This window comes from Virgibacillus sp. W0430 (assembly GCF_051846935.1).
Taxonomy (GTDB): Bacteria; Bacillota; Bacilli; order Bacillales; family Amphibacillaceae; genus JBPYCR01.
The window spans coordinates 1-44,385 of record NZ_JBPYCS010000021.1 but is presented as its reverse complement, the minus strand read 5'-3'; the positions used below and the strand labels follow the sequence as shown (position 1 = coordinate 44,385).

Here is a 44,385-nt window from a genome sequence, read left to right as displayed (position 1 = left end):
TTTATTAAATTCATACATAACCTCCGTTAATGTTACTTTTTCGTATAGTATTTACTACTTTCATACGGATCTTGTATATACACGTTTGCTTTAAACATAAAAATTAAGCAAGTCAATTCCCAATTCGAAATACAGTTTTCACATCATGCTAAACGTTTTATTGTATTTCCCCCTAATGAAAATAACAATACGTTTACACTTTAATTTAGGAATAAGAAAGCTGCTGCAATTGAAAGGAGTAAAACTTCCTTCAATTGCAATCATACGTTGACTATTGAGTTAACAACGAGTTCCATTACTCGTGCTTACTTTTGTTATCTGTCGTTATCAACATTCCCGTTGATGGTATGAAAAGCTTCTAGCGCAATGTAAATCTCATCCTCTACCGCTTGAGCGACAAAGTCTTTATGCGGATCATAATTATCCATATCCGAGTATGCGTAGCCATCTAATGCGACAATTCCACCTGCTTGAACACCTCGCAGCTTGGCAATCGTATACAATGCAGCAATTTCCATCTCTGCACCGAGTGCGCCAGAATCTTTATACATTTTGTGCGGGAAAGCAACCGGCCCTGCATAAAACGCATCTAATGTAACGATCGTCCCCGTCCCGAATGTCACCTCTCTTGCTACCGCAGCATCATGAAGAGCTTGTACAATTCGAAAATCAGCGACCGCTGGAACACCGTCTGGAACCATTTGATTCGTCAGACCGTCTGCTCGAACAGCAGAATCAGCAATAATTAAGCTACCTGGAGGCAATGCTTTCGTATAAGAACCAGCAGTTCCGACACGGATAAGCTTTTTTGCTCCTGCTTTAATTAATTCCTCAAAGCTCACTGCAGCGCCCGGTGCACCTACACCATGACTTGATATTGTCACTTTCGTTCCTTTGTATTCCCCATTAAACGTCCGATATTCTCTTGCGTAAGCTATCTCCTCATAAGAATCCAACTTCTTAGCAATTACCTCTGCTCGAAATGGATCCCCACATACAATGACGAGTGGAGAAATACCGTCCACTGGTATTCTTGTTGTTGGCATTTTTTCTACAGTTTCAGTCATATGATGACCACCTTTCAATAAATTGACTACACACCGATTACGTAAACTATTAAATAAAAGCAATGGAAAACCTCGCAACCATCCGATTTTCTCAACGATATGTATAAGCTGAATAGTTACGCCTACTTCTTTTCATCGATCCAATTAATCGTTAAATTTTATATGTGTGTTAGCTGCCGGTATACTGTAAAGAGGTATGACCTCTGAACAACCTTTATTTTACGCTTCCACCTGCAGAGCGTCAATACGAATTCATATTTTTTCGTAGTGGAAATGCAAACGTATGTTAATAGTAGAATTAAACACATATTTGTTGGTCTCCTTTTAAGAAGTAAAACCTTCTGGATCTAATACCATTTATTAATTAAATAAGCACACGCTACGCTTAGTTTAAGTAAATATTTTAAAAAGATACGTGACCCTTTAATTGTTCCAAACGAGACAATACTCTATTACGAAACTGGACGGGTCTCCGATCTACTTTTAAAAAATTACGTACTTTCGAATTTTTGTACGGGAAATTAGGATGGCTCACCAACACGAGTGAATGGAAGTTGCAAAACGCCAACGGGAGGAAAGAGAGGAACGAAAATTCATCGAAGGAATTTCTACAAAAGAAATCAATACATATCCGAAAAGCAGTCTATCAACTCAATGGAACGATGAAAGAAAAGCTCCCAACTAAGCCAACTTCTAACGAAGTAAACGACGTCGGTTGCCGATATTTGGAGGACACCTTACTACAACAAGAAAACGACTAAAGCATAGACACAATCGGAGCATTCGTTTAACAAGTATTGTAAACCACGTATTACAAATATTACAGTTTTGTTTAAATTCAGATTTTTGATAGCTTTATTAGTATGACGTGTTAAAATAATAGTTAAATGTACATATGAAGATACAAGCAAGATTCGTTTTTTAATACGAAATAATTATAATGACATATCGACTGCACGTACTGTGCCTGCGAAAAGCGGACGTCTGGAATGAAAGGTAACGGATTTAAGAGCTGGATAAGATTTACGAATCTGTCAAAAAGAATAGAAATAAAAGCCGGATTATTAACGCCTAAACATATCATACGAGGAGTGGTGAACATGAAAATGCTATTTCGAAAACTATTTGTTTCACTTATAGCTGTCCTTACACTCGGGATGTATATTCCACCAGCAACAATTAATACAGAGTCTTCGGATACAGATACAGAAGAAAGCAAAAACTCCGAATCAAGTAAGCTAACAATTCATGAATCACCTACTCTTTACACAGATAACTTTAATACGTATGAGACGACAATTGAATCTCATTCACCAGATCACGTCATTAATGCGTTAACTGAAAAAGCGAGAGCACAAACAATGGAAAAGATGGGGCCGAAAATCGTTGCTCACGTTGAAAATGAATTTGATCAAGTTATTTTACCTGTTATCGAAAATGTGTTTGCATCACTTATAACTGCTTCAGACGACATACCCCACGCTTATGCGATAACAGAACAACCTTCCAAAGGACTCGGTGAGCGAATCTTTCATTTATATGATGAGACAAATGAACAAGACATTGCGAAATTTCACGTTCGCCGCGATTTGCGGCCATTAGAAGGATACTGGTTTAATTTTCATTATCACTTATATACCGATAACTTTGAAGAGCATCATGAAATTGGAAATATATTTTGGGATAAAAACATCCCTCCAAAATGGATGGCCTAAGCGATTTAAGGTTCTAAATTCATGCTAAAAATAGCAGGATACTTATCGAATAATACGATCACATTTACTAGCTAGCATTGCTTATCTTTTTCACGCTTTGCACTAAACACGATAAAATTTGGCTAATGATAGGAATCGTCTGTCTATGCACTTTCAATCTTTTCAAATCGCACATCGTTTGCAATAACAATACTCCCATTATTCATTGTTTGTCGCCCTCAGATTAATAGGGAGCTTCAAGCAATATTTATTATGCACTTTTTTATAAATAAGTGCTAAAATGATAGAAAAACTGGAGGAGATTAAATGAAATACTTTGCCGTTATATTACCTCTTAAAGATGAAGAGAAAAGCAAAACATATCGACCAAAGCATCTGGACTTTTTGGAAAAAATGAGACAAGAAAAGAAAGTATTAATGAATGGAAGATTTGTGGATGGTACGGGTGGATTAGTCATTTATATTGGTGAAAATATAGAACAAGTAGAAGCTTGGGTAAAGGAAGATCCGTTTATTGTTCATGGTGCACGCGATTATAATATTCACGAATGGGATATGGTAACAGACGCAACGATTAGTTTACATTCTTAAGCTTTTACTTTAACGATCGGTTTTACGTCTATTGACGCCGCCCCCAGCATATATTAAAAAGTGTGGAGAAATTCGTCACTTTACACATCCCACATTTGTATTTAAAAATTAAGGAGGTTTTTACAATCCCAAGCGGTATTCATGAAACGAATGTAGATGTATCACTCCAACGTGTTTGGACATTCGTTAGCAATATAGACCTTTGGGCACCATTAGCACCTGGATACAGAGCACATGAAGTAATAAGCAATCGACAATCAACATGGTGCTTTACTGGCGATGTTGGCTTTATTCAAAAAGAGATGCATTTAAATGTACATATTAAAGAGTGGAATGAACCTTCAAAGATCACATTTGAATTATGCGGTTTAAATGAAAATATAATTGGCGACGGATACTTTAAAGCTAAAAAACTACATGCCTCCAAAACCAAAATTACTGGATTTGTGAATATGAGGGCATATGGTTTAAAGGGACCGATGATTAACCCAGTATTAAAAGCAATAGTGCCTAAGATGACGCAACAGCTTACAATTGCTGTTGCCAATAAAATTAGGCACGAACAGTCGCTCACCTTGACTACGTAAATATATTGTACGGAATACGTACAAACGGCTTTAATTATCGATTTCGGATGATTGAAGCCGTTTTTTATTATCAGACTCGACCAGCACTTTTTTATACAAAACGTAAAGTTGGAAACAACTATGTATAGTGCAAGCACTGGAATTAATACAGTTATTCCATGAAAAAGTTGTTTCATTCACGAAGAAAAGAGGTATACGATTATTTGACATAACTATTTACCGGATATTCCAGTACTATCTATTTCTATTAAGCAAGCACACGTTGCTCCCGTTAAATAGCCCAACTAATTATTATTTAAATTAAGTCAATTTCATAATTGCCATTTTTTAAAAAACACAAAAGAACAGAATGTTAAAATCCACTTAAAAATTTAAAGCTAGATTGGTGTCTGCTGTGTTCTATCCGGATCCACTCCGCTTTCCGCACGCAACGCCTCAACTAATTTTAGAAGATTTCGCCAAAACTTTTAAAATGGATTTTCTGCTGTTGCTTTTCCTGAAGGAGTCTGCGTGAATCCGGATTCCACACAGACGAGTTGGTGTTGCTATGCAACTAATAATTACCAATAAACACAAGCCATAAATTATATTCAAAATAATTACTGGATATTCAAAATGGTGTATAAATTTCCGTAAATTACGAAGTGACATTCTATTTAAATTTTGGTATATTTAACGAAGTCTCAAATTTGTTTATCTTATCCCCTTACTATAGATAGATTTAATACAATAATGAGAGGGGGTATCTGCGTAAAAGGGGACGCAGATCAACTATGATAAATCAACAGAGAGAAAATTCAACAGAAAAGCCATCGAATGTACTCTATATCTCCGCCATTCTTGTTGCCTTATTTGTACTATGGGGAACATTTTCTCCACAATCGCTTAGCGAAGCAGCGGGAAATGCACTCGGATGGATGATAACTAATTTTGGCTGGTTCTATATGCTCGTAGCTGCTTTTTTTGTGCTTTTTGTAATTATTTTAGCCATCAGTCCATATGGAAAAATTCGATTAGGGAAAGATGATGACCGACCAGAATTTTCATGGATTTCTTGGGTGGGCATGCTTTTTGCTGCAGGGATCGGTGTAGGCTTTGTTTTTTGGGGCGTTGCTGAACCTGTATTAAACTATTTAAACCCACCTGTCGGCTATGAGCCGAATACGAGTGAAGCAGCAATTGCTGGTTTACGGTATGGTGTGTACCATTGGGCGTTGCATCCATGGGCAATTTTTTCCGTTGTAGGCTTAACTTTAGCATATGTCCAATTTAGAATGAATCGACCAGCACTCATAAGCTCTGCTTTTTATCCCATTTTGGGGAAGCATACAGAAGGCTGGCTCGGTCAAATTATCGATATACTAGCTGTTCTAGCGACTTGTACGGGAGTTGCCACTACATTCGGATTAAGTGCTATGCAAATGTCTGGCGGTATAGCACATTTGACACCAATTCCAAACACGATTTGGACACAAATTGTAATTATTGGAATTGTAACCGTTCTCTTTATTTTTTCCGCTGCTCGCGGTGTTGATCGCGGGATTAAAATATTAAGTAATATTAATATCGTCGTAGCAGGCTTGTTGCTTGTGTTCGTTTTGACTATCGGACCAACAATCTTCATATTTGAAAGCATGGTCACAACGCTCGGCGGGTATATTTCAAATATTATTCCAATGAGCCTCACTATGACACCTTTTAATGAAAGCGAATGGCTCGGCAACAATACGATTTTCTTTTGGGCATGGCATATCTCATGGGCCCCATTCATGGGGTTGTTTATCGCTCGAATTTCAAAAGGAAGAACGATACGTGAATTTATTGCTGGTATTTTGCTTGCACCAACTGTCCTTGCATTAATTTGGTTTACAACCTTTGGTGGAACAGCGTTAAATTTGGAGATTTATGGACCTGGTGGAATTGCTGATCTCGTAACGGATAATGTCGAGATAGCTTTATTTGCTACACTCGCAGAATTACCGCTCAGCGCGATAACGAGTTCGATTTCCATGCTGCTTATTTTCATTTTTTTCATTACGTCTGCCGATTCAGCAACGTACGTACTTGGTGCAATGACTTCACGCGGGAGTTTAAATCCTTCTTTATCCGTAAAGCTAATTTGGGGCTTTCTTATTGCCGGTACAGCTAGCGTTTTATTGCTAAGTGGTGGTGGAGGTTTAGATGCGTTACAAACAGCATCTATCATTGCTGCATTACCCTTTGGTATAATTATGATTTTAATGGTTATTTCTATTCTTATTATGCTAAAACGAGACTGGGCTTCTACGCATCCAAATACACGCTTTCGCCGAAAAGGAAAAAAGGAACGATCTGTACAAGCAATTACAGAGCAAGTAAAAAAGGAAGTACGTGAAGAGGTAAAAGAAGAAATATATGAAGAAGTAAAAGAAAAGATTTATAAAGATATAAAAAATGACTTATAATTGATTTGAAAACGTCCCTTACATTTACAAACTGAGGGACGTTTTCAATTTCGATTTAAGCGGTACTTTGTTCTTCTACACAATGTGGAAGAAGTTTATTTTCTGTATATATTAGTTAACAGAACCGAATCGTTATAATACTTTACTTAAAAAGGCTTTCGTCCGCTCCTTTTTCGGCTCTGTAAATATTTGATTAGGCTCTCCCTCTTCAATTAGATATCCTTCGTCCATAAATAGAACTCGATCTCCCATTTCACGAGCAAACCCCATCTCATGCGTAACGACGATCATCGTCATTCCTTCCTTCGCCAGTTGTTTCATTACATCAAGCACTTCATTAACCATTTCTGGATCAAGGGCGGAGGTAGGTTCATCAAACAGCATAATTTTCGGTTGCATTGCAAGCGCTCTAGCAATCGCAACTCGTTGCATCTGTCCGCCGGATAATTGTTCTGGAAAAGCAAACGCCTTATCTTCAAGCCCTACCTTTTCCAGCAAGCTATGAGCTAACGCTTCTGCATGCTGTATATCCATTTTCTTTATTTTCCTAGGAGATATTGTTATGTTGTTCAAAACATTCATATGGGGAAATAAATTAAATTGCTGAAACACCATACCGACTTCTTTTCGGATATCGTTAATGTCCGTTTGTGCATCATTTACTTTTACACCTTTAATATAAACAGCTCCTGCAGTTATGTCTTCTAATAGGTTGATACAGCGCAAGAATGTGCTTTTACCTGAGCCACTTGGACCGATTACACAAATAACCTCTTGCTCTTTTACTTCATAATTAATCCCTTTTAATACTTCTAGCTTGCCAAATGATTTATACAATCCATCTATTTTTATCATTTGATCACCTTTCAATTGAACGGCCAAAAGTGAACATTCGCCTTTTTTGTGAAGGTACATAACGATTGCTAAATCGTTTTTCCACATATGCTATTACTTTCGTAAACAAATACGTTAGGAACAAATATAAAATTGCTACCGTTAAATAGGGCTCCCAAAACTTCATATACGCACCAGCAACTACCTTACCTGCATATAACAAGTCGTTCGCCGCAATTACTGTAACGAGAGATGAATCCTTCAATAATGCGATAAGCTCGTTTCCAAGTGGAGGTACCATTCGACGGAATGCTTGCGGTAATATAATACTTTTCATCGCCGTACGATGTGGCATACCTAGCGATCTTGCTGCTTCCATTTGCCCTTTTTCAATAGATTGGATACCCGCTCTAATAATTTCAGCGTTGTATGCGGCACAATTAAGCATAAGCGCTACCGATCCGGAGACGAAATAGCCTAAGGATTGTCCAAAGAAAGTAGGAATAAAAGCTAAATGGATTAGTAATATTTGAACGAGTAACGGTGTTCCACGAAAAAAATCGACATAGTATTTACAAGGATAATAAATCCACTTCTTTTTTGATAATTTCCCTAAGCCTAAAAATAAGCCGAAAATTATTCCTCCGATATAACCGACTGCAGTAAGTGCCAAGGTAACCCCTAATCCCCGAATAAATAGTTCTTTATAGCTCCAAATCATATCAAAACGAATATCTGGTAAAAATTCGATCGCGTTCACCCCCAAATATGTGCAAAGGGCTTATATAGCAACAAGCGCCGAGAAAAATAGAATAAGACGAACGTACACACATACGACAGTTTTAGAAAATAATGAAGACGTTTTTATTCTACCGTTCCCAAACGCTTGTGTAGGCTATAGTATGCAGGAAGATTCACCCTGAGCTGCACGCTATAATGCGTTTACTCCACATCAAATCCAGTGATTTCTTTTAGCTTTCCACTATCCTTTATCGCTTGTATCCCTTTATTCAACTCCTCTACTAGCTCCGAGTTTCCTTTTTTAACCATCAATCCATAATACTCTTTTTCAAAGCTGTTATCTTCAATAAGCTTTACGTTTACATTTGGATTATTTTTAATGTATTCATTAACTGTTGAGTTATCGCCTACGGATGCTTCAACATTTCCATTAAGTAGTTCTTCAATCGCAATTGGCATCGTTTCAGAAGCGACAATATCTGCACTCGTTGCTCCCATCAAGTCTTTAAGCACTTGATGCCCAGTCGTATTAATTTGTACGGACGCTCGTTTACCTACTAAATCGTCCTTACTCTTAATACTTGAATCCTCTGAAACTAATATTACTTGATTCGCTACATAATATGGGTCTGTAAAGTCAAAGGACTCCTTACGATCATCTGTAATCGTAATTGAAGAAACTGCAAAATCTACTTCACCATTATCAACCGCAGGGAATAACGGCTCCCAGCCAATATTTTTAAATTCAACCTCTTTACCTAGTTCTTCGGCTATCGCCTCTACTAAATCTATATCTATACCTACAATATTTCCTTCACTATCCATATACTCCATAGGTGCGTATGTAGCATCCGTGCCAACTACCCATTTATCTTTTGTACTGCCATCTGATTCATTTTCGGAAGAACTTGAATCGTCTGAACCTGTCCCACAGCCTACTAGAAAAAGCAAAATAAATAAAAACATAAAAATTACGGAGAAAATATGTTGAACTTTTTTGTCATTCCGCACAAAAATCCCCCCATTCTTTTTTTATCTGAAATAAGGATATATTGTAATTTTTCAGATAATTATTTTAATTATATATGAACCGAATTTACTTATCAATAGCTTTTAAACGGTTCTAAAGACGGAACGTGCCTTTACTGTTTTTTAGGTAATTGGATTGGCTACAATAATTGTTATATATTTATCGTAGTTTTAACGTTGCTTTTATCAAAAAGCATTGCTTGAGGGTAATTAATTCTCTCTTTTGTTATTACGTGAAGGTGGATAAAATAATTGAAGTAAGTTGCTAGTGGGTAATGATCAATTCGGTTAGTCGAACGTATACCGCACCCTAAGAAGGACAGACTAGGCTGATAATTATACATGTACGTGTACGTATGACTACGATTGTGAATATAATAACGAAATCTACGCTGATTTTGTTCCGTAATTTCCTCAAGTGTAAAATATTTGTTTGCCATATTCATCCCCTTTCTATTCTTTTAAACATTTGTTCTCTAATGCATTCATAGCGTTATATACCTAGGAATAATTCACTATTTATAATGGTACTATATATAGAAATACAATTCAGCAAATAGCACCATATATTTCCGTTTTTTTACAAATCTCTTGTTCTTTTTAAGAACAAAAGTATGAGTTGTCATATACTTTATACGTTGTTTTATTATTTTATCCTATTTATCAGCGGAAGCGCTTTCGGGTTGATATTATTTACGATCCTTTTCAATTAATACGAGCTTCAATTCAAGTGCTTCTGCTACTTTTTCTAACGTATCAAGTCGTGGAATTGCGCCTTCTTTTTCCAACCGTGCAATCGCTGTTTGATGCAAGTTTGCTCTTTTAGCCAAGCCTCTTTGTGTAAGCCCAAGCTCTTTTCGCCTAAGTATCAATTCCGAAATAATATTTCTTTTGTCTTTGTCGTCGTAGTTACTCCTCCGAGATGTCATTTCATTCCATCCTTTTGTCTTATATTCTTATATTATTTAGTTCATAAATTTACTGATAGCTTACATAGTTATCAATTATTGCACTTTTTCTCGTGCTTCGTCCGTGTTCATAAATTAAAGTACTAGCATATAATATTTTCTAGTTGCCTTGTCCCCTCGTATATTACGTTTAGGCGTTATTATTCTCTATCTTTCCAAAATACATAAATTGGTTTTCAAAATTATATCACTAATTATAGGCGAAAAACATATCTTTCGTAATAGGTATATAGTACCATATATTCCTGAAATGTGAAATACAGTTCTTTCATTAAAAAAGTAAATTGACTGGCGCTTTTCACGCAATCAATCGAGCTTAATTTCGTACTGAATGTAAAAACAGCTTCGTTATACTATAATCAAGATTACTTAAAATTTTCATTACCTCTGTCTTTAATGAGAGGAGGAGAAGGAGTGATTAATATTGTTAGCGTTGGATCATATCGTTTTCGGTGGGAAGAATGCTGCTACATCGAGCTTAGAATATAGCAAAAGCTTTTCTGTTAAAGCGTTTAAAGGAGGGACACATGTCGATTGGGGTACATATAATTACCTCGCCTATTTCTCAAATAATAGTTACCTGGAATGGTTAGATATTTATGACTACGACGTTGCCAATCAATCGGATAACCCGTTAATTCAACATCTCCTTTATCAAATCGCCTCAAATCAAACAGGTCCATTTCAATTTGCTTTACGTACAAATAACTTAGAAAAGTATGTGAATCACTTTATAAAAAAAGGAATCCGATATAATGGTCCTTTCTATGGCAGTAGAACGAGACCAAATGGCATTAAACTAAATTGGAAAATGCTTTTTCCTGCTTATGATTATACAACTGAAATACTCCCTTTTCTTATTGAATGGGATCGACCATTTAATGAACGCGTTGATGTTAGTGTGCTCAATGCGCAAGCAATCGAATCTCTCTCCTTTGGAGCTTATGATAAAGAAAAATTCTCTCATATATATAGATTAAAATTTAAAAAGATCTATAGTAATACGTTGCCATTAACAAACGCTGCTTTCCATTTTAATACAGATTCGAGGCTAGACTACACGATAATATAATTTTACTGCAAAAGATACAACTCGAACTAACTTACACCAAATCAATGCGTACGAGCGACAAGAAACATAAAAAAAAGAAGTCAGACATCTCAAAAGATGGATCGTCTGACTTCAATTCCTCATTCCTATACAGGATGTATTAAACAGCCCTATTTACTGCCTTTTGATAAACTAATTTTTTCGTTTCATTAGAATGGCCCGATACTAATAACACTAGCAATAACGAGGAAAACACATGCGATTCCTGTCCAAATAAGAATCAATGGCCATACCCACTTCGCCCACTTTTCCCAAGGTATTCCAGCTAAAGCTAAACCGGCCATAAAATATGCACTTGTCGGGTTTATAACGTTTGTTATTCCATCCCCAAACTGATAAGCGACAACTGCAGTTTGTCGAGTCATACCAATTAAGTCAGCAACCGGAACCATAACAGGCATCGATGCCGCAGCCTGTCCGCTTCCAGACGGAATAAAAAAGTTAATAATCATCTGTACAAAAAACATTCCAATTGCGGATAAGAACGGAGGTAACATTGCAACGGATTGTGCTAAATAGTAAACGATTGTATCTAAAACCTTTCCGTCACTCAGAACAACAATTATTCCACTAGCAATTCCGATAACGAGCGCTCCAAACGTAATGCCTGCTGCTCCTTTAAGAAATTCCTCCGCTGTTCGATTTAGTCCTAAGCCACCAACAATTCCGGCAATTATTCCGATCGTTAAAAATGCTGCCGATAGTTCATGAATATACCAGCCGAGCTCAATGACCCCATAAGCAATTACAAGCAGTCCAACAAAGAATACTCCTAAAACAATTTTATGACGACCAGAAAAGCGTGCATCCTCATCCATTCCTTCAATGTTCAAATCGCGCTCTTTGTCCAACTCATACATCGGACTTTTAGTTGGGTCTTTTTTAATTTTCCGTGCATACATAACGATATATATTATTGTTGATAATACCATTACTGCATACATTGCCAAACGAAATCCGAGTCCAGAAAAAGGAGGAAGCTCAGCAATTCCTTGAGCAATTCCAACTGTAAATGGATTTAGAAAAGCTCCAGCAAATCCTGCACCTGCACCTAGCAATACGAGCGACATTCCCGTTATCGAATCAAGCCCCATCCGAATTGCTAATACGACCATAATTGGATAAAAAGGCAGTAATTCTTCTGCTAGACCCATTACAGAGCCAGCAAATGAAAATAATATTATAAATAATGGAATCGCCCATATTTCTTTTCCGTTTAGCTTCTTTATCGTAAAATTTATTCCTTTATCAATAACACCAGTCGATTGTATAATTCCAAAAGCTCCACCTACGATAAAAACGAAAAAGATAATATATGCAGCATTTTCCATTCCTTTTGGAACAGCCATGAGCATATCAAATAAGTTTTGTGGATTCGCATCTACTGAAGCAAATGATTCTGCGTCTACAAGTTCACGCCCTGTATTCGGATCTTCATAGCGTTCAAACTCTCCTGTAGGCAATACATACGTCAATAAACCGGCAAAAATAATTACACCAAATAATAGTACATACGTATGAGGCATCGTAAATCTTTTCTTCTTCGTCTCATTCTCTGTTTTTGAATGGCTCAAAAGTTCTCCTCCTTTTATTCTACTTCTTATATTTTTTTACTGTAATTCAATTCAAAACTATAATCGAGTTACTGCTAACTACTTGTTGGACTGCACCTGGATTTCATAACTCTTTAAACTAAGTAGGATCGCCCATCGCAGGACAGCTTCAGCTTAAGGATTGGCAAAAAGCATCCTATGACTGTCCATATTCAGTGAAGCATCACCTACGACGAGCACAACATCATCGGGTACAAATTATCGATCAAGATCGTAAATTTGTTGCCCTCCATTCGAAAATATACTTCTAAGTAGAATGTTTTGCTTGCTTTACTCTGAGATTAATTTAACTTTCTCTACTCTACTCGTAAATTGTTGCAGTTTTTTTTCATCGATAGCAACACCAAGTCCAGGCTGATCAGATAATCGTACGGTTGTCCCTTGGAAGGTTAAATCAGCTGCATCGTCTTTAAACATGTCTGGTCCAACCAACTCATGACTAACAACATTTTTAGTAGCAGCCATTACATGCAAACCAGCAGCAGAGCCGATACCTGACTCTACCATTGAACCCATTTGTGCTGGAACACCTGCCATTTCAGCTTGAGCAGAAAGCTTTAATGCAGGAAAGATTCCGCCACATTTCATAAGCTTAATATTTATATAATCAACTGCTTGTAAACGTAATAATTTATTCAAATCGCTCGAATTACGAATACCTTCATCCGCCATAATAGCTTCATCAGACTTTGCTCTTACAGTCGCTAGACCATCGTAGTCATCCGCTAATACAGGTTGTTCATACCAATCGACGTTTACGTTTTTCAATTTCCGTAGCGCTTTCAATGTGTTTGCAGCTGTTTTCCAACCTTGATTCGCGTCAACCTTTAAGGATACAGAATCTCCTACTGCTTCTGCGACTTGACGAATACGTTCTACGTCTACTGCCAAGTCTGTACCGACTTTCAATTTCAAAATAGTATACCCATTTTTGACGGCTTCTTTTGCTTCCGCTACCAATTGCTCAGGTGGTAAAATACTTAGCACGTATGGAACTGCCATTTCTTCTCGGTATTTGCCTCCAAGCAATTGATAAACAGGTGCTTGTAACGCCTTTCCTGTAATATCATAACAAGCGATATCTATTGCTGACTTGGCTGTTGGAGCACCATAAACGACACCATCCATCGCTTCGTGAATTCGTTCCATCTCAAATGGTGATTTCCCCGCAATCGCTGGAAGGAGTGTATCCTTTAACATTGCTATTGTACTTTCGAGCGACTCTCCAGTAACATGCTCATCTGGCGTAGCCTCACCCCACCCGATAATACCTGTATTTGTTTTCAGTTTAAGGAGTACTGTCGGCATATGATGGTACGTCGTGTATGAAATAATGAATGGTTTTTTTAACGGGTATGCCACACCATATATTTCTGCTTCGATTATTTTTATGTTTTCCAACTAAAGATCCTCCTCATTTAAAAGCTTCTTCGCTACGTTGCTAATAATTGTGCATCCCGTAATAAGCATGGATTCATCAATATCGAATTTCGGGTGATGGTGTCCGTACACTCGCTCCTCGCTACCAATCCCAATAAAGAAATATACTGCTGGGATTTCCTTCGTATAATAAGCAAAGTCTTCACCACCAAGTGTCGGCTCATTCGTATATACATTTTCTTCCCCAACAACTTCTATCGCTTCATTACGCACAATTGATGCTAAGGTCGGATTATTGCTTAATGGCGGCTCGCCACGATTAAACGTGAACGCATACGATGCTCCAAATGCTCTACATGTTCCTTCAATGATGCTAGTCATACGTTCTTCAATTTTGTCGCAAACAGTTTCTTTAAAATAGCGAACTGTTCCAGACAAATGTGCTTTATCAGGGATAATATTGTAGTTAGAACCTGATTGTAATTCACCAAACGAAATAACAGCAGCATCTGTTGGTTTTAATGAACGACTTACGATCGTGTGAATTTGTGTAATTATTTGTGCTCCAACTAATATTGGATCGACTGTTGTTTCCGGCATTGAACCATGACCACCATGACCTTGAATTGTAATTTCAAACTCAGACACACCTGCCATCATGTAATCATCACGAACAGTAATTTTACCTGAATCTACTGGTTGCCATAAATGCGCACCAACAATGGCATCAACATTTTCTAAAACGCCTCGTTCGACGAGCTGCTTCGCTCCACCAGGAGACACTTCTTCTGCATGCTGGAATATAAACTTAATATTTCCTGCTAACTCTTCTGCATGATCCTGAAAATATTTTGCAACACCGAGAACCATTGCCATATGTCCGTCGTGGCCACATGCATGCATAATCCCTTCCTTTTTGGAAGCAAATGGAAGGTTTGTTTCTTCCTGAATCGGCAATGCATCCATATCTGCCCGAATTGCTATTGTTTTACCAGGTTTTTTCAGCGGTAATGTTGCAATTACATCTTTACCTGTCAATGATTCACATGTATAGCCAAGCTCTGTCATTACGTTGTGAATATATGCTGTCGTTTCTTTTTCTTGGTGCGAAAGCTCTGGATACTGGTGTAGGTGACGACGGTGTTTGATCATCCATTTTTCTAACACATCTGACGATTGCATGTTAAAAAATCCCCTTTCTGCTTCCAATTAGCACGTACTCATTTTTCGGTTACCGTTGTAATTGCTTTCATATGTTAAATGAGCGATTCGATTCAAAGAGTTTTTATTGTTTGCAAGCATTCACATGAAAATAAGTCGTGTCTTGCCTTTGCTCACACATCCTTTTAAACAGTAAATTCTGAATATTATCCGGAAGTACTGTTAATTTTTTTGCAAATTACAATACGGAATCATCTTGTCGCTAATTGTCGGTAATTAAACAAAATATACAGGAATTACCCATTATTGTCAACGGGATACATTGGAAAGGTATGTTTATTTAAATTCAATTATTTTATTAAAGCTGATCTAAAAAGTCCTGTTCCAGCTGATATAAAGAGCGCGGCCTCCCTTGTGTATACGGTCTTTCCGAACCAATAATTTTTAATCGACGTGCTTCTGACAATTTTTTCAACAATCTTTCCGAGCTTCTTCTGCTTACTTGGAGATAAGCTGCCAAATCGTGAGAAGAAAATGCTTTACCTGAAAGGCTGTCGTTAAATGCTTTTAAGTTCGCAAGTGTAGCCATCGGTATATTCATCGACTCAGCCAACGGAATAATTGCTTCGTTATTGCTTTTTAATTGAATAAAATGGCGACTATTCCCAATTGGACCCAACAATTCTTTATTTTCGTTAATAACAACAGTTCCCTGGTTACGATCTAGCGCATATTTATGGGCAAGCTTTCCGTGTTTCTCGGCTTCATTAAAAGAACTACCTATCCCAAATCCAACAGCAAGATCGACTTGAAGCGCATCGCGAACTCCTTCTCTAAGTGAACAACGCTGATACCCTTCTGTTAAAAGCCGTATGCTCCCGGATGTACCATGAATAACAAAGTTGGATGCATTTATTTTTCTGACCGAACCATTTGCATTCCGACACGCCTTTACTAAAAACTGGTACACCTTTTCATGAAGCGCCGTATCATCCACTACATGTTGACCCTTTTCAATGGAAACAATGCCGACAGCCACTTGAGATGCTTTACGAATATAAAGCTCAGCTGCTTGCTGACTGAGCTTTAGCGCTTCTATTATATTATTATCTGGATCAATTAATCGAATCGTTGGAACGCCAGCTTCTACTAATCGATCTCTTACTAAGTGGATACTTGTAACTGCCAGTTTAATCTTGCCTTTTTTCCATAAATCATAATGAAATTGATAAATCGTATCTAAATTAAATCCAGTGTCCCCATTTATTAAAGGATTAATATCTTTTATAAAGTTAATTTTTAATGGAAATCCAAGCTCATCGCTTACTCTTTGTACTGTTTCATCATCAATTATATCTAAAGATATTTCTTTAAAAGCAATGTTATACGTTTGCTTAATATGAAGCAGCGTGTATACGAGGTTATTTTCATTATATTCAACAATTTCGACAGGCTGACTCGTCTTTTGTAAAGCATCCTTTACATACAAATGCGGCAGTGGCCCTGAAAACAATAGTACATGTGCACTACTTGCTTTCTCAATAAAGCCGACCACCTCTTTCGGATTTTTATATACAAATGGAATAATTGAATGACGAAAGTTTATTTGCTTGCTAATTTTTTGCAGCCTGTCCATAAAAAAGATCGGTCCAAATACTGCAATTTGATGCTTCATACAATTCAGCTCCTTTGATGCACACCATGAAAAGGTTTCATACTACTCTTATTTTATAGTCAGATTTCCGGACGTACGAATGTAAAGTGGAAAACGGAATTTACATTATTTCAATAGACGAATTGTTAATGGGATACGATATCTTTCACCATTGTATGCTTTTATAAGTGCGATTAATGTAAAAATAAACATTAATATTGCAATAACAATAATTAATATAAATCCAACCAATACGAGCATTAAAATTGTACTTATTATCGAATAAATTGTAAAAGAAATAAAGAAATTAAAATATTCCTTCCCGTGAAAGTCAATAAAATCCGAATCATCCCGCTTAATTAGCCAAATAATTAATGGCCCTAAAACAGGGACAAAGAAGCTGACTATGTACATAAGCATCGCTATCATTCGTTCATCGCTTGTTGGCATGTTGTATTCACCTCACTTTAATCGCTTTTTTATTATTATGCAGGAAGAATAATCATCCGTCTAGCTCATGCATGCGAACGATTGAGTCATATAATTCGTTTGTCTCGTTATATAATTCATTCCTAATATTTCATTGTTAGATGGTGATTTCAAATTTTCTTCGTACCATTATTTATTTAATTCCTTATAAGCGACTACCTTTAATGCGATCAGCTCTTCTTCGGTAAATGTACCTTCCATTTTTCTTACGATTTGCTCAATATCATTAGTTGTAAGCCCCTGATCAAATTGAGTTTGAATTTGCTTTAATTCTTTGATGCCAACTTTCTTTATAATTAATTTAGCCGCCTGTTCTTTAGTAGTAAAAGGCAAATTATCTTCATCCACGCTTTCAGCTTCTTTCAATAGCTTTGTCAGTTGTGGATCGTTTTCAATAAACTGCTTTACTTCTTCCAGCTCGCCGCTTTTTTCAAGCTCATTTGTAATCGATTCAGATATATTTTCAGACGCAATTTTTATGCCGAAATGGTAAACACTAAACCCTAACAAACCAATTACGAACAGAAAGACAAATCCAAATTTAATAATCCTCATCCCGTATTCTCCCTCGTCTATTATGTTTAGGCAATATTTTTCCCGCCTCCGCCTAATAAAAATAAGTCCCTTCACAGTCGGGAATGACTTGCCTGACGCTACCCAGTTAAGAGACGAAACTCTACATGCTGTTCAAGAGAAGTCGTATCACCCTATGCAGCCTACTCCTACAACTACTTGCTTCTATATACCCATTTACCATCCAATTTTTCTTTCGTTATTTCACCTAAGCTTTCTAGGCGATTCAAATGACCAATTATTTCAGACATAACTAAAGGAAAAAGCGTTTCAAACCTGTTTTTGTACAACGTACGGGCAATATGAGCGGCTGTACGTTGAAAATCATTAATCAGCGCTTTTATTTTTTCTGATTTATTCTGTATCCGTGTTAAGCGCTGCGTGATGAGCGCTTGCACATCTTGAATCATTTCTCCATGTCCAGGAAAAACAACTGCGACTGAATAAGCACGCAATTTATTCAACGAGGCCTCATAGTGTATAAGCGATTGAATCATTTCTCCATTTATGTCCGGTTCGATTAACGCGTTGCTCGCAAGATGATCGAGTATATGATCTCCTGAAAATAACCAGCAATTCTTTTCATCATATAAAGCAATTTGATCTTCCGCATGACCAGGCAATTCGATTACTTCTAACCCGTCAATTACATCTCCTTCTTTTAACGTATGAATTGTACGGTCAATTTTTTGATTGCTATTTTTATCGGCAGCTTCTTTTAATCTTTCAACTTGCTGTACGCCGTATTCTCCACCATCCATTTGGGGTGTGTTCTTCTATACAGTAATCAAAAATATCAAATTAAAAAATGAAAAGTAACAAAAGGAGCAGAAGCATATGATTGTAGGGTACGACAAAAAATGCGTATATCCGGTAATCATTCCTACCTCATCCAGTCTACGCTCATATAATTTCTTTATTGTAAAAAACATCCTTCGCTTCAAACGCTGTCGGTAAGCAAAGCAATTTATCTAGGTGCGGATGCTTTATTTGCAACTCGCTATTATTTAACAATACATTAAATGGCTGCATACAACAAACATCTATAGTGAACAGATTGGGTCAAGTATTTGTGGGTGTTATTTTAAGAAGTTAAAAAACCTCTCTTTGTATTCGTTAATTTTAGTATTGATTCCTACCGACCGCAGTAGATATACACTACGCTTAATTCTTTCAAAGTAAATTGAGATATGATATTTTTCATTTAAGGACCTCTTTTCTTTTGTTAGTTGTGTTGTCGTAACTTAACTATACAAAAGAGGGTCCTTTTTTTCATGGTACACGACTAAATTATCCCTAGATGATGTAACCACTCCCAGTTGATTGTAACGGAAGCTGGTGACTCCTGCGGGAATAGCACGCGTCTGAAGACTCCGCAGGAAGTGATTTTCTTCCGAAGAGGCTGAAGCCGTGCCCACGGAAAGCATCCACCTGCAGTGAAAATCAAAGGTGTTATTCATGTGTATTTCGTTCGAAGTAAAATTGATCACATATTATCTAGTTAGATTCGTGCATCTGTTCCCCCACAATCATTTTACTCATACTCGTGATGTGTTTTAAGTCGAGGAATACATACTAATGAAGTAGAACAAAAACAATAAAGCTTGCGCTCTGATTTCGCTGACGTGCACTTCAGCCGACAGGCTTTCCGCGGATGCTGCCTCAGCTTCTGTAGCTCCTCTACCCGAGTCGCTAGGTTTTAGACGACTTTTATTCTACAGAGGAATTCACTTGTTTTTTATTAGAAAATCAAAATGACGTTCGTGAATTCCCTTCACATTTCCCTACCAAAAAGTAATGTGACTTTTTTCACCAACGTCATATATTGTACTACCGTTTATTTATTATTGAGCAGTATAGCCGCCGTCTAATACAATTGCTTGCCCTGTTATTCCTTTCGCTTTTTCACTTGCCAAAAACAAAGCAGTGTCTACGACCTCTTGGACGTCAAGTAAGCGTCTTTGCGGAACGAGCGGATAAATAACTTCTTCTAAAACCGATTCAAGCTGAACGTTTCTTGTTTTTGCCAGTTCAATTAATTGATTGCGAACGAGTGGCGTATCTACATACCCTGGACAAATTGCATTAACCGTTATTCCATCGGCTGCTGTTTCTAATGCCGTTACTTTAGTTAGTCCAATAACTCCATGCTTTGCAGAATTATAAGCAGCTTTTCCAGCAAATCCAACAAGTCCATTAATAGATGACATATGTATAATTCTACCAAACTGTTGCTTCCTCATATAAGGTAAGGCGATTTTCGTGGCCATAAAAGGAGCAGTTAGCATGACCTTTATAAGCTGCTCAAACGTATCGGTTGGAAATTCCTCAATCGGAGCAACATGTTGGAGGCCGGCATTGTTTATAACAATATCAATTGCTCCAAAGCTTTGTATTGTATCTTTAATCGCCGTGTTGAGCGCCGTCTCAGATGTTACATCGCAACGAAGCGGGATAATATTCTTGCCTATCGTTGCCCGTGACCTTTTAAATTCAGAGACTTGCAAATCTGTTGCTACGACCTTTGCCCCGGCATCGGCGAATGCATTCGCAATTGCAAAACCGATACCACTTGCTGCGCCAGTTATAAACAGCACTTTATTTTTAACCATACTGTCCGCTCCTTTCGTATACTTTTAATACGAATAGTATCTGTTTTAATGTTCCTCATTCCGCCTATTTAATCGGACATACCTATATATTGTTCACAATTATTACCTGTTGCACCAATTAAGAAATATATAGCAACATTACATACGATTATCGAGCTTTTCTTTCTCCTGAAAGTACATACGAAGCTTGCTTTTATCAATTTTACCTACATCTGTTTTAGGTAACTCCTCCAAAACAACAAAACGTTTAGGAACTTTAAAACCACCTAAATGCTCTTTACAGTAGGCAATTAATGCACCTTCCTTATACGTGCATTGATCTTTCAGCTTTATAAATGCTGTTACTGCTTCCCCCCACTTTTCATCGTCTACCCCGACAACTGCAGCTTCAAGCACATCTTTCATACGTAAAATACATTGCTCGACCTCTTGAGGGTATACATTTTCCCCGCCAGTTATAATCAATTCCTTCTTCCTGCCTATAATATAATAATCGCCATCATTATCCACCTTAGCTAAATCGCCCGTTTTAAGCCATTCGCCCCAAAATACTTCTTTCGTTGCTTCGTCATTATTCCAGTACGTAGAAAATACATGCGGCCCACGAATATGCAATTCCCCAATCTCATCTACTCCACAATGTCCCTCTTCTTTGTTAAATATAGTTACTTCATTAAAACCAATCAAATTGACCTGCACGTATTAATTCAGGTGCAGAGTGCTCAAGTATTTCGCAAATAAATTGCTCATCCGCTGTTTGCATGGCGTGATAAGTTGACTGTATACTGTTTTTTTCCTGCTGAAACAGCTTGGCTGCTTGCTTATGTAATTTGATATATTTATTAGAGTTTATTTGTTGCCATTTATCTTGTAAAAACTGATGAAATAAAGCATGATATCGATATGAACCTTCTTCATCCAACAATTGAATAAAACTATGATTTTTAGACAACGCGCGTAAAACTTCAACTGCTTCTTCATTATAAAAACGTAACAACAGTTTTTCTGAAAACGTCTCAAAAATTGCAAAGGCTAACAGCCAATCCTGCATTTCACTAGATAACTGTTGAAACACTTCCTCAGATAAATACGTAAATACGTCCTCTAATACAGGAGAGACGGCAAGATTGAAAGCAACCTTCGATTGACTCATTTGCAGTGCAAGCAAGTTAACAGCAATGGCCCATCCTTCTGTTAAATGCATAATGTCCCTTGATTCCTTATCCTTTAACGAAATGCTATAGTAGTCTTCATAATAAACAGAAATTTCTTCTTCGGTGAACATAAGATCTTCTTCTGTAATTTCACAAAGCTGATTGTTAGCTTTTAATTTAATTAGATTAGTCCATTTCGGATACGTGCGTGACACGATTATTACATTCACATGGGGTGGCAACAGCTCGATAACTTCTTCTAGCATAAAGTTCACTAGAAATACATGATCTATTAAGTGAAAATCGTCAATAATAATGGTGAGCGTTGCGTCCAAATCACAGAGCGCATTTATAAATAGCGTTACCCATTGCTGTAAGTCTCGATCGCTCGGATAATAATCAGAAGGGGGAATCCAGCTGTTTAAGGACGCGCCAAAACGCGGAATAACACGTTGAATACTAGCCTTTAAATAAGCTAAAAAAGGGATTAGATCATCATCTGCTTCCGAAACGGTATACCAAGAAAAGCGGTCACCCGAATCTTTAACATATTGCGCAAGCCCTAAGCTTTTACCATAGCCAGCATCACTATGTATAATTGTAAGCTTCTTCATCCGTGCTTCGTTCAACTTTTTTATAAATGCTGCACGTCGCATATACGTGGTGGAAGGAATCGGCGGTATCAATTTCGAGCGAACGATTTGACTATAATCCATGGAATCCCCCTTTTTTCCTTTACAGCTGCATTCCCGCTAATGTAATAAATGGATTGTATTAAGCGTTTTTATCGTCTTTTAGTAACGTACGAGAATAAAACAAGCCTACAACGCCTACCCCGATAAATAATATTGCACGAACGACAATGGATACACTTGCAAGATCAACGATAAATAATTTAAAAACACAAAGAACTAGTAGAATGAAGCCGCCTATACGCACATATTTCCAATGCATTTTCCCTCCAAAGCTTACAGAGGCAAAAGCAAATAAAAATAACAAAAACGTATGACCGAGTAAAACAAATTCCTCATCCCAGTGCCAAACAGCTGTACTAGCTAAATACCATTTATTAATGAAAATGAAATACAAAAGCTGTACGCCAACGGCGAGCTTAGAGTACGATCGATTAAGCCACTCGGTATTTTTATAAAAAACTTTTCTTTTAATTGCAATAAAGCATACGGTGAATAACAATACATAGATAAGCTGTACAAATAGATGAAAATAAAAACCGTTGTTATCGTAAAAATCCCTCATTGGAATTACGATAAGAACAAGACCAACGATTCCGAAGCCAGCGATAGACGCATGTGTAACGAATAAACCGTGCTTCCATTTATGCATAAAGTACATGAGAATAAGCACGAGCAAATAAATAAGCATCTTTACGTGTAACGCTGTTGGATAGCTTATGTTCACCATATGTATGAACGTATTTGCTAAATGATGAATATATAAGAATACGATGAACTGACCAATTATTAAACTATGCGCAAAAAATGTTTGCTTCGTTTCAATTTTGGTGCGATTCATTTGATAGACTATATAATATACGCTGCACATTGTAATTAGAAGTGCCATCCAAGAAAAATGCTCAATTGAGAAAAAGCGCTGAATCGTAATGAATGAAATAACGACGTACGCCGTTAATCCATACACAAATGCACTCATTACAATCGTCCGTACAGCTTTATAATTGAATCCAACCCATAACCCAATCGTTCCATTAATAAGAAGGAAGATTAGCCGAAGCTGTGCAACATCCCATTGGATTGAAAGCAGCCATACACTTATAGTGAATACAGCAACAGCTGTAACAACACTTTTAAGCGTTGTACTTTTCTTGCGAATGAAGTAAATAGCGAGCATTGCATATAATAGCGCCAGTAAACCGTAGAGTACTGTTTCTTGCTGCCTCTCTAACAGCTTTATCCAAGCAATCATAAAGACAACGTTTGTATAAATGAGGACTTCATTGAAAACAACTCTGGAAACCGTACCCTTCACATAATAAACTAAAAGTAGAAGATGCTGAATAACAACCGTTCCTACAATGATCGGCTCTTTTCCGGTTGTACCTTCAAGTAATCCATATGCGAATAATGTTAAGTGAAACAATAGGAAGGTAATGTAAAAGGAAAGCTTATGCTTTTCACTAAGCGACACATAAAAAAACGATAAAAAAAGTACCAATATATATGTGCAAAATAAAAGCGTAGAAGCTTCTGCTCCTTCAAGCAAAAACGGAAGTAAGAAGCCCGCAATCGCTGAAAAAATCGTTAAGGTTTCGGACTTCATTCTCTTTGCTAAAATCATACCGCCAATGATGTATAAAATCCCAATACAAAAAGCAACTAGTGCATTAAAATAATCGTACAAATGATGCGCTGCAAAAGTAGTTAAAATGCCTAATGCAATAAAGCCTCCTAATAATGTATGACCGAATAGCTTTTTCTGTTGCTTCACATAATGCATACCTGCAAATAAAAGCAGAATCGTTCCTGTATAACCTATGACGACACGAATGGAATTCGTTATCCAGCCGTTATCCATTCCAACCTTTAAGCCCCATAACACGCCTAGCAACAAAATGAACATAAAAACTCTAGGAAGCCAAATTCCGAGCAAGCTCTCGAAATCTACTTTATCTTTCAATTTCGTATTGCTTGAGCTAGCTTGCTTCTGACGTACCGTATCAGACGTACGGCTACTTTGCTGCTTCGATATCGAATTAGATATTTTTCTCTTTTCACTATATTGTTGACTCAATGGCTCACTCGTTTGTTCCCGACTGTTCTCATCTACTCGATGGCTAACGAGCTGCTCCTTACTTTTCCCCTTTACCTCGAACGGTTCTTTCCCCTCTTGATTCGAATGTATCGGTTTATGCTGTTCATCAGGTTGATTACCTATGAACAATTGATCCGCTTCAGCCATTTCAATATGTTTAAGCTGCTGCTTCAACGTTCCGACTTCTGCCTCTAATTGTGAAAGCCTTTCACGCATTTCATTCAATTCTTCATGCAACTACAACCCCTCATTTCTGCATGTCTAATATCTAAATGGCCATTTTTTCCATTATATATGTACACCTACTTTTTAACAATCCTTAATTTGTTCTAAATCGCGTCTAGAATTTGTAGGCTATATAGATTAATCTACTTTTTAGTACGATGCGGTTATCGTCGTTGCTACATTTTCATTGACTTACAAATAGTCGATTCCACCCTACCTAAACATTACAATTAAACTAAAAACAATGATAAAGTAAGGATGAGCTAATAATTTTATCGATTAAACATAGGAATAGAAGTGGAGATTAATTCGTATGATAACAGCTAAATTAACTAATGATTGGACAGATTTACTCGCAAAAGAATTCGATTCCCCATACTATACAAACTTACGTAACTTTTTAAGCGCGGAGTATAAAAACAACATTATTTTTCCTGCGGAGCATGAAATATTTAACGCGCTCAACTACACATCTTTTCAGCAGGTGAAAGTAGTGATCCTCGGTCAGGATCCTTACCACGGAGCAGGACAAGCGCATGGGTTAAGCTTTTCTGTTCAGCCTAATGTAAAGCAACCACCCTCTTTAAAAAATATTTTTCGCGAGTTAGAAAATGACTTAGGGTATGCTCCACCGTCACATGGTTGCTTAATCGAGTGGGCAAAGCAAGGCGTGCTTTTGTTAAACACAGTACTAACTGTTCGCAAAGGAGAAGCGCATTCTCACCGAGGAGAAGGGTGGGAGATTTTTACCGATCGTATTATTTCAGCGTTAAACCAAAAGGAAGATTCTATTGTCTATATGCTGTGGGGAAGTGCGGCTCAAAAAAAGCAAGCTTTAATAGATACAAATAAGCATTATATTCTTAAAGCGCCCCATCCTAGCCCGTTATCTGCGTATCGCGGCTTCTTTGGGAGCAAACCTTTTTCTAAAGCAAATGAGATCTTAGAAAATAACGGTAAAACAAAAATTAATTGGGAATTAAAATAACTTTTTTGCTAATTCGTTTATCTATTTCAACTGTCCAGTCCACTGGAGAAAATGGCAATGGCCTGACGTAACTTTCTTTATGAGAGTAATAGAAGGCGTAGATACCTATATTTTATACGAGGAGGTACAAATGTGTCTGTTATAGTTGTTCCATTCCTTACAACTGCTATTGTAGTCATTATTCTATACTTTATTAATCGTAAAAAAGGCAGAGTTGATAAAGGATTTGCTATTAATTATTTTAAGCTTTCTTACCGGAGAAGAATGATTCGGAACCTTTATACACTCCCACTAACCGCAGTTGCAGTAGGTGTGATCTTTATGTATACAAGCTGGAGTATAACTGTCAATATACTATTTGCCACCGTCGTTTTCTTACTTATAGTTGCTGAGATTATATATAACTATCGAAAATGGCAGACTAGTAAACAGTATACAAATTGATTTTACTCAAAAGGTTTCTATCTCAACAGTGTTTTATACGAAACAATTCGAACGTGTTTTCCTGATACGATTGCTCGAGTCAGCGGAACACGTATTTTTTATTAAAAATAAACCTTTCATTTTTTTACGATTTAATTGTTCACGATTAGGGAATAGTTAAAACGACCTTCGGAAAACTTTTAGTGTTAGATATTATTGCAGCGTACACTTTTCTAATGGTAGTTAAAGCGCAATTATCAATGGGAATATATTAAGCCATCTGCCATGGAAAAAAATATGAAACCATATGTTAAACATACGATAGGAGGGTGATTATATTGTTTAAACTCGAAAACGTTATTGTGGAAAACGTATTAAAGATTGACTACTTAGAAATAAACAAACCTATCACATGTATCGTCGGTCAAAGTGGCAGTGGTAAATCCACCCTCCTTCGACTGCTTAATCAGCTTGATGATCCCCTTGAAGGGAACATTTACTTTGAAGGCGAATCGATCGATCAAATTGATCCGTTAGAGCTAAGAAAAAAAATACCAATGACACCGCAAGCTCCTGTAATTTTTGATGGCACTGTACGTGACAATTTGCTCACAGGCTTAACTTTTTCTGGTGCGGATTTCCCTCCAGATAAAAAGTTGATGTTAATGCTGGAGTTGCTCAAGCTCGATACGCAATTACATACAGATGCGTCCAATTTATCTGGAGGCGAAAAACAAAGATTAGCACTTGGCAGAATACTATTAATGGACAAAGCGAAAGCAATATTACTTGATGAACCTTCTTCCTCGCTTGATGATAAAACAGCGTGGCGCGTCATGAAGGATATTGCTGCGTATGCCAAAGAAAAAATGATAAAAATAATTATGGTTACACACGATAACGAGTTAAAAAACAAACTCGCTGATGATGTAATCGTTATGGACACGTATCGTATTAACGATTAATGCCTAAATACCGACACGTTGTTGTGCAACTATTGAACCAAAGTAATAGGAGGAATTACAAACATATATGGATAGCAATGGAACAATCGACTTAACCTTTTGGAAAGTAGCTGCAGCCTATTTATTTATTTTAATCGTTTGGTTCATTATTCGAATCAAAAAAATTCCACGTGAAAAACTGATTGCCATCGCAACTTTACGCATGACACTCCAATTAATTTTAATCGGTTATGTACTAATTTTTGTGTTCAAATACCCACACCCAGCGGTTACTATTGCGATTATCTTTTTCATGCTCTGCTTTGCCATCTACAATGTATACGACCGAACAGAACCTTCCATTCATCAATCGCTTAAAAAGATGATTGCACTCGCAATGGTTCTTGGAATAGCATTAAGCATGCTCTATATGGTTGCTGTTGTTTTACAACTAGACCCATGGTATGAACCACGCATTTTCATCCCGATTGGAGGTATGATTATTGGAAAAACGATGACAGGCGTCGCACTTGGAGTTACTAATTTATTAACCGGGATGAAGCAAGAACAAGATAAAGTAGAAGCCGCTTTAATGCTCGGCGCGACACCTAAGCAAGCATCTAAAACAATTATTAACCAAGCCTTTGATGCCGCATTATTACCAACAATAAATGCGATGGTTGGCATGGGGATCGTTTTTTTGCCTGGTATGATGACCGGTCAAATAATTGCCGGACAATCTCCACTTGCAGCTGTCAAATACCAAGTAGCCGTAATGCTTGGCGTAGCAGGAACCGTCGCAATTACAATTGTTATTTTTTTACACCTATCCTATAAAAGCTTTTTTACAAGTCGGAACCAGTTCATTATTACAAAACGGAATTAAATAAAAATAAGATAAACATTTATTTCTCGAAAAATTAGCTTGTCTCGCTCATATACTACACGCGCTTTACGTGGGAAGCATTCAAGCTTCTAACAGAATTTTCCCGACTGTTCCTTTTCCCAATTTCGTATATTCAAGAACAGAAATTCTATTCTTTTTATTTATCGTCTAGTATAATAAGACACACATTAGGAGGGGAGCTAATGATAATCGTTTATACAGACGGTGCTTCAAATGGGAATCCTGGTACAAGTGGTGCTGGAATTTATATGAAGCATAACGATACATTCAAATCCTATCATATTCCATTAGGTGTTATGACTAACCATGAGGCAGAATTTAACGCTGTAATTCACGCCTTATCGATTTGCCAACGATCGTTTCCGAATGAAATATTATCTTTTCGCACCGATTCCAAAATTGTTGTTGACACGATAGAAAAAGATTATACTCGGAATGAAATGTTCATTCCTCTCTTAAATAAAATTCGAGAAAAAGCAAGCGCGTTCCCATACTTTTTTATTAAATGGATTCCAGAAAAGCAAAATTTTCACGCAGATCGTCTTGCTCGACAAGCGATTAAAAATTAATGCTGTGTATCCAATTTTACTGTGCAAATAAATAGCCAAAGCCGCGAACGGTTTTTATAAATTTAGGATTCGCTTGATCCTTCTCAAGCTTCTTACGTAAATTGCTAATATGAACTTTCACAGTTTGGACGTTCCCTGTAGCGTCCAGCTTCCAGATATGATCATACAGTTGCTCCTGACTCCACACTTGATTCGGATTTTTTGCCAAAAGGATCAACAATTCCATTTCCTTTGTTGACAGTGTAACTTGTTCTCCATCTAAATAACACATATAGTTGTTTAAGTTTATTTCTAATTCATCAAATTTTAATATATTCGAACCACCTAAAACATCTGATCGATACCTTCGTATATTTGCCTTTATTCTAGCTTCCAGTTCTTCAAATTCAAATGGTTTCGTTAAATAATCATCTGCTCCTAATTCAAAGCTCTTCACTTTATCAAGCGTCGTGCGGCGAACACTAAGAAATATAATTGGAACCGTTAGTTTTTTTCGTATTTCCCTACACACTTCAAATCCATCGATACCAGGCATCTCAATATCTAACAGAATGAGCTGCGGATTTTTAATACGTATTTTTTCGATCGCTTGTCTTCCATCCTGCGCCACCATAACTTCATAGCCCTTTTTCCGAAGGTACATTTGTATTATATCTCGAATTCCTACTTCATCTTCTACGACTAGTATTGTTTCTTTGTCCATACTACACACCTCCTTGATTCATTTTAATAAGAAGTCTGCATTTGTACTTTTTTAATTAACCTTGAAAACCCTAAACGTGTTACTACTTTTATTCTTCAAAGCAAGTAATTGTCCCTTACTATTAAACGTTTCCCCTTATCCACCATTTTCGAATACTCCAAAAACATTAATCGATTTAATTTACTTTTAGGAATTTGACTTGCATTTTTAATAACAGAAAAGAAAAGCTCCTTAAGAAACTGTATGCATCTCAAGGAGCAAATCTACGACAACCGTTACGCTACTGTACGGATTTTTTACGTTGGAGCACATAAATCATTATTCCAATGAACGTAATGACGACACCGATTAATAAAATTGTAAAATAAGCTGTAGCTGTTTTTGGCAACATATCGGATTCCTCATCTGTTACTTGTTCTGAATTGCTCTCCTTCATTTCTGTTTCTGTTTGCTGATCGACTTCATCTACTAGCGGATCTTCGTCTTGTTCAGTTTCATCATTTGTAGCTTCTTTCTCATCTGAAACATTTGAATTCTCTTCGTTTTCATTCCCCTGCTCTTGCTCTTCTGCTTCAACTATTACAGTAATAATGGCTTGGATATCATCCACATTAACGTATTGATCATCGCTAGCAAGCTTTCCAGTAAATGTATACTCACCAGGCTGCTCTGGATCAAAAGCTGGCGATCCTTCGCTCCAGTTTACATCTACCATTAATGTTGTATTGTCATCTAAAGTAACTTTAACTTTTTCAGGCAGCATGAGCTCGCTTTGTAACGTTCCATAGCTCACATGGATAGGATCGAATGTTTCAACCGCTGAAATCGTCCTTAATTGATCTCCCACGTATTCATACGCACCAATATCAACAATATGGTGATGAATACGCGCGTTACGTGCAAAATCCTCGTCAATATCCCCAGGAACGAAGTCATTGTTTCCTCCATTTATTGCAGGCGAATGTGCTTCTAATGAGACCGGATGATCGCCCGATTCAACAAATAGCGGATCTACATCTAAGTTATTCCCACGATCTTTACCGAATGCATCGTCCCAGCTATCACTGCCACCAGAGCCTTCAATAATGCTATGCGTACTATTTACAGTTCCATATATCCCCTCAAATTCCAAAACAGGTGAAAGATTACCCCAAATTATTGTGTTTTGAATATCCAATGCTGCACCCTCGGAATCCGACATATAAATAACGGAGCCAACCTCTGAACCATTTCTAGTAACTGTTGCGTTAATAAGTTTCACTTGACCGCCATTTGCAATATATAGTGCGCTGCCTTGCCCACCAGGGGTGCCAAATTCATCTTGCATTGTGTTGTTAAATAACATCAGTGTATTAATTAACGTTGCTTTCGATTCATCTGCAACCGTAAGACCGGCTCCATTTTGAGCCATATTGCTGTTGAATTCAACGTTTTTTATCGTTATATCGGAACGATTACCAATATTGTAAATGCCGCCTCCAGTGTTTGCCCAATTAAAATCAAATGTTACATAATGTAAAATAGGTGAACCATTATCATTGTGCATGCCACCACCAAAATCAGTAGCAGTATTATTTAGAAATCTACTTTCGATGACTACTACGTTTGAATTGTTATTATACATACCTCCACCAGAATAGGTAGCGGCATTTTCTAGAAATACAACGTTCTGGATCGTAGGACTTGCATTTGCATTATACATCCCAGCACCTTGTTGATTCGTAAGATCATCACCATTTGCAAATCCACCAGTAATGGTTACCCCATCTAAAACTGCCGTCTGATTAACAGAAGCATCATTATTGTAAATAACGTGGTACGCATTATCTTGTTTAGAGGCTAATGTTCCGTCGTCATTACGATCAAGATCACCGCTTAAAATCGTTTCATACATTTTAGGATCACGTTCTGACAGCGTTGGATTGCCAGTTGCAGGGAAACCACCATAGATCGTTACCCCGTTTTTCATTTGAAATGTGTTCGTTCGTTTATCGTTTGTATCTAAACCTTGCGTTGGCACGTACGTTCCTTCTGCCATCCAAATTTCATCGCCTGCTGTTGCAATATCCAGTGCCTCTTGCAACGTACCAAAAGCATCCGACCAGCTTACACCATGCCCACTTTCCCCTTCTTTTACATAAATAGTTCCATCCGGAGTAGGTGTGATTGGAGGAGCTGGCGCGTTAAATTGTAAGTGTGGGTATTGACTCGGATGTATGCCCCAAATGGATGAAAAGTCCCAATTAACATATGTGCTTGCATCCTGCATTTCTGCTGTCGTTTTCCCTACGCCTTTCCCTTCATCCGTTTGGCCGGTTGCTTCCTTATCGTAGTAACTATTTGTTATAAGAAGCGTCGCATCGCCAGATAGATCACCTATTAGTCCTCCACTATAATTGACACCTTCAACTATACTTCCAGCTGCATAGCTATTCTCAATGTTTGTAGAATTTACTTGTCCAATTAAACCACCGATATTAATATTGCTTCCTTCTACTGTCCCCGTTGCATAACTATTTAGGACGGATCCTTGATATGTGGATCCGATTAATCCCCCAACGGAATTTGTGCTAGATACATAGCCGGTTGCGTAGCTTTCCTTGATTGTACCTTTCTCTTGATATCCAACGAGACCACCGACATGAGATGTACCTGAAACTTCCCCCGTCGCGTAGCTGCTTTCAATCGTACTCTCTCTAAAATATCCAATTAAACCACCGACACGATTAGTACCTGTAGCTTTTCCAGTCGCAAAGCTATTCTTAATAGTAACGGTACTAATTGCGTGACCGATAAGGCCGCCAACAAAGCTTTTTCCTTCTACTGTACTTGTAGAAGCTGAATTTATAATTGAGCTCCCTTGTACAGCTCCAGCCAATCCTCCGATTCTCCCAGAGCTTCCAGTACTATAAACCATTCCTGATGTAGAACTGTTAAGAATTGTACTTTGGTTTGTATACTCACCGACTAAGCCACCAATGTAATTATCACCTGTAATGTCAGCGGATACAACAGCTACGTTGTCAATCGTAGTCCCGATCCCTGCTCCAATAAGTGCCCCAATATAACTTCTTCCACTCACATCTACATTTTCAAGTGTTAAATCCCGTATTTCAGCCGAACTCGTATAAGCAAATAGACCAAGATAATCGACACCGTAAGCATTGATTTTAATATTCTGAATTGTATGTCCGTTTCCGTCTAACGTTCCCATAAATGGATTACTAGCATAACTGCCAATAGGAGTCCAGTACCCATTTCCGTTAACGGTTGATAAGTCAATGTCGTTCATAAGCACATAGTGTCCACTTAAATTATTACGAATGTTGTTTAAATCCTCTACCGTATGAATTTCAGTAATCGATGTGGATGATGGTGCTGTTGAAGTGGAAAACGGTTGCTGTGAAAATGTCGTCACACCTCTGTTCGTTGGACTCTCTAATTCCTCTGTCGTTTCGCTGTTACTCGATGCTGTTTCTTGTTCTGCAGCTTTCTCATCATCTAAATTACTACCATCTTCCAATGACTCATCTGTTTCCCCTGCTTGTTCTGTTTCAGCTTCAGTAGGTTCACCTTCTCCTTGATCGGAATCGATCGGTGATTCCATTTCTCCGGATTGCCCCGTATCGCTCTCGTCTTCATCAGGGGTCGTTGCTCCTTCTTCTTCATCCATCATTTCCTGAGTGTCTTCTTGTTGATCCCCTTCGTTTACGTCCCCTTCCGTTTGTGCATAGCTAATTACTTGAAGAGAAGGAAGTAGCGATCCGATTAAAAAAATCGTACAAATTAAAATGAGTACATTTTTAGATAACCGGATGCGGAATGTTTTATTGTTCATTTTTACACCTCATTTTCAGCTCAAATTATTATAGCTGCAAGCAAATATAACCTTCTATCCATAGCAAGCATTTCTAATTTGTTTTTTCGTACGTATTTGCGCACACAACACCTCCAATAATATCCATATTTAATATTTTAAGTAATCAAAGTTAAATTTAGGTTAAGAATATAAATAAAACTTCATAAATATACTAAAATTTGCTATTTCTTTTAGATTGGAAGCTATTTTAGTAGAAAATAGCAAAAAACCACGAGCATTGATGACCGTGGTTTTTCCGCCTTTTATTCATTTTGTCTGTGTAGAATCCGAATCCACGCACACTCCTGCAGGAAAAGCAACAGCCGAAAATCCATTTTAAAAGTTTTGGGGATTGAGTCACGTATTTGTGGGTGTTAGTTTAAGAAGTTAAAAAACCTCTCTTTGTATTCGTTACTATTAGTATTAATTCCTACCGACCGCAGTAGATATACACTACGCTTTCCGAGGAGGCTGAAGCCAGGCCCGCGGAAAGCATCCACCTGCAGTGAAAATCAACGGTGTTATTCATGTGTATATCGTTCGAAGTAAAATTGATCACATATTATCTAGTTAGATTCGTGCATCTGTTCCCCCACAAACATTTTACTCATACAGTTTTGGGGCAACCTTTTAAAATTAGTTGAGGCGTTGCCTGCGGAAAGCGGAGTGGATCCGGATGGAACACAGCAGACACCAATCTAGCTTTAAATTTTTAATAGATTTCAAAATTCTGTTTTTTTGTGATTTTTTAAAAATGACAATTATGACATTGACTCAACCGCTAAGCACTCTATTTCTTAATCGGTAGTTTAATTGAAAATGTAGTACCAGTATTCACTATACTTTGCGCTCGGATCGATCCATTATGGCGGTCTATTATCTCTTTTACAATTGCTAAGCCTAACCCCGCTCCAGCTTGCTGTTTTTGCTCGCTCATTTGAACTGTTCCTTTGTAAAATCGATTAAAAATAAACGGGAGATCTTCTTCTTTAATACCGTACCCATTATCTTTAATTGAAATGTATAAGCTGTCCGCTCGTTCGTCTATATCAAATGCTATTGAAATACAACCATTGTTTTCTTCTGTGTTTTTTATTGCATTTGAAGCTAAGTTCGAAAAAACCTGGTCCATCCGTTCAATATCTACCACGGCTGTTATTTTTTTAAAATAGGATGGGAGCTTAGGCCTTTTAAATATTCTGTTTGCTTGTACGACGGTGAATTCACATCTGTTCAATACATTATTTAGCCAATCATCTAGATGAACCGCTCGCATTGTCATGCTTTTCTCTCCAGCCTCAAGCGTAGACAGATCAAACAAATCACTAATTAATCGATTTAATATGTTTATTGTATTTCGAATCAATTCATTATAATGTTCATCATCCACAGTAACAAGACCTTGCTGTAACGATTGCATATAACTATGAATAAGAGTTACCGGAGTGCCTAATTCATGTGCAATGTTAGCTAATAACCTTTGCCTTGAAGCTGACATTTCAACAAGCTCTTCATTTTTCTGCTGTAATTTTAAGTTCGTTGCTTTTAATGCTTCCGTTCGTTGGTATACTTTATCTTCTAAATGCATATTTATTTCGATGATTTCCTTGTTTAAGTTGCGCATTCGTACGAGCGTCTTCACACGAGAGATCAACTCCTGTTTGTCACAAGGCTTAACTACATAATCATTTGCCCCCACGTCAAAGGAAACTACTTTATCATGGATCTGATTTTTTGCTGTAAGCATAAGAATAGGTAACTCCATTAATGTATACTTTTTCCGGAGCTGCTGGCATACTTCATAGCCAGACATTTGTGGCATCATAATATCAAGGATTAACAAATCTGGCGGTTGTTTTTTTATTATTTGCAGCACTTCTTTTCCATTCATTGCTGTGCTTACGTCATAGCCTTCGAGCGTTAGTTGATTTACTAACACTTGTAGGTTAACTGCTTCATCATCAGCTATAAGAATTCGCGGTAGATACCTTGCATTATTTTCTTTATATGGTTGAAATCCCTCTACTATTGAAAATTCGATCGATTCCGTCGTTAAGGCAACTTCTTCAACTTGCTGTACGATAGCATCTAGTTTTTTTGTTGTTGGTAACGTAACGATAAATGTAGATCCGCTGCCGACTTCTGATTCGACGTCTAGCTTTCCGTCATGAAGCGCAACTAATCGCTTCGTAATACTTAAGCCAATCCCTGTACCTTGAACATTTCTCGAAAGGGACGGGTCGCCTTGATGAAACGCATTAAATATATTAGATAACTGATGATTAGGAATGCCCTTTCCTGTATCCGAAACAGTTAGTATTAAGCTGTTTTTTTCAGTCGTCGCTGAAACAACGATTTCTCCCTCATTCGTATACTTAATTGCGTTATCGAGCAAATTATACAATATTTGCTGCAGACGGTTTTCGTCCGCATAAAGTGGAGGTAACATAGCATCAACATTTTTAATAAGCTTCACTCGTTTATTTTTTAACAGCTGTTTGGAAACCGCTATGACGGTATCAATTACACCGTGCACATGAATTATTTTCTTTTCTAAGTCAAGCGAATCATGCTTTAACTTAGAGAAGTCTAATATGTCATTTACTAAGTGTGTCAATCGGTTCCCACTCGTTATAATTAACGATAGCTGCTCATCCATTTCCCTTGAAACCTCTCCTGCAATCCCATCTCTTAACGATTCCGTAATTCCAATCATGCCATACAATGGGGTGCGCAGCTCATGTGAGGTAACCGCCAAAAATTCGTCCTTCAATTTGTCAGCCTTTTTTAAGTTTTCCATTGCGAGCGCTTGACTCTCTTTTGCTTTTCGTTCTGCTATCTCTTTTTCAGCACGGATAATTTTTATTTTATCGGCTAAAGCAAAGGATAGTAATATAACTTCTGCAGATAAAGCAATTTGTCCAGCATATTCCGTAATAAAGGCATAAGGTAATACAACCGCTCGCACTAAAATAGTAATACATACGCCAGTTAGAAAAACGACCCACCCGATAATATAAAAGCGAGCCTGACGTGCACCTCTTCTTAGACATATAACTGCACATAGTAGTACAGTCGCAAATGTACTGAAGGTTGCAGCAATCATTAAATGTAGCGATGTATAATGTGAAAAAGGTAAAATGACAAGAACGAGCCCATTTAACACCATAAGACCATAGGACACATATTTAAAACGAGGAATATAAGTATCTACATCTAAGAAGTTTCGCGTAAAAATAAGAATAAATAGACATGCCAAGCTAACCCAAAACGGTGTCGATATTAAATTCCAGCCAGGGTAATTTGACCAAATATATTGGTAGCCTAGTCCATTAATAGATAACTTCCCCATTAATGTACATGTTATTACTAAGACGTAGTAAAGGTAGCTTTTCATTCGCAAACTAAAAAAGAGGAATAAATTATATAAAATCATTGCGAGTATGACACCATAAAAAGTTCCAAGCATTAAAAACTCATCTTGCGACTTCTCTGTAAAAGCATCCTTACGCCATATGTTTATTGGAGGATGTAGATCTCCACCTCCTGTTGCAGCAACATAAAATGTTTTGCTTTCGCCTGGATCAATTTCCAAATTAAAAATAAAATTTCGATGATTAATCTCCCGCTCGTTAAAAGGGAAGTTTGTACCTGCTGTATGCAGCTTTGTCCAAGTACTCTGTTCTTCCGTATAAATATCAAGTTGATAAATAAGTGGGAAGGCAAACTCCAGAAGCCATTCTTTTTGATTTGACTCATTCCTAACTTCAAAACGAAGCCATGTAACCGTTTCAAAAAAACCGCCTTGCTGCTCTACATTGCTCGAATGAAGAAACTGGTGTGAGGATGAGTTTGATAGGACATCGTCAATCGTAAGACGCTTCGCTCGATCTTTTATCATATATGTAGCTGGATATATACTACGTTTATCTGTCGTATCTTCCAATATTAGCTGGTCTTCAAAGCTAGCCAATATGCTGTTGAAATTTAAAAAAATGAATAACACGATCATAAGTGGCATACTACAATAAATAATCCTTCTATTCACTGAATGCTCCCCTTTTCCTACACTTCTTGCGCTTGATCGTATTGCCTGCCATTAACAATGACAATTGATCTATTAAACAAGTAATTGGAAATCGAACAGCAAAATAATCTTTATGCAAGGAGATTTAAAATTGAAGCTGTACTTACATTGCTTATAAAAACACGAAGCATGCCCCTGTACTTTTTTCAATACAAGAGCACAAGCAAATTTCCCACTTACATATTTTTGTATAATTGTACGATATTCCTTATTTCGACATAAAATGGAATATCCCTTCATTTTTTTATGTTTTGGATTAGCTTTTGGAAAGTAAGGAAGGCTCCTATTCCGTAGCGAATGGGTATGCGTGGCTTCAGCAGAAGGAAAGAGATCGGTGAGACCCCACAGTACGCAAAAGGAGGCACCTTTTCAAAGACCGAAAATTTACTGTGATAAATCCGATTTCATTTTCCATATATCATCCTTAAGTGACTTGGAATTACAGCGATTGAAGCAGGGGTTGATGTATATATTTCCCCATCCATATCCGCTTCTTCAACTGAATTGGTCTCTATCTCTATCTCTTCAGCTTGAAAATGTTCTAAAGCCTCCAGCTCTTCACGATGACCATGTTGATTGTTCAATGCAAATAGTTCCCGTAGCGACTCGAGGTTTGAGTTTTTTATTATTAATACATCTGCTTTCCCATCTTGTGGTGATAAATTATTTATAGGTACTTCTTTCGTTCCGATATACCGACCATTTAATACGAAAATTAAAATTGCTTCTCCAGCATACGCTTTTCCGTTTGCTTTTAAACGATATGAAAAAGCTTTTGTCTGACGAATTGATTTTAATGAACTAATAAAATAACTTAGCACACCTAGATTATTTTTTTGAGCCTCATCAATGTTCTTTGATGCTTCCGTAACGAGACCGATTCCCCAAAAGTTCAGAAAATAATTTTGATTTGCATGGCAAACATCTACATTTTGAAGCGTACCATTTATAATCGACTGCGCTGCTGCCTTTAAATTTTGTGGCATTCGTAACGTTCTGCTAAAATCATTTGAAGTACCACCGGGTAATAGGGCGATCGCTGGTCTTATATCCAAGCCGGCTATACAATTGATAACAGCATGCACCGTTCCATCTCCACCGAGCACAATTAATACATCAATTGCAGTCGCCCACTCTTTGCACACCTCCTTTAACTCATCCAAGCTATGTGTTTGGATGACGGTTAACTCTTTAATGCCTTGCGACAATATTGGCAACGTCTGTGCTAATTTTTTCTCAACAGTTTGCGCACCAGCATTTCCATTGTATAGTAACAATGCTCTATTTATTTGTAGCATCCTAGTTCCTCCTATTATCGTTTGACGTTCGTTTACAGCTTACTATTCGGTAACCAACTACTTTTCTATAGAAGGTGACCTACTCGAAAAACGGTTAATAGAAAAAGCAACACGCTTCGTGAATTAAAAATAGATGTACATTTCTTTCAGCCAATAGTACATATTCCCCTATACAACATACGAGAAACCGAACAACAAAAAGTCTTTTCTTTTTCCAAATACCCAAAGCGGTACAACAAGTTCCTAAAAATACAAACGGTACTCCCTCGCTGTTAAAATTTAACAACAGGAGTACCGTTCAATTTATCCACTTTTTTAATGTAAAAATCATATATTTTATATTATTAACAAGGCTTCATCGTCTTTTTTCCCTTTCAAGCCTCCTACGCTTTTAATCACATATATTCATGTACGCGCCCCGAGCCTTACAAATGCATCGTAAAAGCACCCCCATTTTACATTACACTAGCAAACCAAAAGCCAAGCAATGTACCAATATAATTCCCTACAATATAACCTAATGTTCCAACAACTAAAATTGGTCCTACCAGATCCTTCCATCCTTTAGCAATCGCCATAGCAGCAGCGGTTGTTGGCCCTCCGATGTTCGCATTACTCGCAATGAGTACATCCTCCAAATTGTATTTTAGAAGCTTAGCTGCAGTAAGTGAAACAATCATATTTAGAGCGACAATGATGAAAACGAACACTAAAAGCAATGGTGCATTATTAACAATTAACGGTATTGACGCTGGTACACCAATAACGACGAAGAAAATGTAAATAAGAAACGTCCCAATTTCTTGGCTCCCATGTATACGTTCGAAATAAGATGGAAACAAGTAAAGCAGAATAAACGTAATTGTAGTTAGCATTAAATATTTATCTCCAAGTAGACCATGAATAACATTGAGTACAAATGGAGTATTTTCGCCAGATGGAAGCACGTTCCCGATAAACGCTGCGAGCTTGAATGAAATAATAACAAGTAGATATGCCGTACCGACGGACATAGCTATATCCTTTAATGAAATGTCCTTCCGCTTCCAAAAGCCGTCTGCTAGAGTCTTACCATCTGTATTGCCAATTCCTCTCTCGACCTTTTCGATATGCGGTGTCGGATAGCCCTTTCTGAAAAAGGAAATTGTCGGGATAATCATTAAGATCACAAAATAAATCGCCATCATTAAGTTATCGGCAACAACAGCAGCCGAAACCATTTCACCAGGTGTTTCAAACTTTGCACTCAATGCTGCGAAATTAACACCACCACCGGTATATGAGCCACTCATCATCGCTCCGATTTTTTCTAAATGAGGAATATGGTCTTTAAGCAGAAAGAAACTGACAATTGTCCCTATAACTGTACCGACCGAGCTAATAAAGAAAATGATGAGTAGCTTTCCGCCTTCTTGCCATATCTTTTTTATATTGACATGAAATAGCAGGAGTGGAATAGCTAAAGGAACGATGACTCCCCATACGGCATCGTACACATTGGATTCAGTCGGGATAATATTTGTATTCGATAAAATAATTGCACCGAGTAACGCTATAATTGCACCGGAAATCTTTGATGCCCAGCGAAATCGCTGTTCTAAATAAATACTGAGGGAAGCTACAACGATTAGTATTCCCCACAACGTTAACGTATCATCTGGTTGGATTAACGTTCCCTGCATAATTGCACCCTCCTATAGTACGTCTTCTAAACGTTTATGTTCATTGCTTATTGGGTTGAAATAACGACTTATAAAGCGAAACGCATTATGAAAGCATATAGCCTGTACTTCTTGTTCCGTAAACCCTCTCTCCTGCATTCGAACAAGTAATTCAGGTACTTTGCTAACATCCTCCAATCCTTTCGTAAAAGCGTTTACTAAATTTCCCCCAAGGTCATACGATTGCATATAGTCCAAAAAGTCAAACCCAAATGCTACATGCTCATACCCAACAAGATCGGTTATGTAAATTGCATGATCTATAAAACAATCAACGGTTGGATCATGCTTATCAACAAAATCTGCATGCGCATTCAATCCGATAATGCCGCCTTTTTCCGCGATTGCTTTTATTTGTTCATCGGTTAAATTCCGTTCATGATCACATACCGCTTTTGCATTACTGTGCGAAGCAAATAGTGGCAATTGACTCAAGCGATACATATCCCAAAAACTGGCCACATCTAAATGAGAAACATCTAACAAATATTTGCGTTTATTTGCCTCTCGAACTGCCACCTCGCCCATTTCTGTTAGCCCTTTCGCTTGATTAGACGTTGCGCCTGTACCCGTACAAAGAAAATTATGTTCATTCCACACAAATATAGCGTGATGAACACGATCAGCCTGCAAATCGTGGAAGGCATTTTCAATTTTTGTACGTATTGACGCACCTCTCCATCCTTGTATAAACGACAGCCCTTCTAAACCAAGCAATATACGAATCTTTCCAGGCACTTCCTGTTCCTCAAGCGGCACATGTGGATCGCATACAAACGCGTGCTTGGAATGTTTTAAGTCCTCCAAAACGTGCGTAAATACCGATTGAAATCGTTCATATGGATTATGCTTGTATATCCCTTCAACCCAAAAAACGCAAAAAAGCGTGTCAACGCCGCCTTTTTTTAACTTCGGATAATGAATTCGATCAAATACATCCTTTTCACCAGCCAATTTTCGCTGTGCAATATCTGTAAATATATCGGAATGTAAGTCAAATATACGCATTACACATGCTCCCTTCATGTTGTAAATGAACCCCGATGCTTGTAACGAGCACTATTTATTATACAATATAGAAATTTATCCGATCGAGCGTAAAGGTATAATGAACGCTGGAAATTTTTAACAATCGAATGAATGCTTTTAACTTCCTCCAAACGGAGAAAGATAGGCGTTAATTCTCCTTTTCTTTAAATCGCCAGTATTGCCGATAGCCGTATGTCGTTTCTCGAATGCGCTCTTCGTCCTCTAGACCAGCCCCTATCGCACTTGCAAAAGTAGAAATAGAGGTGGCAAACCACGCAATTCGCATATATTGTGTAATGCTTGTACCATTATCCAATTCAAGCACCGTCGCAAATAATCCTGGAGGAATTAGAATAAAAGCGGTGATTAAAAAAATAATATATAATGCGATATAATATGCAATAACTGCAATAAGCAGTGTGAGAATGGTTGCTAGATTGTACAGCTGATGCAGTTTTTTTTCCTCATAATGTGCCGGGCGTTCCCACAAGCTGTGGGCAATAATAATCCAAAAAACCATCGCCATAATTGCTGAAATGGTTAACCCGGAAAGGCGATACCACGAAAATACATCACTTAATTTCCACATCGTAGTAAAAATCATTCCAAATGCACCTGTCGTAAAGGCGATTGCTATAACATTCGATAAGCTTGACATAATTTGAACCGGACGATTTGCAAAGGCCATTCCTAACAGCAAGCGTAGCTTTCCTATTAATTTAGAGCGGAGCATTCCTTTTATATGGTTATTTTCGTTTTCTCCTGTATACTTAAGCCACTTCGTAATTTTCCGGGCACGATCAATAGCTTGGTCGCTCGTTTCAGAAGCGTTTTCAGAGTAAATGTCGTTACTTAATACGGTAACAATTTGAATAATCGTAGTACGCACCTTTTCAGTCGTTAGAATCCAACCAAGTGCCGGCAAAGATAAAATAGCTGCACGCTCTTTTGGATGAATATCACATGTAATCACCTTGCCGTTGTCAATTAGTGGGAAGTCCGTAATTGTAATAGCAAAATCCAAGTTTTTATCCGATACGTAAGAATATGTTTCAGAAAATATATCGTTTTTATTTTCTACTGCCCCTACCGTGGAGTTAACGCAATTTTCTATATTAAAGCTTAGTTGTTGATCGGTTGAATTAGAGAGTGCTTCCGGAAGGTTATCCATCAAAGTATTAGCGACATCTGTTGCCAATCCAGGTGCAGTGATTAGCCCGATTGTTAGATTTTTTTGCACAGTGACTACCCTCTTTCCTCTATATCCTAAAAACGGCTCACTCAATTTGCATTATTTGTTTTTCTATCTTCTATTTCATAATACCGGTTATGCTGTCTATAGGAATACGTTATATGACGAATTCTGCTCTCCTGCTCACCGGTGGCACCAATTGCACCAGCTAACGTTCCAAGCGAGGTGATTAACCAGGCAAGTCGAAAATAATCGACAAGATTCGGCTCCCCTTGCAAATTTGTCCATGCATCAAATAAAGACGGTGGGACGAATATAGACAGCGCAACTAAAAACAATCCGAATAACACGAAGTAATTAATCGTCACAATGACGAATAATGTTAGCACAGTCGTTATGTTATATAATTTCCGGAGCTCGGTTTTTCCTCTTTTTGATGGTTTTTCCCACAAATTATGTGCAAAAATAATCCAGACGACCATGCTTACAATGGAGGAGACCATTAGTAGAATAAAACGAACGGCTGTATATTCAACACTTAATTCCCATGGAGTTGAAAAGATTGAAATATATGCACCTGTCGCAAAAGCTAAAGTAATTACCTTTTTAAATGAAACGAGAGCTGTCCAAGGGCGATTGGCGAAGGTCATTCCAAACAATACGCGTAACCAGCCTATAATGCGCGATTGCAAAACGAACCGTACGTCTAAGTATTTGTTGGTTTTTAGAGAGATTCGGCGAATTTTTGAAAACAAAAAACGCCATTTTAAACTAGATAATTGGAGGTGATTTTCTTCTAATGCTACTGTTCTAGAAGCAGCCTGTACTTCCTCAAAGGAATACAATTCATCTATGAGAAATATGAATGCCTTCTTCACCCGACTTTTTAGCGGAAATGCCCCAAATGCAGGTAAAGAAATCAACGCAACTTTATTTTCCATACGGGCATCAGCTGTTACGACCTTTTTTCCAGAGAAGCTCGGCAAATCCGTTAAACAAATTACATAATCCCATTGATTCTCTTCTTTTAAGGAAACCGCTTTATCAAAAACCTCGCTAATGTATTCCGCAGCACCTGTTAGTGGGTCAACGTCCACATTAATTTTCCACGAAACATTTACATCAACATACTTTTCAAGTGCTTCAGGCAATTTCTCAACTAGATTACCTGCTATTTGTGCAGGTAAATCTGGAGAGGCTATAATACCAATCGTTATCCTTTTCATATTCCTCCTCCCCATCACATTCGATATCAAAAAATATATACCCTATTTGGGAAGGAGGTAAAACAATTATGTTGATGATCGTTGAATAGGGTGATAAACTAAATCAGTTATTACTCCTTTAATTAATTATGTTTGTATAAAGCTAAAATCCTTAATGAACGAGCCGAACCATAGTACTTAATGCCCTTTTTTCGACATTATTTATTGTCAAATAGCGTATTTTGTAGTATTATAGACCTATATAATTTAAATATTATGAAAAGGCAAACTTGTTGAAAGACAAGGACGCAAAGCTTCGGGCCTAAGGTCATTGACTATGGTAGCCGGGTTGCCAAAAACACAGGATGTCTATGCCCTATTTTTGGCATAGCATTTTTTTATTTAGGGAGGGGATAATACGTTGTCTGTTGAACAATTAATGTCGAACAACGAATCCTTTTTACATCATTATCAGCCAATTTTCGACTTGAAGGAGGGGACTATTAAAGGATACGAAGGATTACTTAGGCATAAAAAGTTGGAAAGCACAGAATTTTTATTTAAACGTGCAAAAAGTAGAAAACGGCTTTATAAATTGGATTCGCGGTCCATTTATAAAGCCATTCTCACCTACCAAACAGCAGGTTTTACAAAAAAAGAAGGTTCTTTATTTTTAAATGTTTTCCCATCAACATTATTAAATCATAAATTCCCTTCTTTTA

At 37.5% G+C, this 44,385-nt stretch carries 35 protein-coding genes, 1 pseudogene and 1 riboswitch; of the genes and pseudogenes, 11 read left to right on the top strand and 25 right to left on the bottom strand.

Annotated elements, in window-relative coordinates:
- Positions 1-314 precede the first annotated feature (314 nt).
- Positions 315-1,067, bottom strand: coding sequence for a nucleoside phosphorylase (locus ACLIBH_RS10990; RefSeq protein ID WP_439316745.1), 753 nt, complete (start codon positions 1,065-1,067; stop codon positions 315-317).
- A gap of 1,100 nt (positions 1,068-2,167) precedes the next feature.
- Between ACLIBH_RS10990 and ACLIBH_RS10985 the strand changes: the two genes are divergently transcribed.
- From ACLIBH_RS10985 to ACLIBH_RS10970, 4 genes are all read left to right on the top strand, one after another.
- Positions 2,168-2,782 (top strand): YpjP family protein, encoded by a 615-nt coding sequence (locus tag ACLIBH_RS10985; protein WP_439316744.1) that lies wholly within the window; start codon positions 2,168-2,170, stop codon positions 2,780-2,782.
- Positions 2,783-3,088: 306 nt separating this feature from the next.
- Positions 3,089-3,373 (top strand): YciI family protein, encoded by a 285-nt coding sequence (locus ACLIBH_RS10980; protein WP_439316743.1) that lies wholly within the window; start codon positions 3,089-3,091, stop codon positions 3,371-3,373.
- A gap of 62 nt (positions 3,374-3,435) precedes the next feature.
- Entirely contained in the window at positions 3,436-3,960 is a 525-nt protein-coding gene (locus ACLIBH_RS10975) for a CoxG family protein (RefSeq protein WP_439316742.1), read from the top strand.
- Positions 3,961-4,733: 773 nt separating this feature from the next.
- On the top strand, positions 4,734-6,404 hold the full coding sequence (locus ACLIBH_RS10970; protein ID WP_439316741.1) for a BCCT family transporter: 1,671 nt from the start codon (positions 4,734-4,736) through the stop codon (positions 6,402-6,404).
- 132 nt (positions 6,405-6,536) lie between these two features.
- Here ACLIBH_RS10970 and ACLIBH_RS10965 read toward each other — a convergent pair whose 3' ends face one another.
- The 5 genes from ACLIBH_RS10965 to ACLIBH_RS10945 form a co-directional block, all read right to left on the bottom strand.
- Positions 6,537-7,259 carry an amino acid ABC transporter ATP-binding protein gene (locus tag ACLIBH_RS10965; protein ID WP_439316749.1) on the bottom strand — a complete coding sequence of 241 codons (723 nt, stop codon included), beginning with the start codon at positions 7,257-7,259 and terminating at the stop codon, positions 6,537-6,539.
- A gap of 4 nt (positions 7,260-7,263) precedes the next feature.
- Entirely contained in the window at positions 7,264-7,989 is a 726-nt protein-coding gene (locus ACLIBH_RS10960) for an amino acid ABC transporter permease (RefSeq protein ID WP_439316748.1), read from the bottom strand.
- Between the two features lie 191 nt (positions 7,990-8,180).
- Positions 8,181-8,945 (bottom strand): basic amino acid ABC transporter substrate-binding protein, encoded by a 765-nt coding sequence (locus ACLIBH_RS10955; RefSeq protein WP_439316747.1) that lies wholly within the window; start codon positions 8,943-8,945, stop codon positions 8,181-8,183.
- Between the two features lie 215 nt (positions 8,946-9,160).
- On the bottom strand, positions 9,161-9,448 hold the full coding sequence (locus tag ACLIBH_RS10950; protein ID WP_439316740.1) for a hypothetical protein: 288 nt from the start codon (positions 9,446-9,448) through the stop codon (positions 9,161-9,163).
- A 249-nt stretch (positions 9,449-9,697) separates the two neighbouring features.
- A complete protein-coding gene (locus ACLIBH_RS10945; RefSeq protein WP_439316739.1) occupies positions 9,698-9,937 on the bottom strand; it encodes a helix-turn-helix domain-containing protein in 240 nt (79 codons plus the stop codon).
- Positions 9,938-10,400: 463 nt separating this feature from the next.
- On the opposite strand from ACLIBH_RS10945, the gene ACLIBH_RS10940 reads away from it, so the two are divergent.
- Positions 10,401-11,048, top strand: coding sequence for a VOC family protein (locus ACLIBH_RS10940; protein ID WP_439316738.1), 648 nt, complete (start codon positions 10,401-10,403; stop codon positions 11,046-11,048).
- A gap of 188 nt (positions 11,049-11,236) precedes the next feature.
- Here ACLIBH_RS10940 and ACLIBH_RS10935 read toward each other — a convergent pair whose 3' ends face one another.
- From ACLIBH_RS10935 to ACLIBH_RS10885, 11 genes are all read right to left on the bottom strand, one after another.
- Positions 11,237-12,661 (bottom strand): YfcC family protein, encoded by a 1,425-nt coding sequence (locus ACLIBH_RS10935; protein WP_439316737.1) that lies wholly within the window; start codon positions 12,659-12,661, stop codon positions 11,237-11,239.
- A 309-nt stretch (positions 12,662-12,970) separates the two neighbouring features.
- Positions 12,971-14,092, bottom strand: a complete 1,122-nt coding sequence (locus tag ACLIBH_RS10930) for a mandelate racemase/muconate lactonizing enzyme family protein (RefSeq protein ID WP_439316746.1) — start codon at positions 14,090-14,092, stop codon at positions 12,971-12,973.
- Between the two features lie 9 nt (positions 14,093-14,101).
- Positions 14,102-15,262 (bottom strand): M20 metallopeptidase family protein, encoded by a 1,161-nt coding sequence (locus tag ACLIBH_RS10925; RefSeq protein ID WP_439316736.1) that lies wholly within the window; start codon positions 15,260-15,262, stop codon positions 14,102-14,104.
- A gap of 337 nt (positions 15,263-15,599) precedes the next feature.
- Positions 15,600-16,916, bottom strand: coding sequence for a hypothetical protein (locus ACLIBH_RS10920; protein ID WP_439316735.1), 1,317 nt, complete (start codon positions 16,914-16,916; stop codon positions 15,600-15,602).
- Between the two features lie 105 nt (positions 16,917-17,021).
- Positions 17,022-17,345, bottom strand: coding sequence for a DUF4870 domain-containing protein (locus ACLIBH_RS10915; protein ID WP_439316734.1), 324 nt, complete (start codon positions 17,343-17,345; stop codon positions 17,022-17,024).
- 168 nt (positions 17,346-17,513) lie between these two features.
- Positions 17,514-17,939: a hypothetical protein gene (locus ACLIBH_RS10910; protein ID WP_439316733.1), complete on the bottom strand. Its 426-nt coding sequence runs from the start codon at positions 17,937-17,939 to the stop codon at positions 17,514-17,516.
- A 173-nt stretch (positions 17,940-18,112) separates the two neighbouring features.
- Positions 18,113-18,718 carry a hypothetical protein gene (locus tag ACLIBH_RS10905; RefSeq protein WP_439316732.1) on the bottom strand — a complete coding sequence of 202 codons (606 nt, stop codon included), beginning with the start codon at positions 18,716-18,718 and terminating at the stop codon, positions 18,113-18,115.
- 1,083 nt (positions 18,719-19,801) lie between these two features.
- Positions 19,802-20,569, bottom strand: coding sequence for a 3-hydroxybutyrate dehydrogenase (locus ACLIBH_RS10900; RefSeq protein WP_439316731.1), 768 nt, complete (start codon positions 20,567-20,569; stop codon positions 19,802-19,804).
- Positions 20,570-20,707: 138 nt separating this feature from the next.
- Positions 20,708-21,256 carry a class I adenylate-forming enzyme family protein gene (locus ACLIBH_RS10895; RefSeq protein WP_439316730.1) on the bottom strand — a complete coding sequence of 183 codons (549 nt, stop codon included), beginning with the start codon at positions 21,254-21,256 and terminating at the stop codon, positions 20,708-20,710.
- Positions 21,243-22,439, bottom strand: coding sequence for a hypothetical protein (locus ACLIBH_RS10890; protein ID WP_439316729.1), 1,197 nt, complete (start codon positions 22,437-22,439; stop codon positions 21,243-21,245). Before ACLIBH_RS10890 ends, ACLIBH_RS10895 begins: the two co-directional genes overlap by 14 nt.
- Before the next feature lie 58 nt (positions 22,440-22,497).
- The gene (locus ACLIBH_RS10885) at positions 22,498-24,750 is read right to left on the bottom strand and encodes a DUF2339 domain-containing protein (protein ID WP_439316728.1); all 2,253 of its coding nucleotides are present in this window, start codon (positions 24,748-24,750) and stop codon (positions 22,498-22,500) included.
- Between the two features lie 301 nt (positions 24,751-25,051).
- On the opposite strand from ACLIBH_RS10885, the gene ung reads away from it, so the two are divergent.
- From ung to ACLIBH_RS10860, 5 genes are all read left to right on the top strand, one after another.
- Positions 25,052-25,726, top strand: a complete 675-nt coding sequence (ung, locus tag ACLIBH_RS10880; RefSeq protein WP_439316727.1) for a uracil-DNA glycosylase — start codon at positions 25,052-25,054, stop codon at positions 25,724-25,726.
- A gap of 132 nt (positions 25,727-25,858) precedes the next feature.
- Positions 25,859-26,170: a hypothetical protein gene (locus ACLIBH_RS10875; protein WP_439316726.1), complete on the top strand. Its 312-nt coding sequence runs from the start codon at positions 25,859-25,861 to the stop codon at positions 26,168-26,170.
- Between the two features lie 317 nt (positions 26,171-26,487).
- Entirely contained in the window at positions 26,488-27,114 is a 627-nt protein-coding gene (locus ACLIBH_RS10870; RefSeq protein WP_439316725.1) for an ATP-binding cassette domain-containing protein, read from the top strand.
- A gap of 67 nt (positions 27,115-27,181) precedes the next feature.
- On the top strand, positions 27,182-27,979 hold the full coding sequence (locus ACLIBH_RS10865) for an ABC transporter permease (protein WP_439316724.1): 798 nt from the start codon (positions 27,182-27,184) through the stop codon (positions 27,977-27,979).
- A 203-nt stretch (positions 27,980-28,182) separates the two neighbouring features.
- On the top strand, positions 28,183-28,569 hold the full coding sequence (locus tag ACLIBH_RS10860) for a ribonuclease HI family protein (RefSeq protein ID WP_439316723.1): 387 nt from the start codon (positions 28,183-28,185) through the stop codon (positions 28,567-28,569).
- Positions 28,570-28,585: 16 nt separating this feature from the next.
- Here the strand turns inward: ACLIBH_RS10860 and ACLIBH_RS10855 are convergent, their stop codons facing one another.
- From ACLIBH_RS10855 to ACLIBH_RS10820, 8 genes are all read right to left on the bottom strand, one after another.
- The gene (locus ACLIBH_RS10855; protein WP_439316722.1) at positions 28,586-29,272 is read right to left on the bottom strand and encodes a response regulator transcription factor; all 687 of its coding nucleotides are present in this window, start codon (positions 29,270-29,272) and stop codon (positions 28,586-28,588) included.
- Positions 29,273-29,552: 280 nt separating this feature from the next.
- Complete coding sequence (locus ACLIBH_RS10850; RefSeq protein WP_439316721.1) at positions 29,553-33,110, bottom strand: GLUG motif-containing protein; 3,558 nt, start codon at positions 33,108-33,110, stop codon at positions 29,553-29,555.
- Between the two features lie 811 nt (positions 33,111-33,921).
- Entirely contained in the window at positions 33,922-37,179 is a 3,258-nt protein-coding gene (locus ACLIBH_RS10845; protein WP_439316720.1) for an ATP-binding protein, read from the bottom strand.
- Positions 37,180-37,622: 443 nt separating this feature from the next.
- Positions 37,623-38,516 (bottom strand): diacylglycerol/lipid kinase family protein, encoded by an 894-nt coding sequence (locus ACLIBH_RS10840; protein WP_439316719.1) that lies wholly within the window; start codon positions 38,514-38,516, stop codon positions 37,623-37,625.
- Between the two features lie 455 nt (positions 38,517-38,971).
- On the bottom strand, positions 38,972-40,198 hold the full coding sequence (locus tag ACLIBH_RS10835; RefSeq protein WP_439316718.1) for a DUF819 family protein: 1,227 nt from the start codon (positions 40,196-40,198) through the stop codon (positions 38,972-38,974).
- Between the two features lie 12 nt (positions 40,199-40,210).
- Entirely contained in the window at positions 40,211-41,245 is a 1,035-nt protein-coding gene (locus tag ACLIBH_RS10830; RefSeq protein ID WP_439316717.1) for a dipeptidase, read from the bottom strand.
- Positions 41,246-41,414: 169 nt separating this feature from the next.
- Complete coding sequence (locus ACLIBH_RS10825; protein WP_439316716.1) at positions 41,415-42,506, bottom strand: 5,10-methylene-tetrahydrofolate dehydrogenase; 1,092 nt, start codon at positions 42,504-42,506, stop codon at positions 41,415-41,417.
- A gap of 41 nt (positions 42,507-42,547) precedes the next feature.
- Positions 42,548-43,684, bottom strand: coding sequence for a hypothetical protein (locus ACLIBH_RS10820; RefSeq protein WP_439316715.1), 1,137 nt, complete (start codon positions 43,682-43,684; stop codon positions 42,548-42,550).
- Positions 43,685-43,936: 252 nt separating this feature from the next.
- Positions 43,937-44,020, top strand: a riboswitch (cyclic di-GMP riboswitch).
- A 64-nt stretch (positions 44,021-44,084) separates the two neighbouring features.
- Between ACLIBH_RS10820 and ACLIBH_RS10815 the strand changes: the two are divergent.
- Positions 44,085-44,385 (top strand): annotated as a pseudogene (locus tag ACLIBH_RS10815) (EAL domain-containing protein); the annotation flags it as partial.

Bases quoted from the DNA above. Each gene is read 5' to 3' on its own strand.
- ACLIBH_RS10990 (WP_439316745.1), bottom strand. From the start codon at position 1,067: ATGACTGAAACTGTAGAAAAAATGCCAACAACAAGAATACCAGTGGAC.
- ACLIBH_RS10985 (WP_439316744.1), top strand. From the start codon at position 2,168: ATGAAAATGCTATTTCGAAAACTATTTGTTTCACTTATAGCTGTCCTT.
- ACLIBH_RS10980 (WP_439316743.1), top strand. From the start codon at position 3,089: ATGAAATACTTTGCCGTTATATTACCTCTTAAAGATGAAGAGAAAAGC.
- ACLIBH_RS10970 (WP_439316741.1), top strand. From the start codon at position 4,734: ATGATAAATCAACAGAGAGAAAATTCAACAGAAAAGCCATCGAATGTA.
- ACLIBH_RS10965 (WP_439316749.1), bottom strand. From the start codon at position 7,259: ATGATAAAAATAGATGGATTGTATAAATCATTTGGCAAGCTAGAAGTA.
- ACLIBH_RS10955 (WP_439316747.1), bottom strand. From the start codon at position 8,945: ATGTTTTTATTTATTTTGCTTTTTCTAGTAGGCTGTGGGACAGGTTCA.
- ACLIBH_RS10950 (WP_439316740.1), bottom strand. From the start codon at position 9,448: ATGGCAAACAAATATTTTACACTTGAGGAAATTACGGAACAAAATCAG.
- ACLIBH_RS10945 (WP_439316739.1), bottom strand. From the start codon at position 9,937: ATGACATCTCGGAGGAGTAACTACGACGACAAAGACAAAAGAAATATT.
- ACLIBH_RS10925 (WP_439316736.1), bottom strand. From the start codon at position 15,262: ATGCAATCGTCAGATGTGTTAGAAAAATGGATGATCAAACACCGTCGT.
- ACLIBH_RS10920 (WP_439316735.1), bottom strand. From the start codon at position 16,916: ATGAAGCATCAAATTGCAGTATTTGGACCGATCTTTTTTATGGACAGG.
- ACLIBH_RS10915 (WP_439316734.1), bottom strand. From the start codon at position 17,345: ATGCCAACAAGCGATGAACGAATGATAGCGATGCTTATGTACATAGTC.
- ACLIBH_RS10910 (WP_439316733.1), bottom strand. From the start codon at position 17,939: ATGAGGATTATTAAATTTGGATTTGTCTTTCTGTTCGTAATTGGTTTG.
- ACLIBH_RS10905 (WP_439316732.1), bottom strand. From the start codon at position 18,718: ATGGATGGTGGAGAATACGGCGTACAGCAAGTTGAAAGATTAAAAGAA.
- ACLIBH_RS10900 (WP_439316731.1), bottom strand. From the start codon at position 20,569: ATGGTTAAAAATAAAGTGCTGTTTATAACTGGCGCAGCAAGTGGTATC.
- ACLIBH_RS10890 (WP_439316729.1), bottom strand. From the start codon at position 22,439: ATGGATTATAGTCAAATCGTTCGCTCGAAATTGATACCGCCGATTCCT.
- ung (WP_439316727.1), top strand. From the start codon at position 25,052: ATGATAACAGCTAAATTAACTAATGATTGGACAGATTTACTCGCAAAA.
- ACLIBH_RS10865 (WP_439316724.1), top strand. From the start codon at position 27,182: ATGGATAGCAATGGAACAATCGACTTAACCTTTTGGAAAGTAGCTGCA.
- ACLIBH_RS10860 (WP_439316723.1), top strand. From the start codon at position 28,183: ATGATAATCGTTTATACAGACGGTGCTTCAAATGGGAATCCTGGTACA.
- ACLIBH_RS10855 (WP_439316722.1), bottom strand. From the start codon at position 29,272: ATGGACAAAGAAACAATACTAGTCGTAGAAGATGAAGTAGGAATTCGA.
- ACLIBH_RS10850 (WP_439316721.1), bottom strand. From the start codon at position 33,110: ATGAACAATAAAACATTCCGCATCCGGTTATCTAAAAATGTACTCATT.
- ACLIBH_RS10840 (WP_439316719.1), bottom strand. From the start codon at position 38,516: ATGCTACAAATAAATAGAGCATTGTTACTATACAATGGAAATGCTGGT.
- ACLIBH_RS10835 (WP_439316718.1), bottom strand. From the start codon at position 40,198: ATGCAGGGAACGTTAATCCAACCAGATGATACGTTAACGTTGTGGGGA.
- ACLIBH_RS10830 (WP_439316717.1), bottom strand. From the start codon at position 41,245: ATGCGTATATTTGACTTACATTCCGATATATTTACAGATATTGCACAG.
- ACLIBH_RS10820 (WP_439316715.1), bottom strand. From the start codon at position 43,684: ATGAAAAGGATAACGATTGGTATTATAGCCTCTCCAGATTTACCTGCA.